Annotated in this window: 59 protein-coding genes; 14 read left to right on the plus strand and 45 right to left on the minus strand. The window is 46.0% G+C overall.

Annotated elements, in window-relative coordinates; translation table 11 throughout:
• The 5 genes from ICW23_RS16570 to ICW23_RS16590 form a co-directional block, all read right to left on the minus strand.
• Positions 1–1,081 (minus strand): NTTRR-F1 domain (locus ICW23_RS16570; RefSeq protein ID WP_188154816.1); only part of this gene is annotated, 1,081 nt, incomplete at its 3' end.
• A 114-nt stretch (positions 1,082–1,195) separates the two neighbouring features.
• A complete protein-coding gene (locus ICW23_RS16575; RefSeq protein WP_029575252.1) occupies positions 1,196–1,903 on the minus strand; it encodes a hypothetical protein in 708 nt (235 codons plus the stop codon).
• A 107-nt stretch (positions 1,904–2,010) separates the two neighbouring features.
• Positions 2,011–3,447, minus strand: a complete 1,437-nt coding sequence (locus ICW23_RS16580) for an anion permease (protein ID WP_007408966.1) — start codon at positions 3,445–3,447, stop codon at positions 2,011–2,013.
• A gap of 117 nt (positions 3,448–3,564) precedes the next feature.
• Positions 3,565–4,830 carry a pectate lyase gene (locus tag ICW23_RS16585; protein WP_095242012.1) on the minus strand — a complete coding sequence of 422 codons (1,266 nt, stop codon included), beginning with the start codon at positions 4,828–4,830 and terminating at the stop codon, positions 3,565–3,567.
• Between the two features lie 162 nt (positions 4,831–4,992).
• Positions 4,993–5,340, minus strand: a complete 348-nt coding sequence (locus ICW23_RS16590) for a YflT domain-containing protein (protein ID WP_016936978.1) — start codon at positions 5,338–5,340, stop codon at positions 4,993–4,995.
• Positions 5,341–5,531: 191 nt separating this feature from the next.
• Here ICW23_RS16590 and ICW23_RS16595 point away from each other — a divergent pair, with 191 nt between their 5' ends.
• Both ICW23_RS16595 and ICW23_RS16600 read left to right on the plus strand, forming a co-directional pair.
• On the plus strand, positions 5,532–5,882 hold the full coding sequence (locus tag ICW23_RS16595) for a DUF3212 family protein (protein WP_064778009.1): 351 nt from the start codon (positions 5,532–5,534) through the stop codon (positions 5,880–5,882).
• Positions 5,883–5,996: 114 nt separating this feature from the next.
• Complete coding sequence (locus ICW23_RS16600) at positions 5,997–7,016, plus strand: NADP-dependent oxidoreductase (RefSeq protein WP_095242010.1); 1,020 nt, start codon at positions 5,997–5,999, stop codon at positions 7,014–7,016.
• 53 nt (positions 7,017–7,069) lie between these two features.
• Here the strand turns inward: ICW23_RS16600 and ICW23_RS16605 are convergent, their stop codons facing one another.
• Complete coding sequence (locus ICW23_RS16605; RefSeq protein WP_188154817.1) at positions 7,070–7,516, minus strand: GNAT family N-acetyltransferase; 447 nt, start codon at positions 7,514–7,516, stop codon at positions 7,070–7,072.
• A gap of 72 nt (positions 7,517–7,588) precedes the next feature.
• Positions 7,589–8,719: a DEAD/DEAH box helicase gene (locus ICW23_RS16610; RefSeq protein ID WP_095242008.1), complete on the minus strand. Its 1,131-nt coding sequence runs from the start codon at positions 8,717–8,719 to the stop codon at positions 7,589–7,591.
• 170 nt (positions 8,720–8,889) lie between these two features.
• Between ICW23_RS16610 and ICW23_RS16615 the strand changes: the two genes are divergently transcribed.
• A complete protein-coding gene (locus ICW23_RS16615) occupies positions 8,890–10,446 on the plus strand; it encodes an ABC-F family ATP-binding cassette domain-containing protein (RefSeq protein ID WP_045927113.1) in 1,557 nt (518 codons plus the stop codon).
• Between the two features lie 43 nt (positions 10,447–10,489).
• Here the strand turns inward: ICW23_RS16615 and ICW23_RS16620 are convergent, their stop codons facing one another.
• From ICW23_RS16620 to ICW23_RS16630, 3 genes are all read right to left on the minus strand, one after another.
• Positions 10,490–11,674, minus strand: a complete 1,185-nt coding sequence (locus ICW23_RS16620) for an MFS transporter (protein WP_016936972.1) — start codon at positions 11,672–11,674, stop codon at positions 10,490–10,492.
• A 63-nt stretch (positions 11,675–11,737) separates the two neighbouring features.
• Entirely contained in the window at positions 11,738–12,160 is a 423-nt protein-coding gene (locus ICW23_RS16625; protein WP_049628076.1) for a MerR family transcriptional regulator, read from the minus strand.
• Between the two features lie 179 nt (positions 12,161–12,339).
• Positions 12,340–14,229, minus strand: coding sequence for an ABC-F family ATP-binding cassette domain-containing protein (locus ICW23_RS16630; protein WP_188154818.1), 1,890 nt, complete (start codon positions 14,227–14,229; stop codon positions 12,340–12,342).
• Between the two features lie 158 nt (positions 14,230–14,387).
• Here ICW23_RS16630 and ICW23_RS16635 point away from each other — a divergent pair, with 158 nt between their 5' ends.
• Complete coding sequence (locus ICW23_RS16635) at positions 14,388–15,455, plus strand: tetratricopeptide repeat-containing glycosyltransferase family 2 protein (RefSeq protein ID WP_016936969.1); 1,068 nt, start codon at positions 14,388–14,390, stop codon at positions 15,453–15,455.
• Positions 15,456–15,501: 46 nt separating this feature from the next.
• On the opposite strand, the gene ICW23_RS16640 is transcribed toward ICW23_RS16635, so the two are convergent.
• From ICW23_RS16640 to yfmT, 3 genes are all read right to left on the minus strand, one after another.
• A complete protein-coding gene (locus ICW23_RS16640; protein WP_064778014.1) occupies positions 15,502–16,401 on the minus strand; it encodes an SDR family oxidoreductase in 900 nt (299 codons plus the stop codon).
• Between the two features lie 128 nt (positions 16,402–16,529).
• Positions 16,530–17,384 (minus strand): methyl-accepting chemotaxis protein, encoded by an 855-nt coding sequence (locus tag ICW23_RS16645; protein ID WP_003155664.1) that lies wholly within the window; start codon positions 17,382–17,384, stop codon positions 16,530–16,532.
• Between the two features lie 15 nt (positions 17,385–17,399).
• Positions 17,400–18,857 carry a benzaldehyde dehydrogenase gene (yfmT, locus tag ICW23_RS16650; RefSeq protein ID WP_188154819.1) on the minus strand — a complete coding sequence of 486 codons (1,458 nt, stop codon included), beginning with the start codon at positions 18,855–18,857 and terminating at the stop codon, positions 17,400–17,402.
• A gap of 244 nt (positions 18,858–19,101) precedes the next feature.
• On the opposite strand from yfmT, the gene bcaP reads away from it, so the two are divergent.
• Positions 19,102–20,487, plus strand: coding sequence for a branched-chain amino acid transporter BcaP (bcaP, locus tag ICW23_RS16655; RefSeq protein WP_188154820.1), 1,386 nt, complete (start codon positions 19,102–19,104; stop codon positions 20,485–20,487).
• Between the two features lie 116 nt (positions 20,488–20,603).
• Positions 20,604–21,833 carry an MFS transporter gene (locus tag ICW23_RS16660; RefSeq protein ID WP_016936965.1) on the plus strand — a complete coding sequence of 410 codons (1,230 nt, stop codon included), beginning with the start codon at positions 20,604–20,606 and terminating at the stop codon, positions 21,831–21,833.
• Positions 21,834–21,861: 28 nt separating this feature from the next.
• On the opposite strand, the gene ICW23_RS16665 is transcribed toward ICW23_RS16660, so the two are convergent.
• From ICW23_RS16665 to ICW23_RS16695, 7 genes are all read right to left on the minus strand, one after another.
• Complete coding sequence (locus tag ICW23_RS16665; protein ID WP_016936964.1) at positions 21,862–22,800, minus strand: putative nucleotide-diphospho-sugar transferase; 939 nt, start codon at positions 22,798–22,800, stop codon at positions 21,862–21,864.
• Between the two features lie 15 nt (positions 22,801–22,815).
• Complete coding sequence (locus ICW23_RS16670) at positions 22,816–23,976, minus strand: glycosyltransferase family 2 protein (RefSeq protein WP_045927120.1); 1,161 nt, start codon at positions 23,974–23,976, stop codon at positions 22,816–22,818.
• Positions 23,977–24,003: 27 nt separating this feature from the next.
• Positions 24,004–24,915, minus strand: a complete 912-nt coding sequence (locus ICW23_RS16675) for a putative nucleotide-diphospho-sugar transferase (protein WP_045927121.1) — start codon at positions 24,913–24,915, stop codon at positions 24,004–24,006.
• 22 nt (positions 24,916–24,937) lie between these two features.
• Positions 24,938–25,906: a GDP-mannose 4,6-dehydratase gene (locus tag ICW23_RS16680; RefSeq protein WP_045927122.1), complete on the minus strand. Its 969-nt coding sequence runs from the start codon at positions 25,904–25,906 to the stop codon at positions 24,938–24,940.
• 6 nt (positions 25,907–25,912) lie between these two features.
• Positions 25,913–26,677, minus strand: a complete 765-nt coding sequence (gene rfbF, locus ICW23_RS16685; protein ID WP_016936960.1) for a glucose-1-phosphate cytidylyltransferase — start codon at positions 26,675–26,677, stop codon at positions 25,913–25,915.
• A 218-nt stretch (positions 26,678–26,895) separates the two neighbouring features.
• The gene (gene ltaS / locus ICW23_RS16690; protein WP_016936959.1) at positions 26,896–28,824 is read right to left on the minus strand and encodes a lipoteichoic acid synthase; all 1,929 of its coding nucleotides are present in this window, start codon (positions 28,822–28,824) and stop codon (positions 26,896–26,898) included.
• Between the two features lie 427 nt (positions 28,825–29,251).
• Positions 29,252–32,437 (minus strand): bifunctional cytochrome P450/NADPH--P450 reductase, encoded by a 3,186-nt coding sequence (locus tag ICW23_RS16695; protein WP_188154821.1) that lies wholly within the window; start codon positions 32,435–32,437, stop codon positions 29,252–29,254.
• 160 nt (positions 32,438–32,597) lie between these two features.
• Between ICW23_RS16695 and ICW23_RS16700 the strand changes: the two genes are divergently transcribed.
• Entirely contained in the window at positions 32,598–33,668 is a 1,071-nt protein-coding gene (locus tag ICW23_RS16700; protein ID WP_064778021.1) for a DUF3900 domain-containing protein, read from the plus strand.
• 36 nt (positions 33,669–33,704) lie between these two features.
• On the opposite strand, the gene ICW23_RS16705 is transcribed toward ICW23_RS16700, so the two are convergent.
• A complete protein-coding gene (locus ICW23_RS16705) occupies positions 33,705–34,826 on the minus strand; it encodes an FAD-dependent oxidoreductase (RefSeq protein WP_188154822.1) in 1,122 nt (373 codons plus the stop codon).
• A 149-nt stretch (positions 34,827–34,975) separates the two neighbouring features.
• On the opposite strand from ICW23_RS16705, the gene ICW23_RS16710 reads away from it, so the two are divergent.
• Positions 34,976–35,488, plus strand: coding sequence for a MarR family transcriptional regulator (locus tag ICW23_RS16710; RefSeq protein ID WP_060963371.1), 513 nt, complete (start codon positions 34,976–34,978; stop codon positions 35,486–35,488).
• 36 nt (positions 35,489–35,524) lie between these two features.
• Here the strand turns inward: ICW23_RS16710 and ICW23_RS16715 are convergent, their stop codons facing one another.
• The 8 genes from ICW23_RS16715 to ICW23_RS16750 all read right to left on the minus strand — a co-directional run bounded on the left by ICW23_RS16715 (position 35,525) and on the right by ICW23_RS16750 (position 41,871).
• Positions 35,525–36,169, minus strand: coding sequence for a Bax inhibitor-1/YccA family protein (locus ICW23_RS16715; RefSeq protein WP_016936954.1), 645 nt, complete (start codon positions 36,167–36,169; stop codon positions 35,525–35,527).
• A gap of 90 nt (positions 36,170–36,259) precedes the next feature.
• Entirely contained in the window at positions 36,260–36,562 is a 303-nt protein-coding gene (ribR, locus tag ICW23_RS16720) for an FMN riboswitch-binding regulator RibR (protein ID WP_188154823.1), read from the minus strand.
• Positions 36,563–36,592: 30 nt separating this feature from the next.
• On the minus strand, positions 36,593–36,769 hold the full coding sequence (locus ICW23_RS16725; RefSeq protein WP_016936952.1) for a YezD family protein: 177 nt from the start codon (positions 36,767–36,769) through the stop codon (positions 36,593–36,595).
• A gap of 115 nt (positions 36,770–36,884) precedes the next feature.
• Entirely contained in the window at positions 36,885–37,955 is a 1,071-nt protein-coding gene (locus ICW23_RS16730; protein ID WP_188154824.1) for a sulfate/molybdate ABC transporter ATP-binding protein, read from the minus strand.
• A gap of 13 nt (positions 37,956–37,968) precedes the next feature.
• Entirely contained in the window at positions 37,969–38,832 is an 864-nt protein-coding gene (cysW, locus tag ICW23_RS16735) for a sulfate ABC transporter permease subunit CysW (RefSeq protein ID WP_047476422.1), read from the minus strand.
• 10 nt (positions 38,833–38,842) lie between these two features.
• Positions 38,843–39,679 carry a sulfate ABC transporter permease subunit CysT gene (gene cysT / locus ICW23_RS16740; RefSeq protein WP_188154825.1) on the minus strand — a complete coding sequence of 279 codons (837 nt, stop codon included), beginning with the start codon at positions 39,677–39,679 and terminating at the stop codon, positions 38,843–38,845.
• A 15-nt stretch (positions 39,680–39,694) separates the two neighbouring features.
• Positions 39,695–40,765, minus strand: a complete 1,071-nt coding sequence (locus tag ICW23_RS16745; RefSeq protein ID WP_016936948.1) for a sulfate ABC transporter substrate-binding protein — start codon at positions 40,763–40,765, stop codon at positions 39,695–39,697.
• A 239-nt stretch (positions 40,766–41,004) separates the two neighbouring features.
• Positions 41,005–41,871 (minus strand): STAS domain-containing protein, encoded by an 867-nt coding sequence (locus ICW23_RS16750; protein ID WP_016936947.1) that lies wholly within the window; start codon positions 41,869–41,871, stop codon positions 41,005–41,007.
• A gap of 161 nt (positions 41,872–42,032) precedes the next feature.
• On the opposite strand from ICW23_RS16750, the gene ICW23_RS16755 reads away from it, so the two are divergent.
• Positions 42,033–42,395: a VOC family protein gene (locus ICW23_RS16755; protein ID WP_049628048.1), complete on the plus strand. Its 363-nt coding sequence runs from the start codon at positions 42,033–42,035 to the stop codon at positions 42,393–42,395.
• Between the two features lie 73 nt (positions 42,396–42,468).
• Positions 42,469–42,795: an antibiotic biosynthesis monooxygenase family protein gene (locus tag ICW23_RS16760; RefSeq protein WP_188154826.1), complete on the plus strand. Its 327-nt coding sequence runs from the start codon at positions 42,469–42,471 to the stop codon at positions 42,793–42,795.
• Between the two features lie 32 nt (positions 42,796–42,827).
• On the opposite strand, the gene ICW23_RS16765 is transcribed toward ICW23_RS16760, so the two are convergent.
• The 8 genes from ICW23_RS16765 to ICW23_RS16800 form a co-directional block, all read right to left on the minus strand.
• Complete coding sequence (locus ICW23_RS16765; RefSeq protein ID WP_045927133.1) at positions 42,828–43,517, minus strand: YetF domain-containing protein; 690 nt, start codon at positions 43,515–43,517, stop codon at positions 42,828–42,830.
• A gap of 104 nt (positions 43,518–43,621) precedes the next feature.
• Complete coding sequence (locus tag ICW23_RS16770) at positions 43,622–43,900, minus strand: YesK-like family protein (RefSeq protein ID WP_045927134.1); 279 nt, start codon at positions 43,898–43,900, stop codon at positions 43,622–43,624.
• 30 nt (positions 43,901–43,930) lie between these two features.
• Complete coding sequence (locus ICW23_RS16775; RefSeq protein WP_188154827.1) at positions 43,931–44,464, minus strand: GNAT family N-acetyltransferase; 534 nt, start codon at positions 44,462–44,464, stop codon at positions 43,931–43,933.
• A gap of 88 nt (positions 44,465–44,552) precedes the next feature.
• A complete protein-coding gene (gene cotJC, locus ICW23_RS16780) occupies positions 44,553–45,122 on the minus strand; it encodes a spore coat protein CotJC (RefSeq protein WP_013351314.1) in 570 nt (189 codons plus the stop codon).
• 14 nt (positions 45,123–45,136) lie between these two features.
• Positions 45,137–45,400: a spore coat protein CotJB gene (cotJB, locus tag ICW23_RS16785; protein ID WP_007408934.1), complete on the minus strand. Its 264-nt coding sequence runs from the start codon at positions 45,398–45,400 to the stop codon at positions 45,137–45,139.
• Entirely contained in the window at positions 45,384–45,632 is a 249-nt protein-coding gene (cotJA, locus tag ICW23_RS16790) for a spore coat-associated protein CotJA (protein ID WP_003155704.1), read from the minus strand. Before cotJA ends, cotJB begins: the two co-directional genes overlap by 17 nt.
• 146 nt (positions 45,633–45,778) lie before the next feature.
• Entirely contained in the window at positions 45,779–46,084 is a 306-nt protein-coding gene (locus tag ICW23_RS16795) for a spore coat protein (RefSeq protein WP_099743867.1), read from the minus strand.
• A gap of 175 nt (positions 46,085–46,259) precedes the next feature.
• Positions 46,260–46,979, minus strand: a complete 720-nt coding sequence (locus ICW23_RS16800) for a YebC/PmpR family DNA-binding transcriptional regulator (protein ID WP_014469866.1) — start codon at positions 46,977–46,979, stop codon at positions 46,260–46,262.
• A gap of 299 nt (positions 46,980–47,278) precedes the next feature.
• On the opposite strand from ICW23_RS16800, the gene ICW23_RS16805 reads away from it, so the two are divergent.
• The 4 genes from ICW23_RS16805 (at position 47,279) to ICW23_RS16820 (ending at position 50,553) form a co-directional block, all read left to right on the plus strand.
• The gene (locus ICW23_RS16805; protein ID WP_188154828.1) at positions 47,279–49,147 is read left to right on the plus strand and encodes a T7SS effector LXG polymorphic toxin; all 1,869 of its coding nucleotides are present in this window, start codon (positions 47,279–47,281) and stop codon (positions 49,145–49,147) included.
• 22 nt (positions 49,148–49,169) lie between these two features.
• Positions 49,170–49,376, plus strand: a complete 207-nt coding sequence (locus ICW23_RS16810) for a bacteriocin immunity protein (RefSeq protein WP_014417133.1) — start codon at positions 49,170–49,172, stop codon at positions 49,374–49,376.
• A 191-nt stretch (positions 49,377–49,567) separates the two neighbouring features.
• Positions 49,568–50,038, plus strand: coding sequence for an antitoxin YezG family protein (locus ICW23_RS16815; RefSeq protein ID WP_016936982.1), 471 nt, complete (start codon positions 49,568–49,570; stop codon positions 50,036–50,038).
• Positions 50,039–50,082: 44 nt separating this feature from the next.
• Positions 50,083–50,553 carry an antitoxin YezG family protein gene (locus ICW23_RS16820; RefSeq protein ID WP_016936983.1) on the plus strand — a complete coding sequence of 157 codons (471 nt, stop codon included), beginning with the start codon at positions 50,083–50,085 and terminating at the stop codon, positions 50,551–50,553.
• A 352-nt stretch (positions 50,554–50,905) separates the two neighbouring features.
• On the opposite strand, the gene ICW23_RS16825 is transcribed toward ICW23_RS16820, so the two are convergent.
• From ICW23_RS16825 to ICW23_RS16860, 8 genes are read right to left on the minus strand one after another with little or no spacing between them, the layout of a single operon-like run.
• Positions 50,906–51,781: an ABC transporter permease gene (locus tag ICW23_RS16825; RefSeq protein WP_016936984.1), complete on the minus strand. Its 876-nt coding sequence runs from the start codon at positions 51,779–51,781 to the stop codon at positions 50,906–50,908.
• Positions 51,782–52,735: an ABC transporter ATP-binding protein gene (locus tag ICW23_RS16830; protein ID WP_016936985.1), complete on the minus strand. Its 954-nt coding sequence runs from the start codon at positions 52,733–52,735 to the stop codon at positions 51,782–51,784.
• Positions 52,736–52,771: 36 nt separating this feature from the next.
• Positions 52,772–53,485 (minus strand): SDR family oxidoreductase, encoded by a 714-nt coding sequence (locus ICW23_RS16835; RefSeq protein ID WP_016936986.1) that lies wholly within the window; start codon positions 53,483–53,485, stop codon positions 52,772–52,774.
• Positions 53,486–53,495: 10 nt separating this feature from the next.
• On the minus strand, positions 53,496–54,446 hold the full coding sequence (locus tag ICW23_RS16840; protein ID WP_016936987.1) for a beta-ketoacyl synthase N-terminal-like domain-containing protein: 951 nt from the start codon (positions 54,444–54,446) through the stop codon (positions 53,496–53,498).
• 18 nt (positions 54,447–54,464) lie between these two features.
• Positions 54,465–55,664 (minus strand): beta-ketoacyl-[acyl-carrier-protein] synthase family protein, encoded by a 1,200-nt coding sequence (locus ICW23_RS16845; protein WP_016936988.1) that lies wholly within the window; start codon positions 55,662–55,664, stop codon positions 54,465–54,467.
• Between the two features lies 1 nt (position 55,665).
• On the minus strand, positions 55,666–56,106 hold the full coding sequence (fabZ, locus tag ICW23_RS16850) for a 3-hydroxyacyl-ACP dehydratase FabZ (RefSeq protein ID WP_016936989.1): 441 nt from the start codon (positions 56,104–56,106) through the stop codon (positions 55,666–55,668).
• Position 56,107: 1 nt separating this feature from the next.
• Complete coding sequence (locus ICW23_RS16855; RefSeq protein WP_016936990.1) at positions 56,108–56,371, minus strand: acyl carrier protein; 264 nt, start codon at positions 56,369–56,371, stop codon at positions 56,108–56,110.
• 18 nt (positions 56,372–56,389) lie between these two features.
• Positions 56,390–56,953 (minus strand): GNAT family N-acetyltransferase, encoded by a 564-nt coding sequence (locus ICW23_RS16860; protein ID WP_016936991.1) that lies wholly within the window; start codon positions 56,951–56,953, stop codon positions 56,390–56,392.
• Positions 56,954–57,430 lie beyond the last annotated feature (477 nt).

The raw sequence follows: 57,430 nt of genomic DNA on the forward strand, positions 1-57,430 counted from the left end.
TACCAGTTGGACCGGTTGACCCTGTGATTCCAGTCGCTCCGGTTGATCCGGTTGCACCCGTTGGACCGGTTGACCCTGTTGTTCCTGTTACTCCAGTTGGACCGGTTGACCCTGTGATCCCAGTCGATCCGGTTGATCCTCTTGCACCCGTTGGACCTGTTGCTCCTGTTGCTCCTGTTATACCAGTTGGACCGGTTGACCCTGTGATCCCAGTCGCTCCGGTTGATCCGGTTGCACCCGTTGGACCTGTTGACCCTGTTGTTCCTGTTACTCCAGTTGGACCGGTTGACCCTGTGATCCCAGTCGCTCCGGTTGATCCGGTTGCACCCGTTGGACCGGTTGACCCTGTGATCCCAGTCGCTCCGGTTGATCCGGTTGCACCCGTTGGACCTGTTGATCCTGTTGCTCCTGTTATACCAGTTGGACCGGTTGACCCTGTGATTCCAGTCGCTCCTGTTGATCCGGTTGCACCCGTTGGACCTGTTGATCCTGTTGTTCCTGTTACTCCTGTTGCTCCTGTTGACCCTGTGATTCCAGTCGCTCCGGTTGATCCGGTTGCACCCGTTGCTCCTGTTGCTCCTGTTGATCCGGTTACCCCTGTTGCTCCTGTAGGGCCTGTAACGCCAGGGTCACCCCCGGTTTGCGCCAATGAAACATCGTCTATTAAAACCGTGCCGGAAGAAACTTTACTTAATACAATGACAGCAGAGGCCGCGCCAGAAGGCACACTGCTTGTTTTATAGATTTCAGACCATGTATGAAAGAGCACGTTCGGCAAATTTCCGGGTGTGATATTTTCTTGAACGGAACTGATTTGTTCACCTGCTGCGCTGACATATATGATCTGGAGGGTTACCTGGGGACTTGGCTCATTTCCGAGCGTTGCCAGTGATACGAATAGAGTCAGTGACTGAGCTGAGATGGGGATGATTTGACTGAGGTAAGCATATGGCTGAGTTCCAATAAATTGTGCAGAATATCTCCCTGAATGTGCAAACAAACTGTTAATCTGGGTATTTGCCGAACTCCAACCCTCTAATGTGCCGGTTTCAAAGCTCCCATTTATAATCGGATTATTCATTCAAGCTTTTTCCCTCTCCTTTCTGTTGCGGATAACCTTACATTTTAAGACAGCATATTAATACGGGCTGTCTTTTGACAACCTAAATAAAAAAGGTGATTTCTATTCATCACCTTAGTCCGATCCTTGAATGGGGAATCCCGTTGCAATGAGGGAACGGTTTGCCGCTGTGACTTGCGTGACATGATTCGAAGACAGTACAGATAAAAAGAGCTGATACGCAGCTGTTTCTCCCGCTGTCATTTCCTCGATGTACGTAAAAGGAATCCCCAAGATTTGCCCGCCTGAAGAAAAGAGGTTCAGCTCTTGTCTTAGTGTTTGAATAGATACCCCATTTCTTTGGAGATCGACAGCTAAGTCTAATGAAAAATTAGAAGCGAGCAGATCTAATTCCACATTTACTTGTATGACGGCATCCGTTTTTACCAATTGATCTGTCGGCGCATCTACCACCGTGCTTAATACATTTATCGGTGTTCCTTCTAACGGAATCGTCATTTGTTCTGTTGTATTTTGAAAAGCTACAGCCGGAACCGCACCGGGCGGACCCTCAGGCCCCGGGGGACCAGGCGGACCGGGCGGACCTGCTTCCCCTTGCGGACCGCGGGAGCCGGCGGGGCCTCTTTTGCCTTCGGGACCCCGCATCTGGGGCACGCACAGGGCAGATCGATTTTCATCTAAAGACGGAAACTGTTTTTCCGTCACTATTTCCGTTTTTTCATGATCGTATAGTAATTGTTCATACCAGCGTTTCATATGTCTGCTCATATATTTGTAAGGTTTCTGTTTCAATATCATGTATTGATTACGGCCGCTGCTCATATTATCACCCCGGCTATATTGTATTCACGCTGAAGCCATCATGTGCAGGGCCTTCCCGCCTCTTATCAAAACAAAAAAAAGGCAGACCTGAGTCTGCCTTTTTTCTTCTACCATAAACCCAATACTTTCCACCATAATCCGCCGATCACAAGCCATGTCACAATATGGACGATTGACAGGATAAAGCCGATGGACCACCATTTGCTTTGCGAAATATAGCCCGCTCCGAAAAAGACCGGAGCCGCTCCTGAGCCGTAATGCGTCGTCGAACCGAAAAGGTTGCTGAAAAACGCCAGGCTGAGCGCCGCCAATAGCGGCGGAGCGCCTGCCGCCACAATGACGGCGAGAAATGCCGCATACATGGCGCTGATATGCGCGGTTGCGCTCGCAAAGAAGTAATGGGTGTAATAATACACAACGATCAGAATCATAAATGCCACAATCCATGAAAAACCGGAAACAGAGGATTTCATCATATTACTGAACCAAGACACCATGCCGAGTTCATTCAGGAAATTCGCCAGCATCACAAGCGCCGCGAACCAAGTCAGTGTATCCCACGCACCTTGTTCCTTTTTGATGTCCTCCCATGTTAATACCTGTGACAAAAGCAAAACGGATAATCCGATCAGGGCCGTCGTCGTTGCATCGATATTTAAGCTTCCTCCGAAAATCCACAGCGCAAGCACCAATAAAAAGACGATGACCATGGAGAGCTCGGATTTTTTAAACGGACCCATTTCTTTCAATTTTTCCGTTGCGATTTTAGCCGCATCCGGTGTTTCTTTAATTTCCGGCGGATACAGCTTATAAATAACGAGCGGTGTAATGATTAAGCTCGCCAATCCCGGGACAATGGCCGCGATTGCCCAGCTTGTCCACGTGATGTCCACCCCTGCGACATCGTGGGCCAGCTTGGCGATCAGCGGGTTCGCCGCCATTGCCGTCAAAAACATCGCAGACGTAATCAAGTTTCCTTGGAAACCGGTCTTTAATAAGAAAGCGCCGATTTTCCGCTCTGTTCCGTCTGCCGGCGTTGATCCGAAAGTTTCGGATAATGATCTGATAATAGGAAAAATAATGCCTCCCGCCCGTGCCGTGTTACTCGGAATGGCAGGTGATAAAATTAAATCACTGAACAGCAGTGAATAAGAAAGGCCGAGTGTTTTCTTCCCGAACCGTTGTACGAATACGTAAGAAATCCTGGCGCCGAGCCCGGTTTTGATAAATCCCCGGGAAATAAAAAAGGCGATGACAATCAGCCAGATTGTCTTGTTTCCAAATCCGCTTAACGTATTTTCAATAGAAAGCGTTCCCGTTAACGCGGTGACTGCCAATGCAAAAATTGCAATTGCGCCCATTGGCAAGGGCTTGGAGATAAAGCCGATAATTGTTGCGACAAAAATAGCGAACAAATGCCATGCTTTAGGTTCAAGTCCGGACGGCGCGGGAATAAACCAAATGATTAATCCCACAGCAACAGTAATAAGCAAAGGAATGATTTTTACCGCCTGCTGTTTTTTTGCGTCTTTTTCTGAAGCCATTACAGGTCTCCTCCTATTTTGTTGTCTTCCATCCCCCATCCCATTTTACTACTTAACTAAGTTAATAAACGTTTTTGTTAATTAAAAAACACAAAGGAAAATATTCCTTTGTGTTTCTTATTTTAACGTACCCGAACCGGCTTTAGATATAACATCCGGTTTTACATTTGCGGATGAGCCGATAGAGCCGTGCAATGCCGGTGTCCAGCCGACAGACTGACTTAATCCGTTGGCGGCTGACGCGTTAATGGCAGCGCCGTTTAAAAGAGTGCCCTCTTCATGAAGCGCTTTTCCGCCGCTGAAGACGCTGATGACCTTATCGGCAGCCAGGCCCGGCACCTCAAAAACATTATTCTGCGCATATATTTTTGACGCATGTCCTGCGCCCCATGCATAACTGAACGGGTACGCGGCGCTTTTCGAGCCTGCGTAAAAATTATTATAAATATGAACCTGCCCATACCGGACCCGCGGGGCGCGCTGGACGATGTTCTGGTAATAGTTATGGTGAAGGGTCACCTTCAGTTTTCCTTCATCCGACGTCTTGCTGTCGCTGTTTCCGATGACGGAGCCTTTATCATGGTCATGATATTTATTATAAGATAATGTAATATAATTCGCCCCGTTGGCTATATCCGTCTGGCCGTCATGGTGCTGATATTTTCTCCCGTAATAGTAGGGAAAACCGCTGTCGGGATTCGATCCGTCATTAAAGGTGCAATGGTCGATCCAGATGTGCGTCGCGCCGTTAATGGTGATATTGTCATATTCCGAGTTCCAGTTGCCGCTGCTGCCGTCAGTCGGGTCCCATTGCGGAAAATAGTCGTAAGCGTCTTGAAATTCGATGTTGCGGATGATGACGTTGTCGACGCCGTTCTTCATATTAAAATTTCCGCCTGTCACTTTGGCGTTTGAGCCTGACCCGATGATCGTCGTATTTGAAGGGATATCAATCACGACCCGCGCTTTCTGATTTTTTTGGGATCGCTGTCTGGCGTCTTCCTGGGTGCCTGACGGTGCTTTTTTCCCCCATTTATCCGGGTCGTACGCCTTCAAATAGGCGTTGAGATCATATGCCGGATCTTTATAATCATGAAAGCCGAGCGTTTTATTGCGGTCGTCCGTATTCATATTGATTGTGCCTTGTATGTAAATAATCTTCGGCGTGCTGTTGGCGCTTCCACCTAATGCAGAAACGAGCTGCTGTCTGTTTGATACGGTGTATACATTCGATGAAGAGGCTTTCGCGCCGCCGGTTGTCCCGCCGGAAGCGGCTCCCCAGCCGTCATTTGCTCCTAACGTCTGCCGGCCAAGGTCAGCGGCATGGACACCCGCAGGAATCATCCATAAACAAACCGCCAGCATCAGTAACATTTTTTTCATAAATGGTGCTCCTCCTGATTTGATATTCCAATTTATTACAAACGAATTGTATCAAATCAATTAAGAAACAGCACCGAAAATGTACTGATTGTGTCTTTCGGTTTTATTGCGGAATCCGCAAAAAAATCCCAAGGGACCGAAATCCCTTGGGACCTGATCGGCTTACGCCCATGATTTTACTTTTTCGTTATCCGTGACAAACAGAAGAACTTTTCCTTCATCTAAGCGCTTTTCAAATTGTGATGCTTCCTCTTCTGAAAAGCCGATTTCGTGAATTTTGTTGCGGAGCTCGTCGCCCTTTTTATTAAACATATTGCCGACCGCGTGTTTAATGCCCGTTTCTTTTGCTCCGATGGTATTGACATCCGTATTGTCGGCCAGTCGTTCCGTTCTGTCGTCATCATGAGAAAGCACGTATACATCTTCTTTTGCGACACCCATTTGCTGAAGCTCTTTTACGTCCTGCATCAGTTTTTGATCGTTTGTATACTCTCTTACTACCGGTTTCATTGATAAGTCCTCCCTTTTGTTTTTGTATATTGTGTATTTACCCGCTTCACCAAGTGCCAAACAAAAGAAAGAGCGTTCAGTGAAAAATCGGGCAGATTGTCGGTGGATATTTTCTTCCGGGACATGTTACAGTAGGAGAAGCTACTTTTATCAGAAAAATAAAAATTTTCAAGAGCCGATCACGCAGGGAGGTGGTTCCTATTCATTATTTTTCACCGGAACAGCGATTTAACGCTTGGGTTGTCAGTGATTTAGTGAAACAGGTATTCCGCCGGCATACCCGCTGCCCGGACGGAATAAAAGAGCTTACGGCCTTTGCTGAAGATACCTTTCATATTAATATCGATTACGTTTTCTCTATTATTATCAATATCGGTGATATCGAATCCGTTCTGCCGAAAGAAATTGAGAATACGCTGGGTACTTATCTGACCGCGCTTCAGCCCGTCATTACCGCCGACATGCTTCATTCTTCTAAAACAAATGCCTATGAATATTTGGAACATGAGAAAAACACGGAGATGTTCCGGTTGTTCTATTAAATGAGGGGCCCGTGCCCTTCTTTTTTTTGTTGCCGGCGGACGGTTTGATTTTGTATTCGGGAAATGGTTCGTGTTACATTTGAAACAAACACTCATGTTGAAGGAGGATGCATCATGCCGAAAAATCAGCAGCAGATTCAATTAGCGAGACGCCCTAAAGGCGTTCCCGTCCATGACGATTTCCGCTTTGAAACGATTGCCGTTCCCGAGCCGCAAGACGGTGAAGTGCTTGTAAAAACAAATTATGTGTCCGTTGATCCGTACATGCGCGGACGAATGCAGGATACAAAATCATATGTCGAGCCGTTCGCTTTAGATGAAGCCATAACAGGCGGAGTGATTGCCGAGGTTCTCACAGACGGCAATAAGCTGAAAAAAGGCGATATCGTGATCGGGAATCTCTCATGGCAGGAATACTCAGCAGTGAATGAGTCCGCCCTCCGCAAACTGGACACGGATATCGCACCCGCCTCGGCGTATCTCGGCATTTTAGGGATGACCGGACTGACCGCTTACTTCGGGCTGCTTGATATCGGCCGTCCGAAAAAAGGCGAAACCGTCGTCGTTTCAGGGGCTGCGGGCGCCGTCGGCTCAACGGTCGGGCAGATTGCCAAAATCAAAGGCGCGCGGGTTGTCGGCATCGCCGGTTCTGACGAAAAAATCGCGTATCTGAAAGAGGAGCTTCAATTTGATGAAGCCATTAATTACAAAACGGCGGATGATATTCAAAAAGCGCTTGAACAGGCATGCCCTGACGGCGTCGATGTCTATTTTGACAATGTCGGCGGACCGATTTCAGATGCGGTGATAAACCTGCTGAATGAATTCGCCCGCATTCCGGTATGCGGAGCGATCTCTTCATACAATACCGAAAGTGAAGAGGAAGACATGGGCCCCCGCGTACAGCCGAAACTGATCAAAACAAAAGCGCTGATGCAAGGGTTCATCGTCGGTGATTATGCTGACCGCTTTTCCGAAGGCGCGAAACAATTGGCTGAATGGCTCAAAGACGGGAAGCTTCATTATGAAGAAACGATTACGGAAGGATTCAGCCATATTCCTGACGCGTTCCTCGGTTTGTTTAAAGGAGAAAACAAAGGCAAACAGATCATCAAAGTCAGTGATCCAAGTTAACATGATGATGAAAAAAAGGAGGGCTTTGTTCCCTCCTTTTCTGCTTTTTCGGATCAGCTGCGAAGAATCAAAGTCAGGAAGCCGTCTTCATCCGGCTCCGTATCTTCCAAAGTGAATCCCGCTGCTTGAAAGCAGGCTAAACTCATTTGATTGTCTTTTTCGATGCTTGCCGCCCATTCCCGCACACTGGTAAACCCAGGGTCAGTCAGGAGTTTTTGCAATATCCGTTTTCCGTACCCTTGAAGCTGGTACAAAGGATTGACGATCAATCCGATATACGCCCGTTCCTCCACAAACTCTATAGAGACTATGCCAGCCGGCAGCTGCCCGTCATATGCCATAAAGACAGTATCGTCTTCATCTTCATTCAATCGTGCATACCACGCATCTAATGGCAGCATCGCATCCATTCTCCGTCTGATATTATCGTTTTTAAACCAGTGCTCAAGTATTTTCAGCTCACGTTCCTTCAATATTTGAAATCTGTCTATTGAAACCATCTTCCCATCCCCCGCGCGAACCTTTTCTATTATTTTACAACAAAAAACGAAGGGCTTCCCGCCCTCCGTTTCTTATTTCTCAGATAATTTTCCGCCTGAATAAACGGCCTCTTTCAGCTCAATTCCGAGTGATTTGGCCATTTTTTTCAGTTTGGATTCTTCCATCGGCGTGACAAGGCTGAGTACCGTTCCTTCTTTACCGGCCCGCCCCGTCCGGCCTGATCTGTGAATGTACCCGTCTGCATTTGGGATGTCTGCGTGAATGACGTACGGAAGATCGTCGATATCAAGTCCGCGCGCTGCTATGTCAGTCGCCAGAAGCAGCGGAAATTCTCCCCGTTCAAACGCTGATAATATCTTTGCCCGCTCCATTTTTTTCGCTTCTCCGTGCAGGATGCCGAGATCCACGTGATGATAGGCGAGTTTTTCCGCATAGACGCTTAAATTTCCGATATCTCTGACGAACACGAGCGCCTGCATGCCGTTCAGCCGTGACAGCTTTTGCAATAGCTTCACTTTATCCCGCTGATCGCAGACGAGATATTGATGCGTGACGCGCGCTTTTTCCGCCGTATTCCGCTCCACTTTCAAAACGGCCGGTTCTTGTGCAATGCCCTTCAGCACCTCTTCTGTCTCCGGCTGCAGCGTAGCAGAAAAGCTTAAAAGCTGGCGGTCTTTCAGCGTCGTTTTAATGATTTTTTTCATTGTTTCGCGGTGTTCCTTTGTCACAAGCTGATCCGCTTCATCAAGAACGATCGTCTTGACTTCATGCATTTTCAGCTTTTTCGCCTGAATCAATTCGAGCACCCTGCCCGGTGTGCCTGCAATGATATGCGGTTTATTTTTGAGCTTTTCCACCTGCTTTTTCACGTTTGCTCCGCCGATCAAAGACAAGGCGCGAAGATCGGAGCCTTTTGTCCAATCCTGAATCACCTGAAAAATCTGCATCACAAGCTCGCGGGACGGCGCTAAAATAATCACTTGCGGATGTTTTTGCTCCGGATTGATCCGCTCCAGAACCGGAAGCGTATACGCCAATGTTTTTCCCGTTCCCGTCGGGGATTCGGCGATGACGTCCTTCCCTTCCATGATCACCTGAGCGGCTTTTTCCTGAATGTCGGTCGGCTTCTGAAAGCCTGACGCTCTCCAGTTTTCGGCGATAAATGGTTGTGTATGCTGTAAAAATGGCCATGTTTGGGTCATGTCGTTCTCCTCAATTCTTAAAATCTACTCCATAGTATCTCAAATGCACGCGGCAAACGCAATTTTCTTTTTCCTTCCAAGCCTTTTAACAAACGGTCTCCTCCTTTATAATCATTAATGAGAAAGACACATGATAAAAAAGCGTGTCTGATAACGATAGAGGTGTAATGATGAGTATTTTATCCGTAAAAGATTTAAGCCACGGCTTCGGTGACCGTGCGCTTTTTAACAATGTATCGTTCCGTCTTTTAAAAGGGGAGCACGTCGGCTTAATCGGAGCTAACGGCGAAGGTAAATCAACGTTTATGAATATTATTACCGGAAAGCTTGAGCCTGATGAGGGAAAGGTTGAATGGGCGAAAAACGTGCGCGTCGGCTATCTCGATCAGCATACCGTGCTTGAAAAAGGCAAAACGATCCGCGACGTGCTGAAAGATGCGTTCCATTACTTATTTGCGATGGAAGAAGAAATGAATGAGATTTACAATAAAATGGGCGAAGCGGACCCTGATGAGCTTGAGCAGCTGCTTGAAAATGTCGGTGTCATTCAGGACGCCCTGACAAATAATGATTTCTACGTGATTGACAGCAAAGTTGAAGAAATCGCCCGCGGCCTCGGCCTGCAGGATGTCGGCCTTGACCGCGACGTCACTGACTTAAGCGGCGGACAGCGGACGAAAGTGCTGCTCGCCAAGCTGCTTTTGGAAAAACCGGAAATCCTCCTGTTGGACGAACCGACGAACTACCTTGATGAGCAGCATATTGAATGGCTGAAACGCTATTTGCAGGAATATGAAAATGCGTTCATCTTAATTTCTCACGACATTCCGTTTTTAAACAGCGTGATCAATTTGATTTATCATGTGGAAAATCAAGAGCTAACGCGTTATGTCGGCGACTACCATCAGTTTATGGAAGTATACGAAGTGAAAAAACAGCAGCTCGAAGCGGCCTACAAAAAGCAGCAGCAGGAAGTCGCTGAGCTGAAAGATTTCGTCGCCCGCAACAAAGCGCGGGTCAGCACGAGAAATATGGCGATGTCCCGCCAAAAGAAACTCGATAAGATGGATATGATTGAACTGGCGGCTGAAAAACCGAAACCGGAATTCCATTTCAAGCCGGCGAGAACGTCAGGCAAGTTGATTTTTGAAACGAAGGACTTAGTCATCGGCTACGATACCCCGCTGTCACGTCCGCTCAACCTCAGAATGGAACGCGGACAAAAAGTCGCCCTGTACGGCGCGAACGGCATCGGGAAAACGACGCTGTTAAAAAGCCTGCTCGGTGAAATTCAGCCGCTGGAAGGCACGGTGGAGCGCGGCGAACATCAATACACGGGCTATTTCGAGCAGGAAGTAAAAGAAACCAATAACAATACGTGCATCGAAGAAGTGTGGAGCGAATTTCCTTCCTTTACCCAGTACGAAATCCGCGCCGCCCTCGCCAAATGCGGCCTGACCACTAAACACATTGAAAGCCGCGTCTCCGTATTAAGCGGAGGAGAAAAAGCAAAGGTCAGACTGTGCAAGCTGATCAATTCAGAAACAAACCTGCTCGTGCTTGACGAGCCGACAAACCACCTGGATGTCGATGCGAAAGAAGAGCTGAAACGCGCACTGAAAGAATACAAAGGCTCCATTCTGCTCATTTCCCACGAACCGGAGTTCTACATGGATATCGCGACAGAAACATGGAACTGCGAGTCTTGGACGACGAAAGTGCTGTAAACACAAAAAGGAACTCCCGCCTGTGCGGAAGTTCCTTTTTTTCTTAATGTCCGGCTTTTATTCCGGCGAGATGTTTGCGTCCCATGAGAAGGACAAGCATGCCGACAAAAACGACGAGCCCGCCAACTGTATATGGCGTGCTTGCGGTGAAGTGTTCTGACAGCATTCCCGCAATCCACGGAGCGAGCGCACCGCCGATAAAGCGGACTGAGCTGTAGGCTGAAGACGCGATTGAACGTTCAACCGGCGCAGAACCCATCACAGCGGTTGTCATGATCGTATTCACCATACCGAGCACGGCACCGGCGACAACGATACATGTAATGATCAACGTCTGATGGTCAGTCCAAATCCCCATGACGATGAGAATGACCGCAAAGGCGATAAAGAGAACGACGAGCGAACGCACTGTTCCCAGCGCTTTGTGCACGAGCGGAGCCGTAAAGACTGACGTAATTGCCAGCAATAACCCCCAGCCGAAGAAGACGTATCCAAGACCGTGTTCATCTAAATCCAGAACGAACGGAGAATAAGCAAGCAAAATAAAAAATCCAAAGTTGTATAAGAATGCCGATACGGCCATCGTTAAAAGGCCTTTATATTTGAGCGCCTTCATCGCATCAAACACACCGACGCGTTTTGCCGGTTTCGGCAGCTTCGGCAGCATGAGTGAAATCGCGCAAAGCGCTATAAACATCAGGACAGACACTCCGAAGAACGGAGCGCGCCATGAAATGCTGCCAAGCTCTCCGCCTGCAAGCGGCCCGACGGAAATCCCCAAGCCGAGCGCGGCCTCATACAAAATAATGGCTTTGGCGCTGCCGCCGACAGATACCCCGACAATGACAGCAAGCGCGGTTGAAATAAAGAGAGCATTCCCAAGCCCCCAGCCGCCGCGATAGCCGACAAGCTGAGCGATTGAACTTGAGCTTCCGCCAAGGGCGGCAAACACGATGATAAAAATAAGTCCGAGAAGCAGCGTCCATTTGGCGCCGATCCGGCTGGAAATCGCGCCGGAGAAAAACATCATAAAACCGGTAACGAGCAAATAACTTGTAAATAGCAGAGATACTTCACTAGGTGAAGCATGTAATTGTGCGGCAATCGCCGGAAGTATCGGGTCGACGAGTCCGATTCCCATAAAGGAAATCACACAGGCAAACGCAACCGCCCAAACGGCTTTCGGCTGGCTGAATAAACCTGTTTTCTGTTGTGATGATGTATCCATTTGATCAGACCTCCTATTTAATCCATTAAAAGAAACGCTATCTTCATAGCGTTTACAGCAAAATCATTCGATTGATTGAATGGCGCGGTCAGCTTTTTCTTTCATTCCGTTAAGGCGCTCTTTAAAGTGCAGAAATGTGCTGATCTTCTCATCAATCATCTCAAGCTGGTGGTTCAATGCGTGCTGAAGCTCTTCCAGCTTTGCTTTCCGTTCCTTCGGATCCAGTGACAACAAGTACCCCTCTTTGTTTAATTCCAGCTGACGGCTCATCTCCATAAACTGCTGAAGCTCCTGAAGGGAAAAACCGAGCACTTCTTTAGTGCTGATGACTTTTTCAAGCTCCTCCATATCATCTTCAGAGTAAAGCCGGACGCCGCCTTCTGTCCGTTTAGGAGCAGGAATCAAACCAATCTCCTCGTAAAAACGAATGGTTCGTTTTGTCAATCCGCTTCGTTTGGCAACTTGATCAATCTTCATCCATTCCAAGGTGAATCCCCCTCTTGTCGTTTCTGTTTCTATTATACACCTTTTGAACCTTAACGTAAACGTGAAGTTTTGAAAAGAAATTTTCACTGGATAAACATCCATACCGCATAATGGGCATCTGTTCATGACAAAAAAAGCCGGTATGACCCGCCATTTTCTTTGGGCCGTACCGGCTTTTTTTAATTCTCAAGTTCTTCGATCATCAGTGACAATTCGGTCCAGCGCTCCATCGCCGCTTCAAGCTCTTCAGCCGTTTTTGCCTGTTCGGCCATCAGTTCTTGAATCTTTCCGAAATCACTTCCCGCTTCAGCGATTTCCGCTTCCAGACGCTGATGCTTTTCTTCAAGGCCGGCGATTTTATCTTCGATGCCGTCCCATTCGATCTGATCCTTGTACGAAAGCTTTTTGCGCTTTTTCTTCGGCTCTTCTTCCGCCTTTTTCTCTTCGGCCGGCTGTTTTACCGCAATCTTCTTCGCTTTTGCGTATTCCATGTATTCACTGTACGAACCTTGGAAACGCGAAATGACGCCTTGTCCTTCAAATACGATCAGGCGGTCCACGACACGGTCAAGGAAATAGCGGTCATGGGATACGGTAATGACAACGCCCGGAAACTGTTCGATATAATCTTCGAGCACGCTTAATGTTTCTGTGTCCAGATCATTGGTCGGCTCATCTAAAAACAGCACATTCGGCTCCTGCATCAGTACATTCAGCAAGTACAGACGGCGCTTTTCCCCGCCTGACAGCTTTCTGATATATGTCTGCTGCATCGGGCGCGGGAACAGAAAGCGCTCAAGCATTTGTTCCGCGGTGATGACATCACCTTCCGCCGTCTTGACGATTTCAGCCGTCTCTTTTATATAGTCAATGACTTTCATATCGCCGTTCATTTCGCTGTGGTCCTGGGTGTAGTACCCGATCCTGACCGTCTGCCCGATGGTGATGCGGCCGCTGTCTGGCTGAATTCTGCCGGCGAGGCTGTTTAAAAGTGTCGTTTTCCCGATTCCGTTCGGCCCGATGATGCCGATTCTTTCACCCGGGATAACAAGCTCGTTAAATTGGCTGATCAGCGCTTGGCCGCCGTAGGTGAGGGTGACGTTTTCCGCTTCTATCACCTGTTTTCCGAGACGGTGGGAACCGATCGCGAAATCGAGCGATCCGGAGACTGCCGGCCCTTTTTGCTCCTTGAGCGCCTCCGCTCTGTCCACTCTCGCTTTTTGTTTCGTCGAGCGTGCTTTCGCCCCTCTTCTGAGCCACGCCAATTCGCGGCGCAGGAGGTTTTGACGTTTCGTTTCTTTCTGCTCTGCCAGCGCTTCCCGTTCGGCCCGTTTTTCCAGGAATACTTCATAGTTTCCCTTATACGTATAAAGGCTGCCTCTCTCAAGCTCGTAAATTCTGTTCGTCACCCTGTTCAGAAAATACCTGTCGTGCGTGACAAGCATGACGGCGCCGGGATATTGCGATAAGTAGCCTTCCAGCCATTCAATCGTTTCATTGTCCAAATGGTTTGTCGGTTCATCCAAAATAAGCAGGTCAGCCGGCTGGATGACGTTTTTCGCAATCGCGACGCGCTTTTTCTGGCCGCCGGACAGCTCGCTGACATCCTTCATCAAGTCGGTGACACCGAGCTTGGTTAAAACCGTTTTGGCTAATGTATTCGCTTCCCACGCATCATTCGCATCCATTCTCGCCTGCGCATCAAGCAGGTGCTTTTGGCGCTGTTCATTTTCCGGCTCTTCATTCAGCTCCTGAAGCGCTTTTTCGTACTCCCGCATCGTTCTCATAACGGCTGAGTCACCGGAATAAATATGCTCAAGGACGGTTTGTCCGGCAGGAAGATCGGGATCCTGATGCAAAAACTCAATATGCACGTTTCCTGAAGCCGTCATCTCGCCTTCCTCCGTTGATTCAAGGCCGGCAATGGTTTTCAGAAGCGTGGACTTCCCCGTTCCGTTCGGGCCGATTAAACCGATTCTTTCATTCTCTTCAATATGAAAGGAGATATGGTCGAATAATGTCTTTTCTCCGTATGTTTTATAAAGATTTTCCGCTTTTATGATGCTCATGGTTCCTATCAATCCTCACGTAAGTTCATGTGTTCATTTTAAATCAGGCGTTGGAATAAAACTAGTAAAAGGGCAGACAAATTTCTTGGAAGCGATCATTTTGTCCGAAGAATGTTTCCGCCTCTCCTTTTATACACTGGAGGTGAAGAGGTGATGACATGATCAGCATCAGTTTATGCGTTATCGTGAAAAATGAAGAGGAAGTGCTTGCGGGCTGTCTTGATTCCGTCAAAGACATTGCGGATGAAATTGTGATTGCTGATACGGGGTCGACCGACCGGACGAAAGAAATCGCGGCCCGTTATACGGATAAGATTTATGATTTTGAATGGGTCGATCATTTTGCGGCCGCCCGTAATTTTGCGTTTTCGAAAGCGGAAATGGAATATATTCTGTGGCTGGACGCCGACGATATGCTGACGGAAAAGGATCGTGAAAAGCTGATAGAGCTGAAGGCGTCGCTTTCAAAAGAGGTGGACGCGGTATCCATGTATTATCACGTCGGCTTTGATGATCGGGGAGAGGTCAGCTTCAGATACCGCCGCAACCGTCTCGTCAAGCGGGAAAAAGGGTTCCGCTGGATCGGAGCCGTGCATGAGTATCTGGAAGTATACGGAAACATTATAGAAACCGATATCGCCGTCACACACCGCAAATCCGAGAAAAAGCACTCGCCTCCCTCAGACCGCAACCTGAGGATTTACGAGAAAATGGCGGAAAACAGTGAAACGATGACACCTCGCGATTTATTTTATTTCGCGAATGAATTAAAGGATCACGGCCAGTATCAGCGCGCCATTACGTATTATCACCATTTTCTTTCCACTAAACAGTGCTGGATCGAAGACGAGATCAGAACGTGCCAATATCTATTCGATTGCTACAGGGCGGTCGGCCATGAAGAGGCCGCCATGACGTCGCTCTTAAAATCATTTTTGATTGATTGTCCGCGGCCGGAGTTTTGCTGCAGGCTCGGCGACTATTTTACGGAGAAACGGCAATACCGGCAGGGCGTGTTTTGGTATGAGCTCGCCCTATCCGCCACATACAGCGATTCAGGCTTTACCCAGCTCGAATATTCCACCTGGTATCCTCATCTGCAGCTCTGCGTCTGCCACTGGCAGCTCGGCGACAGAGAAAAAGCGAAGATTCATAACGACAAAGCCGCCTCCTATCACCCGTCACATCCGAGCGTACTGTATAATCAAAACGTGCTCGGCACATAACATCAAAAAAAGAGCTGCCCCCTGTAAGAGGGCAGCTCCTTATTCATTACGCCGTCGGAATACCTCCGCTGACACTGTAGATCTGAGATGTCACGTAGCTCGATTCTTCTGAGGCCAAAAAGACATAAATCCCTGCAAGCTCCGCGGGCTGGCCGGCACGCTGTAATGGCACGGCCGGTGTTTCCTTGCCGAATTTCGGAATGTTTTCACCAGGCTGTCCTCCGGAAATCTGAAGCGGCGTCCAGATCGGCCCCGGCGCTACAGAGTTGACTCTGATTCCTTTATTCGCCAGCTGCTTTCCTAAGCCGACGGTAAAGCCGATAATGGCATGTTTCGTCGCGGCATAATCCAACAGCATCGGACTTGGATTGTACCCTTCGACAGAAGTTGTCGTGATAATAGACGCGCCTTCCGGCAGATACGGAAGCGCCGCTTTGACGAGCCAATACAGTGAGAAAACATTAACTTCGAATGTTTGATAGATTTGTTCTGTGGCAAGATCGCTGATATCGTCCACTGCCTGCTGTTTGCCGGCGACAAGGGCGAGCGTGTCAAGACCGCCAAGCTCTTGATACGCTTTTTCCGCCAATTCTCCACAAAACGCTTCATCGCTTAAATCTCCGGGGAGGAGAACGGCTTTTCTTCCTTCTTTTTCAATTAATGCTTTCACTTCTTCGGCATCCGGCTGTTCCTCAGGCAGATAGTTAATGGCCACATCCGCCCCTTCCCGGGCATAAGCAATCGCGGCAGCCCGTCCGATCCCCGAATCGCCGCCGGTGACGAGGGCTTTTCTTCCCTTCAGCTTGCCTGCTCCTTTATAGCTTGTTTCGCCGCAGTCCGGCACAGGCTTCATCTCTTTCTGCAAACCGGGCGGTTCTTGATATTGTTTTGGAAATTCATCATGATCATATTTCGTCTGCGGGTTGTGCAGATTTGCATCAGACATACAAAACTCTCCTTTATCATTGGTGATGTATTCGTATGTGTACCCCCTGAGCATGACGGATCAAACGTGTAAGTGCAGTTTCCGATTGATAAGGGAAAACAAAAAAGGAGCCCGTAAGCTCACTTTTTTTATGATTCTCCGAGCACGTTTTCAGCCATTTTCGCTAAATGCTGGGCGCTTCCCGAAATTTCCTGCATCGTGGCAGAAATTTGTTCAACCGCCGCCGCTTGGCCGTCTGTGTTCTGGTTGATGGATTCAATAGAGTCCTCCAGCCCTTTCAGCAGGCTGTGGATTTTTTTCGTAATCTGGTCAATTTGTCCGACGTTGTCTTTTGAATGAGTGGCAAGTTTGCGGATCTCATCCGCCACCACGGAAAAGCCCTTGCCGGATTCTCCAGCTCTCGCGGCTTCAATGGCCGCATTCAAACCGAGCAGATTGCTTTGATCTGAGATGCCCTTGACAGTGACGGAAATGTCGGCAATTTCTCCCGCGCTTTCACTGACTTGTTTCGCCTGAGCGGAAATCCCGGTCATCTGTGCTGAAAAGCCGCTGATGGATTCTGAAATATCCGCGATGGCTGAAGCGGTCTGTTCCACGACGGCGGACAGGCTTTCAGCGACATCATGAAGCTTAGCTGATTTTTCAAGGCTCGTGCCGAGACCGACGCCGCCGATGACTTTTCCGTTTTCATCGTGAAGCGGAATCGCTCTGGCGATAAGCGGAAATCCGAACAGCTCTTTCGGCACCATGCTTGTCTTCTTCTGATTCATGCGTATCGCGTCTGTAATGATGTCCCCTTTTTGGAGCGGGTCTCCCGGCTTTACGTTAAGAGAAAACGTTTTAGCCGGAATATTCACGATTAATTTTTCTGTATCATAAATCCCGATGGTGATGTCATCTTGGATCAGGCTGTTTAAAAAAGGCGCAACTTTGACAAAAGCGTCAAGCAGGCTGTGCGTTTGCTGTTCCGTCTGTATACTCATTTCTTTCACTCCTTCTTAATATGGGAATTGCCGTTTTTCATGCTGAACCGAAATCCATTTCAGCGTAGTGAATTCTTCCAGGCTCCATTCGCCGTTCAGCCTGCCGAGACCTGATTGCTTCTCGCCGCCGAACGCGACATTCGGTTCATCATTAATGGTCGTATCGTTGACGTGAATCATGCCGGTTTCGATCCGCTTAGCAAACTCAACGCCGCGCTCAACGTTTGCCGTATGCACGGCTCCGCTTAAACCGAACGGTGTCGCGTTTGCGATGCTTACCGCTTCATCCTCCGTTTCAAACGGCATAATGCAGACGGCCGGACCGAACAGTTCCTCTTTTGCGATACTCATCTCAGGTCTTACATCTTTTAAGATGACGGGTTCAGCTACCGTTTTGCTGAATCGGCCGGAAAGCACCGGAACCGCTCCCTCTTCTATCGCTTTTTCAACGGACCGTTTCAAACCTTCCGCCTGCCTCTCATTGATTAAAGGCCCGATCACCGTATCAGGGTCCATCGGATCGCCGACTTTCAGCGATGACACTTTCGCTTCGTAAAGCTCTGTGAATTTGTCATATACAGATGTGTGAACGAGCACGCGGTTCGCCGACATGCAGATCTGGCCCTGATGCGTAAACCGGCTGAATACGGCCGCATTGACGGCGTATTCGAGATCAGCGTCCTCAAGCACGATCAGCGCGCTGTTTCCGCCAAGCTCCAAGAGCGGTTTTTTAAAGTGCTTGACCGCAAGCTGTCCGATATAGCTGCCCACTCCGGTTGAACCCGTAAATGAGATAATCCGCGGCACGGGATGCTCAACAAAACTGTCGCCGATCTCCCCGATATCCGTCACGATGACATTCAGCAGCCCGTCCGGTACGCCGGCCGCTTCAAAAATCTTCGCAATCAGTGTTCCGCCGCAGATCGGTGTTTCTTCATGAGGCTTCAGCACAACGCCGTTGCCCGCTCCGAGTGCCGGCGCAACTGATTTCACCGAAAGGAAAAACGGGAAATTAAACGGGCTGATGACACCGACGACGCCGGCTGGTATTCTGTACAGCCTGTTTTCTTTTCCGTCAATCGTGGACGGGAGAATTTTCCCTTCCATCCGCACCGGAAATGTTGCGGCTTCTTTTATCATATTTTTGACAAGTCCGATTTCAAACTCAGCCTTCAGCCTTGTTCCGCCAAGCTCCTCCATGATTAAGTAAATGATCGCTTCTTCGTGCTCTTCGATGAAAGATACGGCTTTTTCCAAAATGGCCCGCTTTTTAAAAGGATTGACTTTGTCCCATTCTTGTTTCGCAAGAGCTGCGGCGCGATACGCCGCATCCACGTCATCAGGCGTCGCTTTTCGGAATGAGGTGATGACTTTCTGAGTATAAGGATTTCTGTTTTCCAATACGTTCCGGCTGCTCCCATCCCTCCATCGGCCGCCGATAAACTGCTTATTTAGTTCTTCATATTGAAACATGTAAACATCTCCCTTTCACCGAAACTTGAAAATAGTTGATGAGTCATTTTTTGTATCGGTCTTAACGTGAGAAAATTGAACTATTTCACAATAAAATTACTGTTCCTTCCGCACATCGACGCTTTTGAGCTTTTTCCTTTTAAAGTGGAAAATTCTTTAATTGACTGTGCGAAATTTCGACAATATAATACAAACGTCAGTGTATATAATGATATGAATATTATGAATTTTCAGGAGGACTCATATGTCTTTATTATTTCGGAAAAAGCCGATCGCCGACTTAAAGGCCCAGAGCAAACAGGCCGGTCTGGCCCGCTCGTTAAGCGCTTTTGACTTGGTTTTACTCGGAATCGGCTGTGTTGTCGGCACGGGGATTTTTGTGATTACCGGGACCGTGGCCGCAACAGGGGCAGGGCCGGCTTTGATTCTGTCGTTTGTGCTCGCGGGCCTTGCCTGCGCGCTCGCAGCGTTTTGTTATGCGGAATTTTCTTCATCCATTCCGATTTCAGGCAGCGTATATACGTACTCCTATGTCACTCTCGGAGAATGTCTCGCGTTTTTAATCGGATGGGACTTAATGCTTGAATATGTCATTGCGCTCTCCGCCGTCGCAACCGGCTGGTCATCGTATTTCCAGTCGCTTATTGCGGGCTTCGGGATGCATCTTCCGAAGGCGCTGACCGCCGCACCCGGGAGCAAAGCGGGCGCTGTGCTCAATCTGCCGGCCGTTATTATTATTTTGGTGATTACCGCGATTGTTTCAAGAGGCGTGAAAGAAAGCACCCGCTTTAATAATGTCATTGTTTTGATGAAAATTGCGATCATTTTGCTGTTTATCGTCGTCGGATTCGGCTACGTGAAACCGGAAAACTGGTCGCCGTTTATGCCGTTCGGAATGAAAGGCGTCATCACGAGCGCCGCGACCGTTTTCTTCGCGTATCTCGGATTTGATGCCGTGTCAAACGCATCGGAAGAAGTGAAGAACCCGCAGAAATCAATGCCGATCGGGATTATCGGCGCGCTCGCCATCTGCACCATCCTTTACATTACCGTGTCGCTCGTTCTGACGGGAATGCTTTCGTACACTAAATTAAATGTCGGAGATCCGGTATCATTTGCGCTCCAATTTGTCGGCCAGAACAAAATAGCGGGCATTATTTCCGTCGGCGCGATTATCGGGATTACAACAGTCATGCTTGCTCTGCTGTACGCTCAGGTGCGTCTCACATTTGCGATGAGCAGAGACGGTCTTTTGCCCCGCGTATTTTCCAAGGTGCACCCGCGTTTTAAAACACCGTTTCAAAACACCTGGGTGACGGGGATCGTTGCCGCCGGGATCGCCGGTTTGATTGATCTGGGAACCTTGGCGCATCTCGTCAACATGGGAACCTTGGCGGCCTTTACGGTCATCGCGATCGCCGTCATCGTTTTAAGAAAGAAACATCCGGAGATCAAATCTTCCTTCCGTGTTCCTTTCGTTCCTTTTGTGCCGATCATCAGCGCATGCTTATGCCTCTATCTCGCAAGCAGCCTGCCCGGCGTGACATGGCTTTCCTTTGTCATCTGGATCGCCGCCGGGATCGTCGTTTATATGGTTTATTCGAGAAAACACAGTTTGTTAAACAAATAAAAAGGGAGGCTCTTTTTTCGATTTGAGAAAGAAGAGCCTTTTTTGCTCTTGATCATTCATTCACCTTATGAATAATATGGTGTATGCTTTGCTTACATAAAAGGAGGAGAATCACTTTGGCAATTGCCGCACCGATGAAAGAAAAACCTGTCCATCGTCCCGATACAACCATGTATTCCATTTTATTGATTATCGGGATTTGTCATTTGCTGAACGATTCACTGCAAGCGGTGATTCCGGCGATGTTTCCTATTTTGGAACGTTCTATGAGTCTTACCTTTACACAGCTCGGAATGATCGCCTTTACGCTGAATATGGTGTCTTCCGTAATGCAGCCCGTCATCGGCTGGTATACGGATAAACGCCCGATGCCGTATGCCCTGCCGCTCGGACTCACCGCAAGCATGCTCGGCATTTTAGGTCTCGCGTTCGCCCCGTCTTTTCTGACAATTTTATGCTGCGTATTTTTTATCGGCCTTGGCTCCGCCGTCTTTCATCCTGAAGGATCGCGTGTCGCTTACATGGCCGCCGGCGAAAAGCGCGGCTTGGCGCAATCGATTTACCAAGTCGGCGGAAATACCGGCCAGGCGATGGCGCCCCTGATTACCGCGCTGATTCTCGTTCCGCTCGGTCAATTCGGCTCTGTCTGGTTTACACTTGTCGCCGCAATCGCTGTGCTGTTTCTCATTTATATCGCCAAATGGTATAAAGGGCGCCTTATTCATTTGCGCGCCGCAAGTAAAAAATCACCGGCTGCCGCTGTGGAGACCGTGATTACAAAGCCGATTATTCTTGCCCTTATCATGATTATCTTCTTGATTTTCGCGCGTTCCTGGTATGTGAGCGCGATCGGCAACTTTTATACGTTCTATGCGATGAATGCCTATCATGTCAGCATTCAGCAGGCACAGAGCTACATCTTCGTCTTTTTATTCTTCGGGGCTGTCGGAACGTTTCTCGGCGGGCCGCTGGCAGACCGTTTCGGAAAGCGGAACGTCATTATCGTATCAATGATGGCATCGGCTCCCTTGACGATTTTCCTTCCGTTTGCGGGGCCTGTCATCGCCTATGGCGTACTGGCGCTGATCGGCGTTGTCCTGATGTCCAGCTTTTCTGTGACCGTTGTCTACGCGCAGGAGCTCGTCCCGGGTAAAATCGGCACGATGTCAGGGCTTACGGTCGGGCTCGCCTTCGGAATGGGCGCGATCGGAGCCGTAGCGCTCGGCGCCCTCATTGATTCCGCGGGATTGACGCCGACCATGACAGCCGTCGCCTTTCTGCCCGTTTTAGGACTGCTCGCGTTTGTCCTGCCGAGCGACAAAACATTGAAAGAATGGCATTCATAAAAAAATCCCTGCCTTTTCGGCAGGGATTTTATGTTTCAACCGTATAAAAATGAGTGTCAGGAACCGCATATCTCGGAATAAACCCGTCTCTGAAATCGGGAAACGCCTTTTGAATTTCATCAATCCATTTTTTTACGTTTTTGATGTACGGCACGTAAATTATATTGACTGTCGTCTCGTCATCAATGTGATAGTACCAGCACAGATTGAATTCGTTCTCCGTGACGAGCGTAAAGCCTGAAAAATGATAAAAAATCAGCGGGGTGTCATTGACATATACAGCCCCGTCACGCAGGCTGACTTCGTATTGCTCAATATTCCACAGCGCGGCATTCGCGCCGATCGACTCCGTGACATGGACGTGCTCAAACTGCGCGGGCCACTTTTCAACATACCTTTGGTCACCGTATGTCTTTTTTTCTTCATTCATCTCCACCGTACAATAGGAGATGCAATCCTGTCTCCACTGCCAGACCGCCCGATACGCCTCCTCGGTATTCCGCGCGCCGACAAACCCGGTGTTGTACTGCCCGGTCAGCTTGTAATAAGACGCAAACCGTTCTGAATTGCGGTGATCCGTCAGGAAAAGAGAAGCATCCGGCTTTTCCGCAAACAGCTCGCCCGCATCTGAGAAGAAAAAGAGATCGGTGTCCAAATGGGCAAAATATTCGGCTTCATCATACTCCGTCATCACATGAAACAGAAATGCCGGCTTCAGCGTCCAGCAATATTCATGAAACGTCCGCCCGCCCTTTGCTTCAAGCAGCTCCGGATCTTCCATTTCATGGAGCTGAACCGCCGTGACATGCTCCCACGGCACCTGCTGAAGCAGTTCATACGCCTTCTTGTCGACACACAGCACATACAGATGAAAATCACGGCAATGCTCATGGAGAGAATGAATCATCGGCATCAGTTTAAAGATATGCGTTCTTGAAACAATGGTTGAAAAATGATATTTACTCACCATATCACATCCAATTTATTTAAGATCCACATGCAGTAAATCAGCAAACAGCGCTTTGAACGCTCTTGCAAAGTGCGTAACGCCCAGCTTTTTTTCCGCTTTTGACAAAAGCTTTTGGGCCTCCGGCAGATGAAAACTGTTCGCCGTGATACGCGGGCTTTTCGTCCTCCAGTCCGGATCGAGGTTGCGGTCTTTAACCGCGTGCATCAGCTCAAGAAAGATGTACAGCAGGCTTTCATATTTCTCATAATCAAGCAGCACTTCGATGTCTGCCATAATGCTGTTGGTTAACTCCGCGTCAAACGGGCCGTTAAACGCGAGGTGCACGTCAAGCGAATGGATGTCATTGTACTTGTCGCACATGTACGCGATATTCGCCCTGATGTCATCAACGGAAGCACAGTTGCTCGGATGCTCCTGATGGACGCTCATGATATCGCGCCGCAGCTGAAATGACAAGCCCGACTGGTGAAGCCTGATGCCGAGATCATAATCTTCAAAACCGTATCTGACAATGCCTTCATCAAACAGACCGAGATCTGCCACGTGCTGCCGTTTGACTGATGAATTGTTCGTAATGAAAAAACGCCACGGCAGACGGTAGCCTTCCAAGTCGTCTCCGTATTTTTCCAAAATGCTTTTCAGCACACGTATAAAATCGGTATCTAAGTCAAAGCATTGGTCGAGAAAGCTTCCGTCTCTGATGGCACTTTCATCAAGAAGCGGCTCTTTATCGCCCGGCAGCTCTTCATACAGTTCGGCGAGCTTTTCCTTGTGCTCTTTTTCAAAACGGTCATAATAAAAGCTGTACAGCCGCTTCCAGAACATACCGCATACGACAAGATCGTCCCGGTTCTCATGAGCCTTGATATGCTTTGCCACCAAATCCTTTTCGGCAAGCATGTCACTGTCATGGAAAATCAAAATATCGCCTCTGGCATTGCGGACCGCCTGATTCCGGCCGTAAGCGATTCCTCTGTTTTCTTTAATTCTCACAAAAATCAGCGGAAAATTCGCGCTGAATGATTCGAGCATGGATAAGGTTCCGTCTTCCGAACCGTTGTCAGCCACAATCACTTCGAACGGCTCTGTGCATTCCTGTTCATTCAGGGACAGCAGGCTGTTATAAAGCCGCTCCCTGGAATTATATGCGGGAACTATGACGCTTGCCTTCACTTTTGTTCACTTCCTGTATATAATCATTTATTTGTTATCATCCTCAGATGCGAAGCCGCTGAACTCCGGGCAGACGGCGCTGACCGTCCCGATCACCTGCTTCAGAATGTCTTTGTAAAGCTGATGGACAAACGGCAGGTCGGTCCGGGTCTTCTCGTGAATCTGCCGAATGTCGCCGGCTGTGATGATCCGGTATCCGCTGAAATGATAGAAAATCAGCGGACTCCCGTCTTCGAGCACAAGACGCCCGTCCTTCCATGAAAATGTGTGCCGGCCGTAATTCCAATGGCCGATATTCACACCGGGCGTGGTGATGTCACACACATTCGGGAATAGATCAGACATGTGATCCAAGTAGCCCTGATCTCCGAATTTTCCTTCACCCGGCGCATTTTTGCATTCTTCAAGGCAGCGTTCTTTCCACCATCTGAGACAATCTGTGCCGGCCCGATCGTTTTTGAAGCTGAGAAAACCGGAATTATACCGGCCTAAAAGGCGCTGCAGCATGTCAATTTCCTTTTTTTTAAATGAGGGGATGACGATATCGCCCCGTGACAGAAGCACCGAACAATCCGGCTGATTTTCAAAAATCGGGCGCGGATCAGCGAAAAAAAACAAATCGGCATCAATGTACGTGACACGCTCTAAGTCCGGATGTCCGTCCAGCACGAATTCGAGAAATACCGGCTTCACCGTCCAGCAGTATTCGCTCTGGTCTCTCGTCCGCTTCAATTCAAGGAGCTCCTCATTTTCCAGTGCAGACACCGGAATCAGGGTGACATTATCCGGCTGCATTGCCTGAAGCACGTCATAGGTGTCTTGATCCATACACAAAGTAAAAATGGGGGCGTCCGCCTGAACCTCTTTCAATGAGCCGAATAAAGCGATGGCCTGATACAGCCTTCCTTTTGATAAAACTGTGCAATATGCGCTTGTCACGTCTTTATCACCTCTGTTTCTGTTACTTTTGAAAAAAGGCTTTATACCATTCGATCGTTTTTTCCAACCCTTCATCAATGGTATGCGCGGGTGTCCAGTTCAGAAGCTTTCTCGCCTTTTCCGCCGACAAATATTGATGCTTGATTTCGTGGCTCCCCTGGTTGAGCACCTTCGGCTTCAAGTCACTGTCCATGGCCTTAAGAATTTTTTCTACAAGTTCCAGCACCGTCAGCTGAATCTCATTGCTGAAGTTGAACGCTTCTCCCGCAAGATTAAGCTCCTCCATCTTTTCCGCCAGCAAAAGGTACGCCTCGACCGCATCCTCAATGTAAAAATAATCACGGATAAATGTGCCGTCGCTGCGGATTTCCGGCGCTTCACCGTTCAGCACGAGCTGAATCGTCTGCGGGATAATCCGGTTGAAATTCAAATCCCCGCCGCCGTACAAGTTGCCGCAGCGCGTAATACAAACCGGAAGGCCGTACGTATTAAAATATGTGTGGCTTATCAGATCGGCACAGCTTTTTGACACATCATACGGATGTTTGCCCTGAAGAGGCATGTTTTCATCATACGGCAGTGCCGGCTGGTCGCCGTATGCTTTATCACTGGAGGCGACGATCACCCGCTTGATGAGCGGATGCCGGCGGCACGCTTCAAGGATGTTCCATGTGCCGAGAATATTGGCTTCAAATGTGGAAATCGGATTGCGGTTTGCGACGCCGACGATCGCCTGCGCTGCTAAATGAAAGACCGTGTCGATTTCATATTCGCCCAGCGCCCGCTCAATCACATCCAGATCTTCAAGAGCGCCCTGCACGATATTCATTTGCTTCACTTGTTCTCCCTGATACAGATTAGATTTGGGCACAGTGTCACGGACAAGGCCTGTCACATTGGCCCCCTGATCGATCAGTTCCTTTACCAAGCAGCTTCCTAAAAGACCTGTACATCCCGTCACAAACACATTTTTATTTTTCCAGAAACTCAAACTTGATCACCATACCTTCCATACATGTTGTCCTTGATCCCACATCTTGTTGATTTCCAGCAGGTTTTTATACGTATCGATCGCCGTCCAGAAACCGTAATGCCGATATACCGCCAATTCGCCGTCCTTCGCCAGCTCCTTCAGCGGTTCTTCTTCAAACATGACATCGCTGTCTTTCGGCAGATAATCAAATACCTTCGGGCTGAGCACGAAGAATCCGCCGTTGATGATGCCGTCACTCGAGGTTTTTTCAGAAAAGCTTTTCGCCATGCCGTCTTCGACCGTCAGCGTCCCGAATTGCGAGGTCTTTTCAATACCGGTGACGGTTGCCGCAGCCCCTTTTGATTGATGATAGCTGATCAGATGAAACAGGTTGATGTTGGCCAGTCCGTCTCCGTATGTCATGAGAAAGGTTTCATCACCGATGATGTCCTTTGCCTGTAAAAGCCGCCCCGCTGTCTGCGTGTGTTCCCCCGTGTCTAAAAAAGTGATTTTCCACGGCTCGGATTTTCCCAATATCCGCACTTCTCCGGTAGAGCTGTCGAGCGTCATGCTGTGATTCTTCCAGTCATAATCTAAGAAATATTCCTTAATCAGCTCTCCTTTGAAACCAAGAAGCAGGATAAATTCGTTCACGCCATAATATTGATAGAGTTTCATAATATGCCATAGAATCGGTTTTCCGCCTATCATGGCGAGCGGTTTGGGACGTTCATTGGTGATTTCGCTCATTCTCGTTCCTTTTCCGCCGCAGAGAATGACTGCTTTCATCTCTACCCCTCTTCTCTGTGAATATTGGATTCGAAACCGCCCGTACAAGAGAAACCAACCGGATAATTTGTCCGATTCTCTATCACCGGTTTCAAAATCTACTCTAAGATATGAGAGATTGGCGCCCTTTGTGACCGAAAGCTCTCTCTTTTTTCAGATTGGTGAAGATACACACAAAAAAAGAGCCTCACGGAAAACCATCCGTAAGGCTCTTTCTATTATTTATTATCCTCATTAAGCTTTTCTTTGCCGTAATGATATTTAGACGGATCAACCGGCGTAAAGTCGCTCAATTTGTGGAATCTGAGCAGGTCTTTGTACATCACGCTGTCAGACAGCTTCAGCTGCTCTGTGACTCTGGCTTTCAGATTTTTCGTTTCCTGATTGCCTTTCAGTTCTTTTCCTGTCTTCGTATCGTATACGACATTGGAGATAGAAGTATATTTCGGCGTGACGTAGTCTCCGTTACGGAACGTCACCGTATCATCATGGTCTTTCGAGAAGAGATCGGTACCGAAATTAATATATTTCTTAGAATCGATGCCTTCCAAGTGAAGGATCGTCGGCACAACGTCCATTTCACCGCCGAATGTATGGTTCACTCCGCCTTTTTTGCCGGGGATGTGAAGCATAAGCGGCACACGCTGGTTCTGCGCGTTTTGATAAGGCGTAATTTCTTTGCCGAGAATTTCTTTCATCGCGCGGTTATGGTTTTCAGAGATTCCGTAGTGGTCTCCGTAAATCATAATCACCGAGTTGTCATATAAACCGGATGACTTCAGATCTTTAAAGAACTGTTCAAGCGCTTCGTCGAGATAACGCGCCGTCTGGAAATAGTCATCTACAGTCGCATCGCCCGTTTTCGCTTTTTCGATCGTTGCGTCTTTTTCATCAAGCGTAAACGGATAATGGTTCGTCAGCGTGAGCAAATGCGCATAGAACGGCTGTTTCAGCGATTTAAGCTTTGGAATGGATTCTTTGAAGAACGGTTTATCCTTCAGTCCCATATTGACAAGGTTGTCATCAGACATATCGTATGTGCTGGCATCAAAGAATTTGTCATAGCCGATATGTTTGTAAATCTGATCACGGTTCCAGAATGATTTGTAGTCACCGTGTAAAACGGCGCTTGTATAGCCTTCACTTTGGTCAAGGATGGCAGGAAGCGATTGATACGTGTTTTCCCCTTTTGTCACGAAGGCTGACCCTTCAGGCAGTCCGAACAGGCTGTTATCCATCATCAGCTCGGCGTCAGATGTTTTACCTTGGCCTGTTTGGTGGAAAAAGTTGTCAAAGTACGTCATGTCCTCACCGCCGCGGGCGAGTTTATTCAGGAACGGCGTGACTTCTTTTCCGTCAAGTTTGTAGTTGATTAAAAACGATTGGAAACTTTCCAAGTGAATCTTAATGATATTTTTGCCTTTGGCCTTGCCGAAATACTCGGCGTTCGGCTTCGCATAATGCGACGATGTGTAGTTCTCAACGCTCGTCAGGTCATCGCTGCTTGCATATGCCCGCTGCGTTTCCGTCTGCGCCGTCTGCACGCCGTCATAAATCGTGTAATTATAAAGACCTAAGTATTTTACAATGTAATTGCGGTCAAACGTTCTTGTCAGCAGCTCCGGGCGGTCCTCTTCGGCAATCGCCAAGTTAACAAAGAACAAAACAATACCCGTCACGATAATTAATGACGTATACCGTTTTTTCAGCTTGAATTCCTTCAGCTCACGTCTCCACACCAGAAGTGCGATTAAAATAATAATGTCAACAAAGTACAAAATATCATGGCCGGACATAATGCTGAAGATGCCGTCTCCCATATTTCCGACATTACCGGATTGCTTTAAGTTAGGGAATGTCAAGAAATCATCGAAGAATCGATAGAATAGGATATTCGCATACAAAATAAACGTCATGATGAAATCAATAATCACCATGATAATCGCTGATTTGCGGCCTTTCGCAAACAATGCCAGTCCTAAAAAGAAAATGGCGCTTGAGAACGGATTGATCACTAGCAGAAACTGCTGCGTCGGCCCCTTCACCCCAAGGTTGAATTCAGCATGATAGGCTAAATACGTTTTGGCCCAAAACAAAATAATAGCCAGTACAAAAAAACTAAGTCTGTAAGAAAATAATTTCTTCATGGCAACCTCTACTTTCCTAAACACTTTAAATCTGTATTCTTACTTTTTGCTTCAATTCCTGCTTTCCGAGCAAAACGAAAGCATCACACAGCCCCATAAACACACCATTTTAATAAACGATATATTTATCATTCGTGTCATGCCCATTGAACATCTTATCCCGCCAGCCATTAGACGCAGGATATCCGTTCTTCGTTTCACATTTTTTTCTGGCATTAAAAGGTACCGTTTCAAACCTGGTCTGAAAATAGGAGATACCAAATATAAGAATAACACAAACTACTTAAAAACGAAAAATGAATATCAAAGGCAGCCGCCCGACAGGCGGGCTGAAGTTATTGTATGCAAAGGGATTGAAAAACTTGAATATTTTTTTCCGCCGATGCAAAAAAGGACTGGAGTCATCCAGTCCTTTTCATCAAATCGGTCAAATGCCGGCCCAGACATCTTTTGCGTAAATGCCCTTTGTTTGGAGATCCAAAAGCCATTCTTGCGCTTGCCGTGCATCTGTTTCGTGAACCGACTGATACGCTTTTTGCAGTGCTGCCTCTACATCAGGCGCCATTTTGCTTCCGTCGCCGCATACGTATAGATGCCCTCCCCGGTCAAGGATCGAAATTAAAGCTTCGGCATCCTCCGTCATGACGTGCTGCACATACGTTTTCGGCACGCCTTCTTTGCGTGAAAACGCCGTATGAAGCGTCACGACTCCGTCTTTTTCATAACCTTCAAGCTCATCACGGTAAATAAAATCATGATCGTTTCTGCATCCGAAATACAGATGAGCTTCCCCCAGCTCTTTCCCTTCTTCTTTTAACGCCGCGCGTGCCTGCAGAAATCCGCGGAAGGGGGCGACTCCTGTGCCGGGACCGACCATAATAATCGGTTTTCCCGGGTCCTCGGGCAGCCGGAACCTTGTTTCCGGAGTGCGGACAAACATCACGATACCATCCTCAGGTCTGCGTTCCGCCAAATAATTCGAAGCAACTCCGCGATACTCCCCCAAACCGCTCCGGGCGGGGCCGCGAACGACGCCGACGGTAATTGAAGCCTGCCCGGGATGTTTCCGCGGTGAGCTGGAAATCGAATAATAACGCGGCTTCAGCGGACGCAAAAGCTCCAGAAATCGCTCAAACGGCAGTTCACATGCTTCATATTTTTCAAGGAGATCGAGCATTGAGACGCGTAATGTTAAGATTTGCTCCTGATAGACGCCCTCTCCGAGTAAATCTTCCAATTCCCGTTTGTGCGGCGGGCAGACCGTATAAGCGGCCATTTCCCGGATTTGCACCCTTGATGCCGCTTCCTGCAATTCGACACAGCTGCTCAGAAGATCGTGCAGCCTGACCGGCCGATCGAGCGGGAGATGAGCCGCGCTCTGTCCGCTGGCCGTCAGCAGCACTTGGTCGTTCCCGTTCAGATTATACCGGCGGAGAACACGGCCGACCTGCTCTTTGCTGTTTACCGGCAGAACGCCGAGATGATCCCCCTCATTGTAAGCAGCCTCTTTCGGCAGAATGATTTCAATATGCCTTGTGCTCCGGCCGCTTTCAGGCGCCTGAAGCTCCCTGTTTTCCGCAACGGAGGCGTAAACCGCTTCATACGTCTGTGCCAAAGGGGAGCCGCCAAGCCCGCTCACAAATTGAAGGCCCAGCGTACTTCGCTCTTTTTCGGCATTTTCATTCAGCTTGAGATCGAACGCTTTCATGGCGTCCGCCCACATCCTTTTTTTCCATTCATCAAGCTGTCCTTCAAAATCGCCGCTGACATCTCCTTCGCCGCGGGCAGAAAAGCGTTCCGCCCCTTTTTCGGCAAGCTTTTCATCAATCAGTCTCGGAACGGCCTGATATGTCGCCGCCCAGTTATGGTCACCGCAGCCGAAGACGGCATATCGGACGCCTTTCAGTTCCCCGGATTTGACTTCTTCAAGCCATTGCACGAATTGCCCCGCGTTGCTCGGCGGCTTTCCGTTATAAGAGGATGTAATGATCAAGAGCGCTCCTTCTTTCGGCAGTTTTCCGATCCGGTCATTTAAGGGCGCTGTTTCGGTACGGACGCCGTGCATCCCGGCAGTATCGGCAAGCTCCCGCGCTACGCCTTCTGCAGTTCCCGTATCTGAGCCGTACAGAATCAGAAGCGGACGGTTATCAAGTCCGATAATGGAAGCGCCTTTTGTCTCCTGTTTTTCTTTTTTGACGCCTTCTGCCGCTTTTTCAGCCGCCGGGAGAGCAGCCGAAACACCTTCTTTGTTTCGCGGCCGCACCCGAATATGAAAATCGCCGGGCTTGAGCGTTAATGTTTGTTTAATATCCAGCTCATAATCGGTGTGGTCTGTGAAGGTAAAATGCTGAAGAATCATACCCAGAACAAGAGTTGCTTCGTGCAGGGCGAACTGCATACCGATACACGCCCTCTGACCGTTTCCAAACGGCTTGTACGCATGGTGGGGCACTTGATCCGGATGTTCAAACCGCTCCGGATAAAATTCCTCCGCATTGTCTCCCCACGCCTCTTTATCACGGTGAAGCTGAGGAATTAAGACGGAAATTCTGTCTTTTGCCGTGATCGGATATTTCCCGCCGATCACCGTATCCTCTTTCGCATAAAGACTGAACGCAGGCGCGGTCGGCCATAGGCGCAATGACTCCTGCAAAATCATCCGGATATAAGTAAGATCCAGCACTTGTTTATATGAAGGAACGGGATCGGTCAATACCCGATCGGCTTCCTCATAGGCTTTTTCCAAAACACGGGGATGCTTCAGCAGAAAGTAGATGGCAAAGGAAAGCAGGCCGCTTGTCGTTTCATGGCCGGCAATTAAAAACGTGATGATTTGAAACCGGATATTTTCATCGTCAAGTTTTTCGCCTGTTTCCGGGTCTTCCACATTCAGCATCCTGGCCAGCAGATCCTTTTCATCCCGGCCGCCGTCCGACTTACGCTCTGCGATAATACTGTCTACTAACGAAAACATCGCCTGAATGTCGTGATGAAATTGGCGCTTCGTTCTGATCATGAGCTTATCCTGAACATCAAGGCGCTGCATTTGGTGCATCGCTTCATCAAGGGCGCGCACCATGCTGTTGATAAACGGGTGAGGCGTTTCCCTGTAATAACTGTTAAACCGATAGTTAAAGCCGCAAAGCCCGATCGTATCGAGTGTCAGCCGGGTCATATCAGCAGGCACATCAACGGGCTCATCCGGGTTCAGCCTTGCCCATTTTTGAATCAGCTGCACCGCAATATCCGTCATCATCGCATGATAATCTTTCATCGCGCGCTGGCTGAAGGTCGGCATCAGAATATTATGCGCCTTTCGCCAGTTGGGCTCATGCGTCCAGCTTGTAAACAGCCCGTCACCGGCAAACGCGCGGACTTTCTCCAAAGCCCCTTCAATGCTTTTATCGAACCGCTCTTCATCACAAACCTCTTTCACCAGTTCATGGCCGGACACGACGATAATCGTACCCGCCGGCGTATGCAGCTGAAAAATAGGCCCCTGCTCATTTGCCAGTTTGAGAAGCGACATGGTGGGCTTGTCTTTATCAAGCAAAGGAAGATTTCCGAGCGGGCCGAACGTCTTCGGCTGCGGAATCGGACTTGTTTCCTTCATGAATAACACCCTTTCTTAAACGGAATGCGTTTCTTCCAACTACAGTGCCCTTTTCACCCGCTGATTATCCGCCAGGGCGTGCAATCCTCATTGACGATCATTAACGGTTTTTTCTATACTGGAGAGGCTTGTCAAATACAGAAATAAGGTGAGTTCATATATGGATTTTGAAATCAAGTTTTTATCGTTTTATGTCATTCAAGTGGAAGGAAAAGACGAACAGGCAAACAAACAGTTCAAACATTTCCAGACGCTTGATACGGAAGAATTTGAAGAAAGCGAGCTGAAGGATTTCCTTGACGGGGAATTGAAGAAAATCGTCAAACGGAAAGCCGAACGGCATCCGCAATCCGAGCAGGTCCCCACAAAAATCGGCCATTTTATCACGGAGCCGGGTCATGAGCTTGATTCAAATCCGAATTACAACCTTTTCAACCGTGCCAGACTTGCGGATACGAAGGATGCATTTATCGAAGCAAGCGAGCAGTTCGTCCGCACTTATCTGGACACGAGTGCCGTTCGCGGCGGTGTTTTTATCGTGGCATCGGCTGTGCCGCGTAAATATTTTGAGGACAAGTTCGTCTTTATGATGAAATGCGATTTCGAGCCGAAGGTCGCCCGGATTTCAGACGCCTCATCTCTCATTAAAAAGGTCGAAATGGCCATCACGACAAAAAACATGAAAAGCATTCAATATCCGTATATGCCGGAAGAAGGCATGACGGAAGAGCACGAGCTGAAAATCCACCAAGCCTCGCATGCCCGTTATTTTGAGGACTTTCTCAAATTTGTCGAATACGGCGAATCGATGCCGGAAATCATGAAAAACCAAGTCATGAATATGGTGCAGGAGCACGTGTATGAAACCTTTGAAGAAAACAGCGAAGAGCTTCAGCAGTTTGAGCATGACATTGAAATTTGGGAAGCGAGTGAAAAGCGGGAAATTCAGGAGCGCCTCGACACCCATCAAGTCATCGAAGCATCTGCCCAGATCATTGAACATACGCCGGAAGCCGAGCTGAAAATGAAAGTCGGAGAAACAGAGATTAAAGGATTGCTGGCCGATTTCGGCGAATCCATCCATCTCGCAAAAGTAAACGGGCGCTATGTCGCGCTCATTGAGGCGGAGACGATCTCGTTTGAAAAAGGCAGTTCGCCGGTGGAGTTTCACAGGCCTGAGGGGCTGCATGAGGTGATTGAGCGGATACGGAATAAATCTGAACAAGACTGACAAAAGTCCAGACGCCATGTTCTGGACTTTCTTTATTTAATAAGGCTCTTTGAGCAATCGATGGCATTCACCGATGATGTCTTGGATGCCGGGCATTCTCTTTATCTCGCGGCGGACGATTTCAGATGAGAGATTCTGCACCCGTAAAGCCCGCTCCGCCCGTCGTTCGAAGTATGCTTGACATGCAGTTTCATGGTTTTTGTGCTTTTGCAGTTCTTCACTAAGCACGATCGCGTCTTCAATCGCCATCGCCGCGCCCTGCGCCAATGTCGGCGCTCCTGCATGAACGGCATCCCCTCCAAGAACGACGCGGCCTCTGTGCCACGGCTCTTTGACCGCCATCTGCTCAACCTTATGAAACAAAACGGGATATTCCTTTGACATATTCTCTATCACAAACTTCACTCCAGGAAATCCGCGCAGCAAGTCTTTCACCCGTTCAAAACGCGTGTCCTCATCATCCCTGAAGTCAGCGTCATACGGCCGGATAATAAATACGTATCCTGTTTTTTCGGACAGCGGCACGACCCCGACCTGTGTCTGCCCTTTTTTATACATCAGTGTCGAATCATGAAATATCGGCTCGGGAAAAGAGATGTAAAATCTGTGCGCCCCCATGCCGAGATACTCCGTTTCCACTTCCCTTTGCAGCATTTGATCGCGGACAGCAGAGCGGATGCCGTCAAAACCGGCGAGAATGTCAGCCGTCATCGCGGTTCCGTCTGCGAAATGCACCGTTATTTCATCTGCTGTTTCTTCGTAAGATACGACTCTTTTCCCCAGCAGAATCGTAACCCCCGCCGCTTCAGCATGCTTTCTGAGGACATCATTTAAGGTTTGCCGAAGTATATTATTCCTCCCAGGCAATGAATCATCTAAAAACGCCTCACTCACTTTAAACCGCAGCGTTCCGTTTTCATCATGCTGCTTCAGCCATTCCGTTTGAAAGCCATGTTGGCAGCATTCTTCATACACCCCGATTTCCCTCAGCACCCGCAGCGCATTTTGAGGCTGTAGAATGCCCGCCCCGCTTTTTCGCATGTCGGGCGCCGCCTCGCAAAGGGTCACTTCAAAACCCGCTCTCCCGAGAGAAATCGCTGCGGACAAGCCGCCGATCCCTCCGCCCGCTATGATGATCTTCTTCACTTCATGGTTCATCACGATACCGCCTTCACTATTTATTTATCATTCATTAACTATTAGCCACCTTACTATACAGGTTGAAAAACTGTCAATCTTTATAAGTTGCCTTTTGAATCCGGCAAGCTTATACTTTGAATCACTAAAATGTACGGAGGCTTACAAAAATGGAATTGAGAGATTTGCCGGATTACTCGCAGATTGCCGGACACGCTGAGATTTACGCCGATATGGATGCTGACTCATTGAAAACATTTTTGACTTTATTTGATATGGCGAAAAAAATGAATCATGTCATGGAGCATTATTTCTCAAGTCACGGATTGTCAGAAGGCAAATTCAAAATTTTAATGTTTCTGTTTGACGCACCCGGCCGCAGCCTGAGTCCGACGGAGCTGGCGAAAAAATCCAACGTCACCAAAGCGACCATCACCGGATTGATCGACGGACTCGCACGGGACGGCTTTGTAAACCGCAGCCGGCATACCGGCGACAGACGAAAAATCAGCATCGAGCTCACAAAGGAAGGAAAAGAAAAGCTGATGCTGTTCCTCCCCGGCCACTTTTCTAAAATTTCAGGTGTCATGGAAAACTTCACCGCTGAAGAAAAAGCGGCCTTCACAAAAATGCTTGAAGTTTTATTTGATAAGATTCTGCTGTTTTCCGGCGGCAGAACATAAAAGGCGCCCCTTTAGCAGGGCGCCTTTTTCGCGCGGTTAATCATCACTGTTTAAAATCCCGAAAAACCGAAGCAGGTTGATAAACAGGTTGATAAAGTCGATATAAAGCGTCAATGCCATCAAAGGAATCAGATCCGCCGTGATGTCACGGTGTTTGATCTGGTTCAGGTCGTATAAGATGTACATTGAAAACACAATCGTTCCGATGACGGAATACGCCATCATGGCGGCGGAATTCAGCGGGCTGAAAATATTAAAGATCCCCACCGCGAGAAGCGCGATAACAGCGACAAGCAAGAAGGACCATAAAAACGACAAGTCCTTTTTCGTCTTAGCGCCGATTGTGCCAAGCACCGCAAAAATCACAAATGAAGAGCCGAATGCCTCCAATACGACATATGCGCCCGCTGCGGACGCATAATGGCTGATAATCGGAAACAGCGTCATTCCGGAAATAAAAGCGAATGAAAACACAAACGCATACCCGACGGCTTTTTTTCGGCGCAGCCAAAACGCCGCGAAGATCATGACGACCTCTAAGATCGAAAGCGGCAGCATCAATGCCGGCGGAATGAACTGGCCGGTATACAGGCCGATTGTCGCAACTAACAGCGTAAACACAAATACCGTTATAATGCGCTGCATAATAGATTGTTTGCTCTCATAAGCAGCAGTTTGCATGTCAAAAGTCCTCCCAAAAAATGATCGTGATAGGTCTATTATAAATAAAATGGGAGAAATTTGCATGATTTTAAGAAGATTTTAAGGATATCAGGCCTGGCGTTTTGCTGCACACTCCTGCATATTCATGAAATCATGCAGTTTTTTCGTCAATCCGCCGTGCCCGAATCGGATATTCCCCTTCTGTCCCGGCGTTTTCGCATAATCGAGAAACGCCAGCACATAAAGGCGCCTGACGGGAATGGGAATGATGCCCGCATCATAAAACCAGCCGTCAATTGTATTCAGCACGCCTTTATTTATGCCGTATTGCTTCGTGCACCAATGCAGAAAGCGCACTTCGGGCAGGTGCAGATACCGGCTCTCCCGGAAAAGAACAGTTGAATGCTTCATATGTACCGCCTCCTGTCATTGGCTGTTTTTTTAAGATTGCTGTTTTGCTTCTTTGCTCTTCAGGGAAAATCGATATTTCTCCACCTTATCAATTTGTGTCACTTGGGAATTATGAACCGTAATCTGAACAGTCCCGAAATCGATCGTTTCCAGCGCACTGATAATCTTTTCAACCACATGCGGATCTACGTTTCCTTTGGACGTCATCATGCTCCCCCTTTATGTCTGGCCGTTCATCTTAAGACAATGATTTTAATTCATACTATTCTGATAAGAAATATATAATTATACTATTATGTTTCCCTCCAAAAATCAATAACATTTACACGATTTTTGGATATGATTTCGTTGCGAATACTTTCACTTCCTTCGCTTTGACATAAACTGTGTCACCGACACCGGCCCCCAAGTCGTCATATTGCTCCTTTGAAAGCTCAATCTCCAAATGCTGGCCTGTGTCGGTACGGACGGCTTCCAATCTGACGGACGGCCCGATGGCGCGGATATGCGCCGCCTTTACTTCAAACGCATTCAGACCGGACGGATTTTTTTCTACGGTAAAATGATGGGGCCTCACATAAGCGATCCCCCTGTCCTGATCAGCATGCCCGACAGGTAATACCGCATTTCCGGTGATCAGCTTTCCTCCTTCCACTTTTCCTTCAAATACATTGACACTGCCAAGAAAGTCGTACACAAACGGATTTGCGGGGTAATCATAGACCTCCTGCGGCGTTCCGATCTGTTCAATCGCACCTTCATTCATAATGACGATGCGGTCGGCCACATCAAGCGCTTCTTCCTGGTCGTGAGTGACGAAAATACTTGTCATGCTGAATTCATCATGAAGCCGCCTGAGCCATTGTCTCAATTCTTTTCTTACTTTTGCGTCGAGCGCGCCGAACGGTTCATCCAAAAGCAAAATTTTCGGTTCTACGGCCAAGGCGCGTGCGAGGGCAGCTCTCTGCCTTTGTCCGCCTGACAGCTGCGAAGGGTAGCGCTTTTCATAAGGTTCCAATTTTACAAGAGCGAGAAGCTCTCTGACCTTTTCGGCAATTTCTTTTTTTGCAGGGCGCTGCTTTCGCGGGCGGACTTTTAATCCGTAGGCGACATTTTCAAAGATTGTCATCTTGCTGAATAACGCATAGTGCTGAAACACAAAACCGACATGTCTGCTTTTCACATGTGTATTTGTCACATCTTGTCTTCCGAACAGGACACGCCCCCCATCCGCCTGCTCAAGGCCGGCAATAACTCTCAGCAATGACGTTTTGCCTGAGCCTGACGGGCCGAGAAGCGCGACCAGCTCGCCATTATTGACGTGAAGATTAATATCCCGCAATGCCTGATAGTTTCCGTAATGCTTAGAAATACTGTCGATCGTAATCTCCATAATGACTCCTTCCTCACCCGGCTTTGGCAGAGCGATAACCGGCTTTCCATTCAATGATGTTTTTCAAAAACAGTGTCACAATCGCAAAAACCGACATGACAGAAGCCACCGCAAAAGCGGCCGTAAACTGATATTCGTTGTACAAAATTTCGATATGAAGCGGGAGCGTGTTGGTAACACCCCTGATATGGCCGGAAACGACTGATACGGCGCCGAATTCGCCGATTGTCCGGGCTGTGCTTAAAATCACCCCGTAGATCAGCCCCCACTTGATATTAGGAAGCGTGACATGCCAAAACGTTCTCCAGCCTCCAGCACCAAGGGTGACGGACGCTTCTTCTTCAGCATTTCCCAAGCTTTGCATAAGCGGTATTAATTCCCGGGCGATGAAAGGGAGCGTCACAAACAAGGATGCAAGCACGATTCCCGGGACGGCGAATACGATTTTTATCTCGTGATCAAGTAAAAATGGACCAAGCCAGCCGTGAAGCCCGAACAAAAGAACAAAGATTAAGCCCGCGATCACCGGAGACACGGCAAACGGCAGATCAATCAGTGTCATAAACAGACTTTTCCCCCTGAATTCATATTTGGTCACAGCCCACGCCGCGGCAACGCCGAACAGCGTATTCAGCGGAACCGTGATGAAAACAACGAGGAGCGTCAATTTCATCGCGGCAAGGGAATCCGGATGCGTGACAAAGAGGATATAGGCCTCCGCCCCCTTTTTAAAAGCTTCAATAAATATAAATGCAAGCGGCATGATTAAAAATATGGACAAAAAGAGCAGAACCGCTGAGATCAGCACCCATTTCACAACGGGTGATTCCCGTATCTCCCGCTTAGGCACGGCTGTTTTCGCTGTTTCCAGCTGCATGGCATATCCCCTACCTTCCTGCGTATTTTCTCGCGGTGAGCCATTGCAATCCATTGATGATGAATAAAATGAAAAATGTGATGACAAGCATAACTGCCGCAACAGCTGTTGCCCCGGCATAATCGTACTGCTCTAATTTCGTCATAATGATCAGCGGGGAAATCTCGGTTTTAAACGGCATATTGCCCGCGATAAAAACAACAGAACCATACTCCCCGAGAGCGCGGGCAAAGGATAATGCAAAACCCGATAGAATAGAAGGAAACAGCTCCGGCAGAATGACCCTTCGAAAGGTTTTCCATTTTGAAGCTCCGAGTGAGGCAGATGCTTCTTCCGTTTCTTTTTGGAGACTTTCTAAGACGGGCTGAACCATCCTGACGACAAAAGGCAGCCCGATAAATGTTAATGCGATGACAATGCCGATCGGCGTAAACGAGATACGGAAAGGAAACAGCTGTCCGACCCAGCCGTCCGGCGCATACATTGCCGTTAATGTAATGCCTGCGACGGCGGTCGGCAGCGCAAACGGCAGATCAACCAGGCCGTCAGCCAGCCTCTTCCCCGGAAAGTCATATCTCGTCAGCACCCAGGCGATGACAACGCCGAAAACCGCATTGATCAAAGCGGCGCAGCCCGCCGTCATGAAGCTCAGACGATAGGAAGCTGCGGCTCTCGGCTCAGAAATGATACGCCAGACGTCCCCGGGGCCCATTGACATGGTTTGAAAAAACACCATTGAGAGCGGCACGATAACCAAAACGGCCATATATAAAAATGTAAATCCCATCGTTAATCCGAAACCCGGAATCACGGACGGTTTTGTTTTTTTGAAAAGCAGTGTTCTCATCATCGTTTCCTCTTTCTATTTTCCATAGATGCTGTCAAAGGTTCCGCCGTCATTGAAATGGGTTTCCTGCGCTTTTTTCCAGCCGCCGAATTCCTTTTCGACCGTCACTGTTTTGATATGCGGGAATTGTTTTTCATACTTTTTCAGAACCTCTTTATCGCGTGGCCGGTAAAAATTCTTCGCGGCGATCTCCTGTCCTTTTTTGCTGTAGAGATAGGACAAATATGCTTCAGCCGCTTTTTTTGTTCCTTTTTTATCCGCCGTTTTGTCGACGACAGAGACAGGAGGCTCAGCAAGAATGCTGATTGACGGATTGACAATCTCAAACTTTTCTTTGCCGAATTCCTTCAATGTGAGATAGGCCTCATTTTCCCAAGCGATCAATACATCCCCCATCCCTCTTTCTGTAAAACTGGTCGTTGCCCCCCGCGCCCCTGAATCAAGTACTTCCACATTGCCGTAGAGGTCTTTCATAAACTGTTTGATTTTCGTTTCGTCATGATGATACGTTTCATCCGCATATGCCCAGGCCGCTAAATAGTTCCATCTGGCTCCGCCGGATGTTTTCGGGTTGGGCGTAATGACAGAAACACCCTTTTTCGCTAAGTCAGCCCAATCAGTGATGTGTTTCGGATTTCCTTTTCTGACTAAGAACACAATGGTTGACGTGTAAGGAGTTGATTGATCCGGCAGACGGGACTGCCAGTTTTGATCAATGAGATGAGCTTTTTCGGCTATCGAATCAATGTCATAGCCCAAAGCAAGTGTTACGACATCAGCGTCAAGTCCGTCTATAACGGATCTGGCCTGTTTCCCCGAACCACCGTGCGATTGCTGTACGGTTACATCTTGACCCGTTTTCTTTTTCCAATAAGAAGAAAAGGCCTGATTATACTCTTTATACAGCTCCCGCGTCGGATCATACGATACATTCAGCAGCTGAACGGTTTTTCCGTCTGATGAAGCGCTCCCGGACTCAGACTGACAGGCTGACAGCGTCCCTGCCAGTAAAAGTAATACTAAAAATGCCGTTATTTTTTTCATTTGCCTGATTTCTCCTCTCTTTCTCTGCATAAAAAAAGGCATATTATCTCCTTTTAAAAAAGGAAAATAATATGCCTTCAGTTGACTGATGGGCCATTATACCAGTATCAGATATGGGCAATACGGCCAGCTTTCGTTTGTGTACGATCAGCTATTTGTGCCGGTTCGATGTGTATAAGAATAATTCAAACTATCCCTAGCTGTCAACTAAGTTTTTGAATATTTAAATTGTTTCCCGCTGACAAAAAAAGCGCCCCGCCTCTGGCCGGAGCACTTTTTTTCTATGCTTTTGTTTCCTCGATCGTACATGTGACACCCATGCTGGCGAGCGCCTGTTCCAGAGAGCCGTAGGTTTGATACGCTGAAAAATCAAGTCCCAATTGGATAGAAGTCTGTGCCACATCAGGCCGAATGCCGGAAAACACGGTTCTGATGCCGAGGAGAAATAACGTTTTCGACAGCATGTACAATTGCTGCGCCACCATCGTATCGACAATGGGCACACCGGACAGATCAATCACAAGGTTTGTGATCCGTTTGGCGACACAGTTTTCCGGCACCGTCTCCAATATCACGCGCGCCCGTCTCGTATCAATCGCGCCGATGAGCGGCAGAGTGCCGATCGTATCCGCGATCAAAATAACCGGACAGCTCAATTCAGAAATAAGCTCCTGCTGAGATGACAGCCTCGCGATCATTAATGTCTGATACTGTTCAGTAAAATCCGTCATCAGCTGATCAAATGAGCTGTTAACAAGGTGATTCCAGCGGCGGACATCCTCTTTTGTTACGATATCCTGATGCTCATCTATAAAACGGGTGACCGCATCCCAAAAGACGGTTCTTGAATTGCCGATCGCTTCAACGACCTCATGAACCTGCGCGTCCTGCTCCACTCTGCTTTTCGCTACCTGTGCGGCCCATTTTTCTTTGTTATGCTGAAAAACAGCCGGGTCTTCCAAAAAAGCGCTTGCGACGGCCGTGTTCGTAAAGGTATGCTGCTCGATCAGCAGCTGTTTCATTTCCTCACTTAATTGATTCGCAGAATAAAAATGCCCTCTCAGCTTCCGTCTCAGCTTGAGCCATTTTTCCGTCAGCTCGGCCGAATGTGTAATAATATAATCATGAAGTAATTGGTCTTTGTTCACTGCCGTCTCCTCTTTCAAGAATATGTACTTTTGTCTAAATTATAAATCGGAATTGCCGATCGTACTAGAGAAATAAAAAAAAGCCGGCACATTAAAGCTTTCGGTTGCTTTTTTCGCCTGCAGGACACACTATAAAAGAAATGAAACAGGAGGTCAGTAAGATGATCAAAAAAATCGCGACAGTCGCCGTATACACTGATGATCAGCAAAAAGCGAAAACATTCTGGACGGAAAAAGCGGGGTTTGAAACCGTCGCCGAACATCCGATGGGCCCGAATGCCTTCTGGCTTGAAGTAGCGCCAAAAGGAGCCGAGACTCATTTGGTTATCTATCCGAAAGCGATGATGAAAGGGGCCGAGCATATGGAGGCTTCAATCGTATTTGAATGCGAAGATGTCTTTGCCGCGTACGAACAGATGAAAAAAAACGGCGTCACATTTATAGATGAACCGAAACAAATGGAGTGGGGCAGCTTCGTGCAATTTAAAGACGAGGAAGGCCATGTCTTTCTCCTCAAATCGTAATCAGTCGTCCTAATTGACTTTGAGAATCATTTTCATTTAAAATAAAGCTTGAAAATGATTGGAGAGATGCCAGATGTTCGTGCAAATCAGAAAAATGACCGTAAAAGAAGGACATGCCGATAAAGTGATCGAACGCTTCAGCTCAGAAGGCGTGATCGAAAAGCAGGAAGGCTTGATTGACGTAACAGTCCTGGAGAAAAAAGTCCGCCGCGGCGATGAAGAAGTCGTCGTCTTAATCCGCTGGGAGTCAGAAGACCATTGGAAGCAATGGGAAAAAAGCGAAGATCACATCTCGGCCCACAAAGCAAACCAAGGCAAGCCGAAACCTGATTACATGCTTGGGACGGACGTCGGTATGTATCATGTCAAAGCCGTTAAAACAGGCGTACACGGAAAATAATAAAGAGCGTTTGCCCCAGGGCAAAGCTCTTTTTATTTTTTCTCCTCATACGGCAGGACAAACAGCGGTTTATCGGGCTTCCATTCCGCATACAACACGTCCTCCGTTTTTTTGATGTTTTGCTTTTTCAGGTCTTGCATCAGCTGTTCTTCTTCCACCCCGGCTTCTTTCAGATTTTCGTGCAGCACTTCACCGTCAATAATCAGTGTGACGGGTAAAGAGACCTGCTTCGGTTTTATTTGCATGTCGCCGTTTTTCGTCGTGTCGTACGGAAATTTCGGCAGGACGCTGACCATCCCGTTTGTTTCTAAAATCGCATATTCCGCTTCCTGTATGGAAAAGCAGTTCGCCTGTCTGAGTAGGCTCTGCAGCTGATTAATGTCCAGTTTATTTTTTTTCAGCACATCATATTTCAGTTTTCCTTTATGAATGACAATGTTCGGCTCGCCTTCCAACAGCTTTCTGGAGCTTTTCACTTTCTGCGTAATCAGTTCGATGAAATAGATTAAAATCCCCCATAACAGAGAAGCAAAAATGATTTCAACGATCCTGACGCCTTTATCATACACCGCATTTCCGACCAATTCGCCGAGGATAAGCGCCGAAATAAAATCAAATGGCGTAATCTGTGAGAATTGAGTTTTTCCGAGCAATTTTAAAATCACAAATAAAATACCCAAACCGCATACTAATTCCCAAGCCACTGTAAATAAATGTCCCATATCTGCACCTTCTTCTTAAAAGTCATTACCATTATGGACATCCGCCTGTTTTCTATACAGCGGCCGAAAACACAAAAAACGCAGCCGAAGCCGCGTTTCTCAGTTTAATGTTTTTGATTCGATTTCACGACCCGAACGCACGTCTCAGCAACATAACCGACGGCCGCTCCGAAACCGGCAAACATCGCAGCAAGGCCCAGGCCCATCCCTTCCCAGCCGCCGACACCGAAAATGCTGTAAACAACCGTACCGAATGCAGCAAGGCCCAGTACCGCCAAAAGGCATTCAGGCCACATCTTTTTCGGCCATTTTTTACGGAGAACAGCCGATACGGCAAAATTAAGACAAAACGCGGCCAGACAGATCAGATAAAAATATCCCATGTCTCTTGCACCTCCGTCATGAGGAGCTTTTTATTTGCTCATCTCTTTTTCAAACAAATGATAACCTGATGCAAATCCTTTTGATTCGTATCCCATCCCGCTGTAAAACGACTGAAGCGCCTTGTTATCAGACACGCAATCGAGCCGGATTTTTGTTTTTCCCGGACAAGACACCCCCGTCTCCGCCCAAGTCATGATCGTCCGGCCGAGTCCCGCGCCTGCAAACCGCCTGTTAATCGCCAGCCGATGCAGATATACGGATTCTCCATGTCCCTCATTGCCCCATAGACGTCTGTCCCACTCGCTTGCTTCGGGGTGCAGCATGACGACACCGGCCAGCTCAGCTTTCTGCCTGAATAGAAAAACATGTCCTTTGGCGATTGCCTCCCGCATATTGTGGGTATCTTCCCCTTGCAAAAGCCCGCTCCACTGGTTTGACCCTTTATCCCGAAGCCATTCCGCCGCTGACACGAGCAGCTCCATCACCTCTTTTGTATCATCCTTCCGGGCGGGGGTGACCCGGAAGGCTCCCGCCATCTCTTCCGTAATCGTAAATGGTGTCATAAAATCCTCCCGTAATCAGAATATTCGACACCTTCATTATAGACCAAACGCAGAAAGGAAAAAAACAGCCGTCATGTTTGAGGGCCGTTTAAAAAATTTTCTTCTTATCACGTTCTTCTTTTAAAATCTCAACCGCTTCCCTGAAACGCATGGAGTGAACGATTTCACGCTCACGCAGAAAACGGAGTGAATCATTCAGGTCAGGATCATCGGAAATATCAATAATCCATTGATACGTCGCTCTCGCCTTCTCTTCAGCAGCGATATCTTCATATAAATCAGCGATCGGGTCTCCCTTTGCCTGTATGTAAGACGCCGTGAACGGAACTCCGGCCGCATTATGATAAAACAGCGCGCTGTCATGGTTGACGTAATGGTCGCTGAGCCCTGCATCACGCAGCTGCTGCGGGGTCGCATCTTTTGTCAGCTTATAAATCATCGTCGCAATCATTTCCAAATGGGCAAACTCCTCCGTGCCGATATCTGTCAGCAGGCCGATCACCTTATCAGGAATCGTGTAGCGCTGGTTTAAATACCGGAGCGCGGCGGCTAATTCGCCGTCAGCCCCGCCGTATTGTTCAATCAAAAACTTAGCCAGCATCGGGTTGCATGTGCTCACTTTAACCGGATACTGCAGCTTTTTTTCATATACCCACATTTACAGATCCCTCCTTATACTTGCCACGGCCAAGGACCGCGGCCCCAATCCCACTGCGCGCCAACCTGACTCACGCCAAATTGCAGAAGCGGTCCGTACTCAGGTTCAAACCGTTTTCTCAGCTGCCTTGAGTACCGGGAATATTCATGAAACTGCTGAAGCGCGAGACGGTCATGGGGATGCGTATCCAGATAAAGCGTCAGCTCCACCAAGACAAAGTCCGCCGCCTGGATTTGCTCCAGCAGCCGATAGTATTCATCATCAATCTTTTTCGCCATATTCGATTCCCCCCCGATAAGGATTATCATAGAAATCGTAAAGATCCTTCCAAAGGGTCCCTTTTCTCAATGCCTCCATCGGAGAAAACTGCTCCAAGTGATACGGCTGAAACCGCATATAAAGATGCGGCGGCGTTCTGTAGTATTTTCTCCCGATCGGCGGGCAGGGATCAAACCGGCTGTGGAAGGGCTTATAAGATTTAACCGGTGTAAACGGCTGATTTTCTTTCATTACGATCCTCCTTTCCTAAACACATGACCTTAATAGGTATGAACCCGTAACGGCATTTATGCCCCGCAAGAAATGAAAAAAGCCCGGCGCTTAGAAACGGTCACAAAAAAACACTCTTGCTGTCCAAGAGTGCTTTTCCCGAATGGTCAGATATATTGGCTGTCCCGATGATGATGATGATGGAACGGGTAGCCGCCGTAGCCTCCGCCATAGCCGCCAAAACCGTATCCCGGGTAGCCTCCAAACCCTCCATAGCCGCCGTAGCCGCCGTAACCGCCAAAACCGTATCCCGGGTAGCCGTAGCCTCCGCCGAAACCGTATCCCGGATATCCTCCGAAGCCGCCGTAGCCGCCGTAGCCGCCAAAACCGTATCCCGGGTAGCCGCCGTAGCCTCCAAACCCTCCATAGCCGCCGCCAAAGCCGCCGCCGTAAATCGGTCTTCTTTCATCCATGATTTATCGCTCCTTCACATAGGTTACAGTCCAGTTTATGACATGCGGAAGGAAACGTATGGGCATCCGCCCAGTTTTGGCGAAATAATCAATAATTGCTTACGGAGAAATACGATACAGGCCGCATAAGCAAAATAAAAAGGCCGGAACTTATGCCGCCCCGGCCTTTTTGTCTTTATTCGCCTAAATCTACATTGTGATAAACCTGCTGTACGTCTTCGAGGTCTTCCAGCACATCGATCAGCTTTTCAAATTGAGCTTTCGCATCTTCCGGAAGCTCGATTTCATTTTGCGCAAGCATCGTCAGCTCCGCAACTGTGAACTCTTCAACACCGGCATTTTTGAATGCCTCTTGTACAGCATGGAATTGATCAGGCTCGGCATACACGATAACACTGTCATCCTCTTCCAAAATATCGCGAACGTCCACATCAGCCTCCATCAGCAATTCCAGCGCTTCATCCGCCGTCTTGCCTTCAACGCCGATAACGGCAGTCGCATCGAACATGTAAGCGACAGACCCGCTCACACCCATATTTCCGCCGTTTTTCCCGAATGCGGCGCGCACTTCAGGCGCCGTGCGGTTTACATTATTCGTTAACGCATCCACGATGATCATTGAACCGTTCGGCCCGAAACCTTCGTAACGCAGCTCGTCAAAGTTCTCCTCCGCGCCGCCTTTCGCCTTTTCAATCGCACGCTCAATAATGTTTTTCGGCACACTGTACGTCTTTGCGCGCTCAAGCACCACTTTTAACGCCTGGTTCGATTCCGGATCTGGCTCGCCTTGTTTTGCCGCCACATAAATCTCACGGCCGAACTTCGCGTAAATCCGGCTCGTATTTGCGTCCTTTGATGCTTTCTTTTCTTTAATATTGTTCCACTTACGGCCCATTTTGTTCCACTCTCTTTCACGAATTGAATCTGTATGATTAAATACTCTGTTTCTATTATACCTCAGCGATTAGGTTGTTTCGAGTGTAAGACATTAGAAAAAACAGGCACGCTTAAAATCACCGCGGCGCACTAAGCCGTATTTGAGGGTTATTGTACAAAACATAAAAAGCCTCCTTTCATACAGGAAGGAAGTCGCAAGCCGAAAGATTCATTTTATTCTTATTACCTATTTCCTACACTGTATATCCCGATTCGCGTGGTAAAATTTTGATATCGAACAAAAGAAAGGACATGGTCATGAAAGTTTTCGAAGCAAACAGCCTGCTTGCCGCTGCCAAACAGCGCGCGGGTGAATACAAAAAACTGCGCGGTCAGATGGTCAACCTGAAAAAAGCGTTTCAAGGCATGGCTGATCTTGGGGACAATGATTTCTCAGGCCAGGGCGCCGACAACATCAAAGCCTTCTTCCAAGACCACGCCGGCATCACAGACAGCTGGCTTGATCTGATCGACATGAAAATCGCATTTCTCACAAGCCTTCCCGGCAAGGTCGAAGATGCCGGACTTTCCAATTCGCATGTGGAGGAATCATTTCTGGAGCATGAGCTCACCCACGCCCTCAGTAAATCAAAAGCGATTATGGAAGAGCAGAAAAAGGACATGCGCTCCATCCTCGGAGAGATCGATGACATCATCTCGCTTGATTTATTTTCAACGGAAAGCACAGATCAGAAGCTTTCTTCAGCTGACAAAAAAAGAAGCGAAACCATACATAAACTCGGCAAGCTTGATCACGATCTAATGAATGAATACGCAGAAACCGAAGCGAACGAACAGTTCATCCAAGCTGACTTCCAGAAACTTCAAAATGCCACAGGCAAAGGAAAAAGCGCCACGCCGCTTCACTACAACGCCAAAGCGTACCGAGAAAGCGACATCCATAAGAAAAAAGGCGAGATTGCAAGACATTCAGATACTTATTTGACGATTAAAAAGGAAGAAGCGAAAGAGCGGGAAATCAAAGATCTAAAGAAAAAGCTGGCCGATGGTGTCACCGATCCGGATGAATATTTGGAAATTGCGAAGAAGATCGGCTATGAAAACCTTGAACCTGCTCAGGTGCAATATGTGATGCAGCTTGAACAAGCAAAACAGCTCGAAGAAGTCGGAGAAACGGCTTGGGACATCGTCAAAGGAATAGGCGTCGGCCTTTATGATGTCGGGAAAGACACCATAACAGGCGTCAAAGACCTGGCTGTCGGCGCATGGGATTTTTACCATCTCTCCGATGAACAAAAAGTCGCTAAAACCATATCGGCTGTATTGAACACGCCCTCCTACGCAAAAATCATATGGACAAACCTGGCGGATTCATGGAATGATAAAATGGTTAACGGGGATGCGTATTCAAGATCACATTACATCACCTACGCCATCGGGAGTATCGTCGGACTAAAAGGTTCCGGCTCAGCTGTCAAAGTATCAAGCAAGCTCGCGAAAACAGGCGCCGCCAAAGTGGATAACGTCTTGGAAGCCGGTGAAAAAGCGGCTGCAAAACATGTAAAAACCGGGATTGAAAAAGGAAAGGATTATATCAATTCCGTTTCGAAAAATAAGTATGAACCCACGCTTGCCGGAATAGCACAGGATATTGAAAATACTCACAATGTGAAGAATACGCCTTTGTTAAAGAAAATTATAGAAGAAACTAAAGAATCCAGCATTCTGTTCACCAAAAGAAACATTCCAGGTGTTGCAACTGGTAAAGCAATTCCAAGCAGAGGGCTTCAGCTTCAAGAAAGACTAATGTACAATAATGGTAAATTAGGGGTTATACCTCAAGAAGTACGTAAACAGCTCCTTGGGAAGGAGTTCAAATCATTTGATGAGTTCAGAAAAGAATTCTGGAAATCAATAGCAAACACTGAATATGCAAATGAATTTAATAAAAATAACATAGCAAGAATGAAAAACGGGAATTCCCCTATCGCGCCTAAAAAAGAGCATTACGGTAAACATAAGTCATATATTTTACACCATAAACAACCTATTGATAAAGGTGGGGATGTGTATAATTTAGATAACCTAATTATTACTTCTCCCAAAATGCATCAAGAGATACTAGATCCGGCTTATCATTTCGGAAAAAAAGGAAGTAAAAATTAAATGTAGAAAGGAAGAATTATCCTTGAATAAAATGTCAAAAGAAGAATTAGTCTCATTGGTGAAAAAAATTATGAATCCTGAATTAGAAGATGAGGTAATTGGTAAATACATCGATTTATTAGAAGAAAATGTCCCTCATCCTGCACCAAGTGATTTAATTTTTTGGAGCGATGAAGAATACACAGCTGAGCAAATTGTGGAGATTGCTCTAAACTATAAAGAAGAGTAATCACACTATAGCCCGTAACCTTCAATAACAATCAAGATGTTTTGTCCAATTAGGACTCTAAGGGTGAAATTTTAAAGTTCTCATATAATTTACACCAATGGGCAGTACCCCCACCGTCTATTGGTATTGGAATCTACAAAACAAAAATAGCTCTTCTCTACTGGGCTATTTTTGTTTCTGGAGATGATTTTATGGAGACTCAAAAAATGGATTTATTATATCAAAAAATAGCAGAACAAATTAATGAAATGATTCCATCTCAATGGAAAAAGATCGTTTTATATGCTGAAATACTTGATGACTCAGCGGATATATACTTTTATTTTACAACACTAAATAACAGTGATTATTTATTTTCTCATTATATACCTGAACATTTTGAGGTGAGCGAAGAGATTTACGATCAACTGCTAATTGAACTTCAAGAGCTATTTGAAGAACTAAAAGCAGAATTTAAGCTAGGCAATCAAGATATTTGGACAAATCTCACTTTAAAATTAGAAAACACCGGAAAGTTTTCAATTGATTATAATTATGATGATGTTTTATCCTCTCAACTTGATGACCTTCAAAGACGAGATGTTTGGAAATATCAAAATCTCGGCATACTGCCAGCTGATGAGGAAGATAGAAAATTCATAGAAGAGTATCTAAACATATAATAAGCTTTCAAACGGCTAAAAAAATTAAAAAGGATTCTGATATTGTGGAAACTGAAAAGATGGGAATAATATATCAAAAAATCGCTGAGCAAATAAATGAAATTATCCCCTTTGAGTGGGAGAAGGTTGCTCTTTATGCCGAAATTTTAGATGACTCTTCAGAAGTTTACTTCTTCTTTACTACTCCACAAAATCAGGGATATATATATTCACACGATATTCCTGAACATTTTAATGTTGATGAAGATATATATGACGAACTTCTATATGAGTTGCATGATTATTTCGAAGAGTTACGAAATGAATTTAAAACAAACAATGAAGACTTATGGACAAACCTCACTTTACATTTAGAAAGAAGCGGGAAATTAGCAATAGATTATGATTACACCGATGTCATTGCTTCAGACTTAAACGGTACTCAACGCCAAGCAGTATGGGAATATCAAAATTTAGGGATATTGCCTGAAGATGAGAGCGATAAAGAATTTGTAATAAACTACTTCGGTCTATAAATCAATAATGGCTCAGCACTTCTTTGCTGGGCTATTTTTTATACTGGGATTTCTCGAGGATTGAAAGTGAAAAGATTGGAAACTTAAAAATGCAAGATCTGTACCAGCTTATTAGCCAGAAATTAAATAAATCATACCTTGTGAATGGACAAAAATGTATTTTTGAAGATTTCATCAAGACTAGCGAAAGAAAAATAAAAAGCTGACAATCAGGATATCTTGACTAATGTACACAAAGACAGAATTTGCGGAAGCACAAAAATATGGGCATGCTCCCATAAGACTAAGCAAAACAGGCAGCATCCAGTAAACGGATGCTGCCTGTTAAATCGTTATGTATCGACTGAATAGGTTATTTATTTTGTTTTTTAAATATGAAAATAGATATAACGGTAAATATGATAGCTGTAATGACAATGATCCACAAGCTTGCTGCCGTACTGATAAAATGGCCGTTTAACTTGTAGACGATCCCGTAATGCTTTTCATATTCCTGTATTTGTTCCGCAGAGGCATGTTTAAATACTTTGTCAACTGAATCTGTCATAAACGCCTTTCTGAACAGAACAGCGGTATGGCTGATAGGGAAATACATAATAATCTTCTGTACAAAAGCCGGTACACCGCCGATCGGCACATAAACTCCGCATAAAAAACCGATGGCTGTTCCGACAATCGTACTTAACGTCGAAAATGCATTTTGTGTGTGAATAAACAGCGTTAAAAATAAATTAATAGAGCTTGACAGTGCAACTGAAAGAACAATAATCCCCAATACTTCAAGTATATCTGTACCGCTTAAAAGCTTGCTGCCTGTTGAGACGAGAAAAATTTCACAGCCTAAAAAGGCGATGAAAGAAAAGATCAAACCGATGACAAATGAATGAATGACGTAGCTCAATTGGATGGTCGCCCTTGATAAAGGAGCTGTTAAAAAGTCATACGTTCTCTTGCTTTCTTTATCCTTCACCATAATTCCGAAAGCGCCTAAAGTCGTTGTCACAGCTGTAATGGACAGCAATCCCGCCACCATCCATTCGTTCACCATTGCTTTGGAATCATCTGTCGAACCGACCAGAGCTTTAATAGCGTCCAGCTGTGTCTGCTGTAAGAACACGGCATATAACAGAATGACGATAAATACTGACAGCAAAGAAAGAAGCAAAAGCGTTCGATCACGGAAGTAAATTTTTATATTTCTGCTGATTAAACTGGATAAAGACTTCATTTACGCAATGCTCCCCTTTACTGGCAAACTGCTTCCTTGTTCTTCGATAATATGGATAAACACATCATCCATATTCCCTTTAATCACCTCGAAAGATTCAATTTTTCCTTCAAGACCTTTCAAAATGTCCAACGCATGAAGAGTGGACTCTACACGAAGGGAATAAATAGAGTTTTTAACCGTAAAATCCAGTTGTTTATTTTCAAACCACGCAGTCGGATCAACGCCTTGCTTAAATATCATATGCAGACTGTCAAACGCATATTGATCTTTCAGCTGACTCGGTGTGCCCTCTGCGATCAGACGTCCTTCTTTGATGACCACAACGTTATCAGCCACAGCGGCCTCCTCCATGTAATGGGTCGTTAAAAAGATTGTCATGTTTGTTTCTTCCTGCAGCCTTTTAATCGCATTCCAAACAAATACTCTCGTTTGCGGATCAAGACCTGTAGTAGGCTCATCTAAAAATAATATAGTCGGTTTATGGATGATGGCACGGGCAATATCTGCTCTTCTTCTTTGTCCGCCTGACAAATCGCTGTATTTTTTCTCCTTAATATCATCCAATTTTAAATAGTCTGTTACAAACTGATAGTTCTCTTGCACTTGTGCCTTGCTTAAATGATAATATTGTCCGCGGTTCATGATATTTTCATAAACGGTCAATCGTTCGTCCAAAATGCTCTCTTGAAAGACAACCCCAATCTTTTTACGGATATGATTATTCTCTTTCCCCTCACCAAGCGTAAAACCGTCTATTACCACTTTTCCGGATGTCTTTTTAATCAGCGTACAGAGAATATCGATAGTGGTCGATTTCCCCGCACCGTTCGTTCCCAGAAATGCAAACAGCTCGCCGCGTTTGACAGAAAAGGATACCCCTTTCACTGCTTCAAATGATCCATATTTTTTGCGCAGATCCGTTACTGTAATAATGTCTTGTTCTTCTCCCATTCTGTTCACCTCGAAAAGTAAGATTACTAAATTATGCTAGATTGTTAGTCCTCCGTCAACTGCAATCATTTGCCCAGTAATGTATTTGGATCTATTTTCCGCCAAAAAAAGTGATAATTCACTTACATCATCCGGACTTCCTACATACTGCATTGGGATAAGATTGATCATCCTGTCCTCGTCCAAATTACTTGTCATGTCTGATTCTATAAAGCCTGGGCAAACGGAATTGACCCTAACATTATACTTTGCCAATTCTTTCGCTAAAGTTTTTGTAAGCCCGTTAACCCCTGCTTTTGCCGCACCATAATTAGTCTGGCCTTCAATACCTTTTATACCTGAAACCGAGGACATATTAATAATTGAACCATAACCTTGATTGATCATATATTTCGAGACGAATTTACAACAATTGAAAGTACCGTTCAGATTTGTATCGATTACTTCTGACCAAGACTTTTGATTCATAAAAGAAATTGTTTTATCTTTATTAATTCCGGCGTTATTAATTAGACAATCTATTCGTTCATGCGTTTTATATATTTGCTCGATAAATTCTTTCACAAGGCTGTATTCTCTGACATCGACCTTTATAGCTTTTGTTCCAGGGTATTTTTCTTCAATCATTTTAGCTCTCTCGACATTTCCAAAATACGTAAAATAAACAATATAATTATTATGATGAAATTTATCAATAAGTGATTGTCCTAAATCTCCGGTACCACCCGTTATAATGGCTATTTTTTTCATAATCTGATCCTCAACTAATTTTTGAATTTATTTTAATGATGCTATCGTTTCCAACTTCATTCGTCTCGATCACTAATGTTTCACCTTCCATGTCCATTGATACCAGCAACTTCAAAAACCCAGATAAAGCATTTGACATCCCAGAGCTTCGAGATATATCCAATATATTTAATTCATCGTCAAATTTTTTGCTTTTTAAATAGTTAAAAATGATTTCATCATTGCAATTATTTGAACCATAAATTAAATTTTTTGTTATTCCGTTATTTAAATCTTTTTCTAAATTCATAATGATTTTATCTCTATTATCTTCAGTATGTTGGAAACTATTTATATTTTCTATATTTGGATAGTTATTTTCATCTTTTTCTATAATAAACGAAATTGCGCCTGTAACAGCATTTACTTTTTTTTGAAGGTTCCCTTGTTGATAAATGGATCCTGCTTCGTTTCCCTCAACAGCAGTTACAATGGCAACATCAATAACATCATTGTTTATATACGAAACTGCCATTTTTAAAGCGTCTATTCCAGAAAGATTTCCTGAAATTACAGTAGAGTTTAGGCCTGTTATTCCGTATACAATGGAAGCCCATCCGGAAATATTATTTAATACGGAACTAGAGAATTTAACTGGACTCACAAAATCCGGAGAAGCTTCATAGACATCTGTCATAAAATGATAAGCGGCATCCAAAGGGTTTAATGTACTTCCCACAAAAACACCGATTCTTTCTAGTGAATGTTCACTGTATCTGCTTCCCGCATCTGTAATTGCCTCACTTATTGATGCAATTGCTAAATTAGTTGCTTTTGTTAATGAACGGAGTCCTTTATATTTAACATACTGTTTTATATCAAAATTCTCAGGTTCAAGGATACCGTTTATCTCTACGTTATTTCTTATGCTTTCCACGCTTATTGTTTCAGAAAGGACTTTACCTCTTCCAATAATATTCATTTTTACTCATCTCCATTTTTAGCAATTGTCTCTGAATTTCTTAAAAATGATGCTGGAATTGGCGCCGCCAAAAGCGTAAGAATTATTCATAGCATACTCAATAGGAAATGACCGTTTATTATTTGGAATACAATCAACATCACAATTTATATCTTTTAGTTCAAAGTTTATTGTTGGAGGTGCAACGTCTTCTTTTACAGCGTTACAACATACAATCGCTTCAAGAAGACTTGCAGCCCCCATAGAATGACCTATCATGGACTTAATTGAACTCATCGGCACTTTTTTATTAAATAATTGGTTAACTGCAAACGATTCCGCTTTATCATTGGCTTGAGTACCTGTACCATGAGCGCTGATGTAATCTACATTATCAGTTGTAATACCAGCCTTTTTTATAGCTTTTTCCATGGCTTGTATTATCCCTGTCGAATTAGGATGCGGCGCAGTGATATGATAAGCATCACATGAAACTCCATACCCTTTAACTTCTGCCAAGATATTAGCCCCTCTTTGTTGGGCGTGTTCTAATTCTTCTAATACTAAACAGCCCGCTCCTTCAGCAACAAGCATTCCATCTCTGTGAGCATCAAATGGTTTACATTCTTTTGCTGCAATAGCCTTTAATCGGTTAAACCCGTAATAAGCAATAGTCGAGAAAGGATCTTCTCCTGCTGTAAAACAGATAGATTGTTCTCCGTTTCTGATCTTTTCATAGCCTTGAATAATTGCATAATTACCTGCAGAACAAGCATTTGCAACAAGCATTGTCTCTCCCTGTAACTCAAATTCTCTGCAGGCATTTGCTAATAACGTATGCAAGAATCCTTGGTCTAAAAGATGTTGAGGGCTAGCTTCTTCCAAATGACGATTATAGTCAGTTTTTTCAATGGATATTTCACCCATAGTGGTTCCAACATATAAATCTGCCATTTTATAAGTTTCAGGCTTCAATTCAGCATTTTTGATTGCATCATACATACTTGCAATTAACAATTGAGAACCTCTTCCAATTGACTTATAATCGTTAACTTTAATCCATTCAGAAGCATTGAAGTTATGAATTTGACCGCCATATTTAGGATCCAATAGTTGAAGTCCGTCTTTTTGAATAGGTGAAATGCCGGACTCTCCACTTAAACAAGATCTCCAAAAATCTTTTGAATTAAGGCCTATTGAGGTAATAGCTCCTGTACCGGTTACTACAACTCTTTTCAAATTATTCATCTCCCACAAGTGTAAAGGTCAATTCTCCCGATGCGCATTTAGAATCATTTACTTTCACTTCAGCTTTCACAATTGCAGCCTTACTAATTTTCTTTATTATATTTAATGTAATTATCATTTGATCTCCCGGTACAATTGGCTTTTTAAATTTCACATTTGTGTGGTAAAGGAGAGGAAGAGTTTGTTTTGTTTCTGCTGAATTTTCGTTCTGTGAAAACAAAAGAATAGCTGCTTGAGCAATCGCTTCTGTGATATACACACCCGGAAATATTTTCTTTTCAGGGAAATGCCCTTGGAAGCACGGTTCATTTCCTGATACATTTTTCATAGCTGTTATGTAAGTTTCATTAGCCTCGATCACTCGATCTATCATTACAAAAGGGTATCTCTGCGGTAATTTCTCTAAAACCTCATCATGCGACAATGAATTCATATTATTTTTCCTTTATTCTTTCTTCAATAATTGAAATAATATTATTTACTGTGGTGAAGTTTTGTAACTCTTCTTCCGGTATTTTTATTTGAAACTCCTTTTCGACACAGGCTAAGATTTCTAAAGCCATCATTGAGTCAGCATCTAATTCTTCAACCAGATCTGTATCATCCTTTATTTCTTCTGGTTCCACTTCCAAGATTTCCGTGATCATTCCCACTAGCTTTTCTTTTTTTTCTACACTAATTAATGTTTCCAGACTCATTTAGCTCCATCCCTTTCATTAAATAAATTCCGATATATTTACTACCTTTTCGCTTACTTTCATTACGTCAAGCTTCATAGGACATTGGTATGATTTTTCTCTGTATAATTTAAAATCACCGATTTGTTTAAACCCTATTTTTTCGTACATTTTTTTAGATTTCTCTCTGCTCTGTAAAAGAAGATGAGTAATATTTTCAGAGATAATAATATCTTTCACTTTATCAAATAGAAGGTTCATTACTTTACCTTTCATTGAAATCGTTTTAGTAAAAGATGTTTCTAACACGACTAATCTCATGACTTCTGCATATTTTTCATTCACTTGCGGTTTCAAATTATGAGTTTGTTCAACCTCTAATAATTCATCATCTTTTTTTACAATTAAAGTCATAAACCCAACTAATAAACTGCCTTCATAACAACCGATTTGGTAAGCATAATCATCAGAATGGTCCTTTAATAAACCGTCCTTATAATTTTCAGCAGGTACTGATTTTTCCTGTTCAACAAAGATTTTATATCTCGTTGCATATAGTTCTTTTTTCTCTTCTTCGGTTTCTAAGATCTTTACTTTTAACATTATTACCCCTCCCTTTTTCCCATCTCAAGATTAAATCCTGACTCTGTAACTCTTTAAAAAGTTTACTCTGTCTACACCTTAGCTGAAGTGCATCACAGTATTTTCGAGGTGTATCCCAAAAACAACATCAGTGAAAATAGTATATTCTGCCTCTATTTAACCAATATTTTCTTCTCTACATAAAAATATCAAAATATTGACTCAGATGAAATCCGTAAATCCCGCCAAAGAACTGGCGCGATGTCGCCAGCTTATTATTGTTAATTGAAGGTTTTTTTTGAGGTTGTTATCAATTTAGGAAATTTAAGTAATTAAAAATATGAATTATTAAGAAATAAATAACAAAAAAGGGATAGTATATTATGCTTTTATCTAGATTAAAAACAAGAAAAATGATATAATATTCCATAAGGACAGTATTATAGACATTTATCTATAAAAAAGTTTATAAACCTTCTTACCAATGATCAGGATATA

The organism is Bacillus sp. 1021 (genome assembly GCF_014534735.1).
Lineage (GTDB): Bacteria > Bacillota > Bacilli > Bacillales > Bacillaceae > Bacillus > Bacillus siamensis.

What these genes read in the sequence shown, in the direction of transcription:
- ICW23_RS16575 (WP_029575252.1), bottom strand. Translation starts at nt 1,903, where the DNA reads ATGAGCAGCGGCCGTAATCAATACATGATATTGAAACAGAAACCTTAC.
- ICW23_RS16580 (WP_007408966.1), bottom strand. Translation starts at nt 3,447, where the DNA reads ATGGCTTCAGAAAAAGACGCAAAAAAACAGCAGGCGGTAAAAATCATT.
- ICW23_RS16585 (WP_095242012.1), bottom strand. Translation starts at nt 4,830, where the DNA reads ATGAAAAAAATGTTACTGATGCTGGCGGTTTGTTTATGGATGATTCCT.
- ICW23_RS16590 (WP_016936978.1), bottom strand. Translation starts at nt 5,340, where the DNA reads ATGAAACCGGTAGTAAGAGAGTATACAAACGATCAAAAACTGATGCAG.
- ICW23_RS16600 (WP_095242010.1), top strand. Translation starts at nt 5,997, where the DNA reads ATGCCGAAAAATCAGCAGCAGATTCAATTAGCGAGACGCCCTAAAGGC.
- ICW23_RS16605 (WP_188154817.1), bottom strand. Translation starts at nt 7,516, where the DNA reads ATGGTTTCAATAGACAGATTTCAAATATTGAAGGAACGTGAGCTGAAA.
- ICW23_RS16610 (WP_095242008.1), bottom strand. Translation starts at nt 8,719, where the DNA reads ATGACCCAAACATGGCCATTTTTACAGCATACACAACCATTTATCGCC.
- ICW23_RS16615 (WP_045927113.1), top strand. Translation starts at nt 8,890, where the DNA reads ATGAGTATTTTATCCGTAAAAGATTTAAGCCACGGCTTCGGTGACCGT.
- ICW23_RS16620 (WP_016936972.1), bottom strand. Translation starts at nt 11,674, where the DNA reads ATGGATACATCATCACAACAGAAAACAGGTTTATTCAGCCAGCCGAAA.
- ICW23_RS16630 (WP_188154818.1), bottom strand. Translation starts at nt 14,229, where the DNA reads ATGAGCATCATAAAAGCGGAAAATCTTTATAAAACATACGGAGAAAAG.
- ICW23_RS16635 (WP_016936969.1), top strand. Translation starts at nt 14,388, where the DNA reads ATGATCAGCATCAGTTTATGCGTTATCGTGAAAAATGAAGAGGAAGTG.
- ICW23_RS16640 (WP_064778014.1), bottom strand. Translation starts at nt 16,401, where the DNA reads ATGTCTGATGCAAATCTGCACAACCCGCAGACGAAATATGATCATGAT.
- ICW23_RS16645 (WP_003155664.1), bottom strand. Translation starts at nt 17,384, where the DNA reads ATGAGTATACAGACGGAACAGCAAACGCACAGCCTGCTTGACGCTTTT.
- yfmT (WP_188154819.1), bottom strand. Translation starts at nt 18,857, where the DNA reads ATGTTTCAATATGAAGAACTAAATAAGCAGTTTATCGGCGGCCGATGG.
- bcaP (WP_188154820.1), top strand. Translation starts at nt 19,102, where the DNA reads ATGTCTTTATTATTTCGGAAAAAGCCGATCGCCGACTTAAAGGCCCAG.
- rfbF (WP_016936960.1), bottom strand. Translation starts at nt 26,677, where the DNA reads ATGAAAGCAGTCATTCTCTGCGGCGGAAAAGGAACGAGAATGAGCGAA.
- ltaS (WP_016936959.1), bottom strand. Translation starts at nt 28,824, where the DNA reads ATGAAGAAATTATTTTCTTACAGACTTAGTTTTTTTGTACTGGCTATT.
- ICW23_RS16695 (WP_188154821.1), bottom strand. Translation starts at nt 32,437, where the DNA reads ATGAAGGAAACAAGTCCGATTCCGCAGCCGAAGACGTTCGGCCCGCTC.
- ICW23_RS16700 (WP_064778021.1), top strand. Translation starts at nt 32,598, where the DNA reads ATGGATTTTGAAATCAAGTTTTTATCGTTTTATGTCATTCAAGTGGAA.
- ICW23_RS16705 (WP_188154822.1), bottom strand. Translation starts at nt 34,826, where the DNA reads ATGAACCATGAAGTGAAGAAGATCATCATAGCGGGCGGAGGGATCGGC.
- ICW23_RS16710 (WP_060963371.1), top strand. Translation starts at nt 34,976, where the DNA reads ATGGAATTGAGAGATTTGCCGGATTACTCGCAGATTGCCGGACACGCT.
- ICW23_RS16715 (WP_016936954.1), bottom strand. Translation starts at nt 36,169, where the DNA reads ATGCAAACTGCTGCTTATGAGAGCAAACAATCTATTATGCAGCGCATT.
- ribR (WP_188154823.1), bottom strand. Translation starts at nt 36,562, where the DNA reads ATGAAGCATTCAACTGTTCTTTTCCGGGAGAGCCGGTATCTGCACCTG.
- ICW23_RS16725 (WP_016936952.1), bottom strand. Translation starts at nt 36,769, where the DNA reads ATGACGTCCAAAGGAAACGTAGATCCGCATGTGGTTGAAAAGATTATC.
- ICW23_RS16730 (WP_188154824.1), bottom strand. Translation starts at nt 37,955, where the DNA reads ATGGAGATTACGATCGACAGTATTTCTAAGCATTACGGAAACTATCAG.
- cysW (WP_047476422.1), bottom strand. Translation starts at nt 38,832, where the DNA reads ATGCAGCTGGAAACAGCGAAAACAGCCGTGCCTAAGCGGGAGATACGG.
- cysT (WP_188154825.1), bottom strand. Translation starts at nt 39,679, where the DNA reads ATGAGAACACTGCTTTTCAAAAAAACAAAACCGTCCGTGATTCCGGGT.
- ICW23_RS16745 (WP_016936948.1), bottom strand. Translation starts at nt 40,765, where the DNA reads ATGCCTTTTTTTATGCAGAGAAAGAGAGGAGAAATCAGGCAAATGAAA.
- ICW23_RS16755 (WP_049628048.1), top strand. Translation starts at nt 42,033, where the DNA reads ATGATCAAAAAAATCGCGACAGTCGCCGTATACACTGATGATCAGCAA.
- ICW23_RS16760 (WP_188154826.1), top strand. Translation starts at nt 42,469, where the DNA reads ATGTTCGTGCAAATCAGAAAAATGACCGTAAAAGAAGGACATGCCGAT.
- ICW23_RS16765 (WP_045927133.1), bottom strand. Translation starts at nt 43,517, where the DNA reads ATGGGACATTTATTTACAGTGGCTTGGGAATTAGTATGCGGTTTGGGT.
- ICW23_RS16770 (WP_045927134.1), bottom strand. Translation starts at nt 43,900, where the DNA reads ATGGGATATTTTTATCTGATCTGTCTGGCCGCGTTTTGTCTTAATTTT.
- ICW23_RS16775 (WP_188154827.1), bottom strand. Translation starts at nt 44,464, where the DNA reads ATGACACCATTTACGATTACGGAAGAGATGGCGGGAGCCTTCCGGGTC.
- cotJC (WP_013351314.1), bottom strand. Translation starts at nt 45,122, where the DNA reads ATGTGGGTATATGAAAAAAAGCTGCAGTATCCGGTTAAAGTGAGCACA.
- cotJB (WP_007408934.1), bottom strand. Translation starts at nt 45,400, where the DNA reads ATGGCGAAAAAGATTGATGATGAATACTATCGGCTGCTGGAGCAAATC.
- cotJA (WP_003155704.1), bottom strand. Translation starts at nt 45,632, where the DNA reads ATGAAAGAAAATCAGCCGTTTACACCGGTTAAATCTTATAAGCCCTTC.
- ICW23_RS16795 (WP_099743867.1), bottom strand. Translation starts at nt 46,084, where the DNA reads ATGGATGAAAGAAGACCGATTTACGGCGGCGGCTTTGGCGGCGGCTAT.
- ICW23_RS16800 (WP_014469866.1), bottom strand. Translation starts at nt 46,979, where the DNA reads ATGGGCCGTAAGTGGAACAATATTAAAGAAAAGAAAGCATCAAAGGAC.
- ICW23_RS16805 (WP_188154828.1), top strand. Translation starts at nt 47,279, where the DNA reads ATGAAAGTTTTCGAAGCAAACAGCCTGCTTGCCGCTGCCAAACAGCGC.
- ICW23_RS16815 (WP_016936982.1), top strand. Translation starts at nt 49,568, where the DNA reads ATGGAGACTCAAAAAATGGATTTATTATATCAAAAAATAGCAGAACAA.
- ICW23_RS16825 (WP_016936984.1), bottom strand. Translation starts at nt 51,781, where the DNA reads ATGAAGTCTTTATCCAGTTTAATCAGCAGAAATATAAAAATTTACTTC.
- ICW23_RS16830 (WP_016936985.1), bottom strand. Translation starts at nt 52,735, where the DNA reads ATGGGAGAAGAACAAGACATTATTACAGTAACGGATCTGCGCAAAAAA.
- ICW23_RS16835 (WP_016936986.1), bottom strand. Translation starts at nt 53,485, where the DNA reads ATGAAAAAAATAGCCATTATAACGGGTGGTACCGGAGATTTAGGACAA.
- ICW23_RS16840 (WP_016936987.1), bottom strand. Translation starts at nt 54,446, where the DNA reads ATGAATATTATTGGAAGAGGTAAAGTCCTTTCTGAAACAATAAGCGTG.
- fabZ (WP_016936989.1), bottom strand. Translation starts at nt 56,106, where the DNA reads ATGAATTCATTGTCGCATGATGAGGTTTTAGAGAAATTACCGCAGAGA.
- ICW23_RS16855 (WP_016936990.1), bottom strand. Translation starts at nt 56,371, where the DNA reads ATGAGTCTGGAAACATTAATTAGTGTAGAAAAAAAAGAAAAGCTAGTG.
- ICW23_RS16860 (WP_016936991.1), bottom strand. Translation starts at nt 56,953, where the DNA reads ATGTTAAAAGTAAAGATCTTAGAAACCGAAGAAGAGAAAAAAGAACTA.